The organism is Bacteroidota bacterium (assembly GCA_017303975.1).
Classification (GTDB): Bacteria; Bacteroidota; Bacteroidia; order JAFLBG01; family JAFLBG01; genus JAFLBG01.
The window spans coordinates 1-57,671 of the sequence record JAFLBG010000009.1; the positions used below are offsets into that span (position 1 = coordinate 1).

The window sequence follows — 57,671 nt, forward strand, 5'->3', positions numbered from 1 at the left end:
ACAATTCTTCTCATAATCTGTATTGTTTAAATTTCGGTTATAAAAATAATTACTAATGCGCACATTACTCCCGTTAAAAAAGTCCCTATACTCATTTTGACCGTGCTTAAGAGTGATCGTTTAAAATCATTCCTAAAAAAATTGCTAAAAAACAGCAAGTTTACGATAAAACACGTAAGTAAAAAGACGGATACTAACATACCTATTTTATTACTATTTGTTGTCAAAAACGTGTTAAAACTTTCATAGGTAAGAAAAACTGGTATTTTGAACAGTAAAATATCAAAAAAAACTATAAGGGTGAAATTTAGTGTAAGGAATAACAATATCTGCTTTGTTGAAGGAATCATCATGGTTATATGTATTTAATTAATTGTATAAATTAAATGGGGTATGCGCCTCTCCAGGTACATACCCCTCCATGATAAAATATGGTGGGTGCGTTACCTTACACATCCACTTAGTTAGAAGGTTCCGCGAGGACCCGATCCACCAGTAAAATGAGAAGGACGCGCCCATATTTGGGCGCTCCTCGTCATTTGCCGGTGGATCTAAAAATTTCGCGGATTTTCTAATACCTAAGCAAGCAACAATGCGCTATAAATTATTTCATATAAAATTCTACATCATTTCTTTATTTTAATTCAAATTTACGAAACTTTCAGTACTTCTTAGCGGGATTAAAAATTCATAACCGTTTTTACGGCTTCTCCCACTTTTTGTTTGTTCATCCAATGCCTTTGATAATTAATAGTAGTTTGAATGTCCGAATGCCTGTAAATCAACTGCAATGTTTGAATTGGTATTTTATCTCCTGAGAGATTTCCGAAAGTATGCCGGGCAAGATGATTATTTAAACTTTTTTTAATCTTGGCTTCCTTAGCAAGTTCCTTCAACCATATATTGTAAATTCTGATTGCATTTTTCAGTTTTATTTTAACATCCTTTGGATCATCTAAATTTGCTTTACTCATTTCAGGAAAGATATATCCTTTGTTTTCATCCTTATATTTTTCATAATACTTTAATATCCTTTTTGCCCTCTCAACGAGAGGAACCTCCACCGGTTTATTATTTTTGCCCATAACATAAGTTAAAGAATCAGGATTAATTTGTTCCCATTTTGTTTTGAGAACATCACTAATCCTTGCTCCGCCCCAGCATAAAGATAAAATCCAGGAATTTTTAGCATGAATCCATGTATCGGTTCTTTCTTTAAGTTTTGCTTTTTCCAATGCCACAACTTCATTTTCTTCTAATGCTATTTTTTGACTTTCGGGCATACGCATTTTGTAACCACTTTTTCCGCTAAAGGGATAGTTTTCCCTTGTGATAGCCTTAGCCTCAATCGCTCTATTATAAACCGTTCTAATTACATTCATGTGATTAAAAATATTCCTTTCTGAGTGTCTGCCATCTACTTCTAAATAAATAGCAAGATTTCTAAGAAAAGAGGGAGTAATAGAGCTGAATTTAATATCCTGATTTACTATTTTTCTAAATATTGATTTTTCATTTTCCCTTTCTAAATTTGGAAATTGAACATTAAAATCTTTGTCATAAAAAAATGACCAAATATTTTTCCCTTTGCCATCTACGGAAGTAGCTTCATGGTGTTGATTTTTCTTAAATTGTTCTTCAACATAATCGCTGAAAAAGTCAAAGAATGTTTCTGAGCTTTTTACATCCTTTAAAATGTTTATAATCTTTTCCGGTGTTAAATCACTTTTCCCTGATTCATATTGAAGGATTAGATCAGCAGCAAGAGAATCCTTAGCCTTGATGGTATTATTAATTCTCTTATAATGTTCGTGGGTGCGGTTGACTAACTTATTGGCTGCATCCCACTGACTTTCTAAAACATTTTCAATAAAAACAAATTTATGCTTTCGATCAAAAGTTAAGCGCAGAGCAACAAATCTCGAACCGTCAGATAATTTCTTGCCTTTGAATAAAACGATTTTGGATGAGGCCATATTTACAAGGGTTTAATAGGATTATTTTCTTGTTGTAATTCATTCCATCTCTTTACTATCAATTTATTTATCAATGTATGCTGTGGATGATTGGGTAAAACTTTTGCTCTATCCGCATCCCAATGAATCGAATTAATGCTTTTCTTTAGGAAAAAATACTTGACTTTTCTATCTTTCGTCACTTTAATTGCAAGGGGATGTGAACCATCCTTTAGTTTTTTGCTTTTATTCAGTATTACTTTAACAGATGCCATGATGTTTACTTTAAAAATGCTTCGGAAACAAATATACGATTATTGCGGAAACTGGTTTCCACATAGTTTCCACAATTTTACTTTTTTACCCGTTTTTAACCAGTTTAAACCAATATTGGAAAACCTTGACAATACTGGTAAAATGAAGATATATCAAGGGTTTGAAAAGATTTAAACCTGTTAGCGTGGGCAATAATGTAGGGTTCATAACCCTGAGGTCACGGGTTCGAGTCCCGTCTCCGCTACTAAAACCGATACAATTGTGTCGGTTTTTTTTTGCGACTTGTTTACTGTTTACATATTATATTCGGATTTACATCATAAAATCTATATTGGGTACACTTCCAATATGCAAGAGCGATTGCTTTCACACAACCAATTAGCGACAAAAGGATATACCATAAAATTTAGGCCGTGGAGAATCATTCACACCGAAACATTTGATACAAAAGCTATTGCCATGAAAAGGGAAAAGGAGTTAAAATCTGCTCAAGGAAGAAAATTTGTTTGGAGCCTAATTAACAAAGAATAAGGATTCTTATCCGCCAGATGGCGGACACGGGTTCGAGTCCCGTCTCCGCTACTAAAACCGATACAATTGTGTCGGTTTTTTTTGCGACTTGTTTACTGTTTACATATTATATTCGGATTTACATCATAAAATCTATATTGGGTACACTTCCAATATTGAACAGCGATTGCTATCTATTGCACATTGTTTTAAAATTGCAATAAGCACAAGTTTCAATATTTGAAGTCTGCGTAAAAGGCTTGTCAGGATTAGCAATTCTTCTCAAAAGTGTTGCAAGCTCTTGCTCAAAATCAGCTATGTCGGAATCTGTAATATCGTTATTCTTTTTTATGGTAAGAGGAAACCCGGTAGAATTAATATTGCGCAACGACATCAGCAATAATTGTTTATTGCTTCTAAACTCCTGATTGGTAATCCAACCATAAAAAAGCAACTGAAATGTCTTGGCAGTATTGTCTTTTGTTAAGACTTCAGCTATCGAGTTGATAGTAACTTCTTTTTTTTCTACAACACCAGTTTTGTAATCAATAATTCTAAGCTGATTATTATACAAATCTATCCTATCGATTTTACCCTTCAGAATAAACGACTCGTTATCAAACTTAAACTCCCGTTTAAATTCTTTCTCCTGATGCAACACAGTAATAGAATTACTCTCCGTCAATTTACTTTCGCTCTGTAAAAATTTAGTGAAATACTGAAATATAACTCGATAAATAAGCAGGTTCGCACCTTCCTGAAATTGAGAAATATTATTCTTTAGTAAGATATTCTTTAGTTCTTGCTCATATAGCTTAACATCTATCTTATAATCCTCAGGAGCTAATTTTCGACCAATTAAATCTTTATAGAAAAACTCCAACAAGCTATGCAGCGCAGTACCAAAAACATTCTGCTCAATAGACTCCGACACTTCTGTATTTTCCTTTATCCGTAAAACATTAGTTAAATAAAACTTTAATTCGCATTCCAAAAAATTTATTAGAGCACTTGCCGAAATTCCGGTAGTAAGCAGTTGAGCTACCTTTGACTTAACATCCTCCGTCTTTTCAATTTCTATTTTAGCAGCTTGCATGTTAGCGTTTGTAAATCCAACCGTGTATTCTGTTAATTCAATGGCGGGATTTATATCACACAGCTCATTCTGCAATTGGTATATGTATCTACTTTTTTCTTTACTTCCAAAAACATCCTTTACTAAACTATAGGTTAGGTAAACGGTTTTAGCGCGTTGCAATAATCTATAAAAATGATAAGAGAAAATTGCATCTTTATCTTGATGTGTAGGTAAACCATACTCACATCTTATATCAAACGGAATAAACGAATTGAATGATTTTCCGGCAGGCACCACGCCTTCGTTTACCGATGTAATAATTACTGTTTCAAAATCAAGACAGCGTGTCTCCAACATCCCCATAACTTGCAGATTAGACGTTTGGTCTGACTTGTAAGGTATTTTTGCATTTGCAATTTTCAGATTTAGCACTAGCTTAAACAAGTCTAGTGAGAAATCTGTGGGATTAATTTTGTTGGAAATGGTGTGAATTAACTCAAACAACAACTCTTTGTAATGAATAAAAATTACTTTCTCGTCAACACTTTTTGTTGGTATAATCTTGTGTTCTATTTGTTCAAATAAAAACAAGAAAAAATGTTCGACATCACTACTCTTATTTATCGGATTAAATAAATGCCTTACCAGCTCTGCCTCTTTGGGAACAACATCCAACACAAAAGAAAGATTAACTTGTGTCAAGTTGGTTGAAATGATTTTGTTTTTTAGAATACTGCACGTTTCAGGTCCCATCAACTCTTCTAATAAAGGGTGTGAAAGAATTTGAAGAAACGATTTATGGTAAAATAATTTTTCCTTTTCGTCTGAAAATAGTTTGTTTTGATGTAACTCAACCCACTGCATAACAAACTCCGAAATGCTTGAATTACCAATTGGATAGCCAATTGTTATGTAGTAGTTTTCGGTTAAGGTTTGTGTAAGAAGCAACGACTGCATTTCATCGGGCAAAATGATTGCGGTTGGAGCATCCTTATTTATTTTTGAGGAAACTATATCGTTAATAAGCTCTGCTTGTATTGAATTTCCGGGTGCTCCAATTACATGTATTTTTTTCTTTTGAGTCTTTAGTTGCTGCTCTTTTATTAACACTACAGCCGACTCATGCTTTCTATACTGTTTAATTAATGTGCGAATAAACTTCCCACCTTCGTGTAAAGTATTATTCAAGTAATATTCATCCGCATCAAAAAAAAGCGTACACTTATTTTTTTTGAGTAGATATGTAATTATTTCCTCTTCACATTTATTAAACGCATTAAAGCCAACAAAGTAATACATGGAAAACTCTTGCGGTGAAAGGAGTTTATCTGCATTCTTAACCAAATATCTGTAAGCAAGTCCGGGATAGGCTTGTTTACTTTCAAGTAGCTCTTTGTTGGTAGCATTGTAAACACTATTTAAATTAGCCCAAAGTTGATCGAAATTTAACTGAATTTGAGATAAGGAAGTTGACTGTTTGTTCCACTGCTCTAGCTCTTTTATATATTTTATATCTGTAAATAGTTTTTTTGTGTCAACTAAAAAACTGTCTATTTCATTAAAATCATTTAGCAAATTTTGCCCCCAATGAATAAATTTCTTGAACTCTTCTTTGGGGTATTTTTTTTTAATCTCTTTGAATAAAACTACCAAATGATCAAGCGTATCAATTGGTTTTAGCGCAGTTGTTTCATATACAAAATCTTCTGAAGAATAGAATGTTGGACTCCAAATTACGTTGGCAATCTGTTGTACTAACTCCTGTTTAAATTTTAATGCAGAGCGTTTATTTGGAAAGATAAAGCAAGCTTTCTCGAGAGAAGCATCAGCCTCCACTACTTTTTGTGCAACTTTACTTAAAAAAGTTTCTTTCATTTCGTATTTGAGACTACAATAGAATTGTTCCGGACACTTTCTAAATAGAATTGTTCATTAAATCACTCATGGTAAAAACTCCTTTTTTTCCTCGAATCCATTCGGCAGCCAATACTGCGCCTAACGCAAAACCTGTTCTGTTGTGCGCAATATGCTTCAATTCAATAGCATCGATAGCCGAAGTATATTTTACAATATGAGTTCCGGGAGTTTCGCCCTCTCGTACTGAATTTATAAGCAATTCATTGGGGTTAGAAGTTGTTTCACCTTCCACCCACTTGTCTTTTCGGTGTATGTTTTTTAAAATTTGTTCTGCGGTTGTAATGCCTGTACCACTAGGAGAATCTAGCTTATGGATGTGATGAATCTCTTCTATAGAAACATCATAAGCATCATACTTGTTCATTAATTGAGCCAAGTATTCATTTACTTTAAAAAAAATATTTACTCCAATACTAAAATTAGTTGCATGAAAAAGTGATTGTTGTTTTGCATTGCATTTGTTTACCACATTCTCAAAATCAGCATACCACCCTGTTGTTCCAACCACTATTGGTATCGATGCCTCAAAACATTTGTAAATGTTTTTAAGTACACTTTGTGGAGTTGAGAATTCAATGGCAACATCAACAGTCTTTAAGGCTTCGTTAGATAATGTTTCCGAATTGCTTTCATCAATTTTGAGCACTATTTCATGTTTCCTGGCAATTGCAAGTTGCTCGATGGTTTTACCCATTTTTCCATAACCCAATAATGCAATTTTCATTTTATTCTATTTGAAGTTTGCTGTTAATCTAAATCCGGGAGCCGGCAATTGATTGTACGATGTATAAATTGTTGTAGGCTGAATTCTCATCGAAAGATTATCACTCACGTCAAAACGCGCCAAGTGCGCATCTACACTAGCATCAACAATATTAAGCACATATACTACAACCAATCCAACTACAGATAAATCTCTATAACGATGGTAATATTCGTGCAACGATTTTAAGTTATCTGCACTATATATTTTCTCATATTCATCTATCGTTTCCGGGTCGTTGTCTATGCGAGCCTTGTAGGCATCTCGGTAGTTTGCATATTTATTATTGGTAGTGTACAGTGCGTATCCAAGTCCGGCAAATGCACCATATACAATAGGCAATTTCCAATATTTTCTGTTGTAAATCTGCCCAAGCCCAGGCAGTGCAGCCGACAAGGCAGCAGCCTTTTTAGGAGCAATGTAGGTTCGTTCGTTCTTTTTTACTTTTGTTGTATCCTGCGCAAATCCTTTGTTTAAAAAAGAAAGTGCGAGAGTAAAAAAAACAATAACGTTGTAGTACAAAACTGATTTCACGAATATTTTTTGCCTAAGCTGATAAATCTAACAAATCAAGAACCCTATTAAGCTCATCGTTGCTGGTAAAGTTTATTACAATCTTTCCTTTACCACTTACTTGGCGCTTAAAATCAACAGATGTTTTGAATAAACCTTCCAAGTTTGATTTAATCTCTTGTTCGGTTTGAGATAAAGGCAAAAACAATTTTTTGCTCGATTTTTTTACTGATTCGGGCTTTTTATTTTGCCAACGGCTAATGTCCTCTACCTCTCTAACACTCAATTCTTCAATTAAAATTCGATTGAAAATTTGCAATTGAGTTTCCTTATTTTCAATATTTACAAGGGCTTTAGCGTGGCCCATGGTAATTCGCTTATCTCGCAATGCAGCTTGAATTTCAACCGGCAGCTTAAGTAAACGCAGGTAATTAGCTACCGTTGATCTGTCCTTAGAAACTTTTTCACTTAAGGCTTCTTGTGTTAGCTGACACTCTTCAAGTAAGCGCTTAAAGCTAATTGCAATTTCAACCGGGTTTAAATCGTGACGTTGAATATTTTCAACCAACGCCATTTCAAGCATAGATTGATCGTTAGCTATTCTCACATATGCCGGAATGGTTGTTTGACCCGCAATTTGAGATGCTTTAAAACGCCTTTCCCCCGAAATAAGCTGGTACTTATCGTACCCCATTTTACGAACGGTAACGGGCTGAATAATGCCGTGTTGCTTTATTGATTCAACTAATTGCAATAGCGCTTCTTTTTCAAAATCTGTTCTAGGTTGAAATGGATTAGCCTCTATCTGACTTATCGAAAGCTCCGAAACGCCTTTATTTGCAGGAGTATTATCCACATCATATTTAGAAGTAATGTCTGTATTTACATTTTCTAACAATGCACTTAATCCTTTTCCTAAAGCCTGTTTTTTATTGGTCGTACTCATTCTGTTTCCTTTTTGGTAAAAATACGGAATCTTTATTAAATGCTCTACAATGACCCCATTTAAATGGATTGTTTTTACAGCTTTCTCGTTAAGCTTTGTTAATTCCTATAAAACAAAAGCCCCATCCTATAAAGAATGGGGCTCTGCATACTATTGCGACTTAACTAATTTTCAGAACTTACGTTGATAATTTTTTCTGCTTCGGTCATTCTTGTCATTGCATTTTTTTGCAGTATTTCACGTGCTAAATTTAAGTAACTGATAGCCCCTTTGCTATTAGCATCGTGCATGATAATGGTTTCGCCAAAGCTTGGAGCCTCGCCTAATTTGGTATTTCGTTGAATAATAGTATCAAACACCATTTGCTGGAAATGGGTTTTTACTTCTTCTACCACTTGGTTAGACAAACGTAAACGCACGTCATACATCGTTAATAATATCCCTTCAATTTCTAGTTCAGGGTTTAATCTTGTTTGAACAATTTTGATGGTATTTAGCAATTTGCCCAATCCTTCTAATGCAAAATACTCGCATTGTACCGGAATAAGAACCGAATCGGCACATGTAAGAGCATTTACTGTTACTAGCCCTAATGAAGGAGAACAGTCAATAATGATAAAATCGTACTCTTCTTTAACCTTCGCTAAAGCTGCACGCATCATCTTTTCTCTGTTTGGCATATTAATCAGTTCAATCTCTGCACCAACCAAATCAATATGTGCCGGCAAAATATTTAAATTGGGCGTATTTGTATTTAACACAACATCCTTAGGTTCTACGCCATCTATAATGCATTCGTAAATACTTGTTTTAATATTTCTTGGGTCAAAACCAACACCTGATGTCGAGTTTGCTTGAGGGTCAGCATCAACCAACAGCGTCTTGTATTCCAAAACAGCTAGGCTAGCTGCTAGATTGATGGCCGTAGTTGTTTTTCCAACACCACCTTTTTGATTTGCTATGGTTATTATTTTTCCCATTTATTTAGTTGTTACGAAAATTATTAAATAGTAGTCGTTTGCCCAATGTCAAGTAACGTTAGGCTTTTGCCGGATCTAGCAAATTTAGCTATAGCCTCTGCTTTGTCAATTTTAATGTATCCAAATGTATCGTAATGCATTCCAATTACATTATTGCAATTTATATACTCGGTAGCTATAATTGCGTTATCTATACCCATTGTAAAGTTGTCGCCAATAGGAAGAAATGCAAAATTCAATTTTCGGTACTCTCCAATAAGCTTCATGTCGTAGGATAGAGCAGTATCTCCGGCATAGTAAAAATTCCCTTGTTTAGATTCAATGATAAAACCCATTGGATTTCCTCCATAAGACCCATCCGGCAAGCTACTAGAGTGTTCTGCCGATACACATTTTACTTTCCCAAAATCAAACATCCACTTTCCTCCGGTATTCATAGGGTGTGTTTTGGAAACACCTTTTTTATTTAGCCATGCGATTATCTCCCAATTAGAAATTACAGTTGCGCCTGTTTGATTTGCAAGCATTACCGCATCTGCAATATGGTCTTCGTGACCATGCGAAATTAAAATATAATCTGCCTTAATAGATTTTACGTCTACATGTTTAGCTAGCTCGTTATGTGTTATGAAAGGATCAAACAACAAAATTGAACCATCAATTTCAACTGTAAAGCACGAATGTCCAAAATATGTTATTTTCATTGTTTTGTAATTGGTCGCAAAAATATTTTCTTTTTAGGCGAAATAAAAATAAGGTTAATAAAATCGATATCTTGTTGATAAAAAGAACATTTTTGAACATTAAACTGTTAATTCAACTTAATGATAACAATTTTCTCCGGAACAAACAGACCCGATAGCAACACAGCAAAGGTCGCTAGGCATTATGCCAATGTTTTAAGAAGCAAAAATAAAGTTGTAAAACTTTTTGAACTAACGAATTTACCAACTTCTATTGCGTTTACCGAAATGTTTGGTAAACGATCGCCCGACTTTGAAGCAATTATTTCCGAATATGTGCAACCTTCCTCTAAATTTATTTTCGTTTTCCCAGAATACAACGGTAGCTTTCCCGGTATTTTAAAAACATTTATCGATGCTATTCACCCCGACTTTTACAAAAACAAAAAAGCAGCGCTCGTAGGCGTTGCATCCGGAAGGGGTGGAAATATAAGAGGAATTGAGCATTTTACAGGTGTGCTACACTACCTAAAAATGGATGTATATTACGACAAACTTCCCCTGTCAAAGATTAGAGATGTAATAGATGTGAATGGAGTTATTGTGGACGAGATTTCACTCAACACAATAAACAACCAAATTGAAGGTTTTTTGAATTACTAATAAAACCTACTTGTTTTTTCTTTGCCTATTTGTTTTTTTTTAACTTTAAAACTTTCTTAACAAAACTTTAACTAACTATTAGTAAGACGGAAATAATAAAAATTTATGGAAACTAAAGAGATTGCTAAAAAAAATAACCCTTACGAAGATGTATTGAAACAGTTTAATAGCGCGGCTGATGCGATGAAACTTCATCCATCAGTAAGAGCTATTTTAGGAAAAACGGCAAATGAAATTGTTGTTAATTTCCCTGTTAAAATGGACGATGGGCGTATTGAAATGTTTAAGGGATATCGAGTGCAACACAACAATATTTTAGGTCCTTATAAAGGTGGATTGCGTTATCATTCAACTGTAGATATTGATGCTGCAAGAGCATTGGCTACATGGATGACATGGAAAACGGCAATTGCAGGAATTCCTTATGGTGGAGCAAAAGGCGGGGTACAATTAGACCCCACTAAAGTTTCTCATGGCGAATTAGAGCGTATTACAAGAGCTTTTACAGTTGCACTAGGCGATAATATTGGTCCGGAGTACGATATTCCTGCACCGGATGTAAATACAAATCCGCAAATTATGGCATGGATTGTTGATCAATATATGATGACTCGTCATCCAAGAGAAAGACAAAACAGCTACCATGTAGTTACCGGAAAGCCAACACACGTAGGAGGATTGGCTGGTAGAGATAGAGCTACCGGACTAGGTGTTGTTACAAGTATTGAAGAATGGGCAAAAGACAATAACTTGAATTTAAAAGGCTCTACGTATATGGTTCAAGGATTTGGTAATGTGGGTTCATGGGCTGCCCATTTTATGAAAGCACATGGGGCTAAATTACTAGCTGCAGAAGATGCAAGTGGGGTTATTTACAACGAAAAAGGTATTGATGCTGATGAATTAACTGCATATGTATTGAAAAACGGAGGTAAAGTTGCAGGATTCCCTAATACAACACTTATTACACATACCGAATTTTTGAGCTTAAAAGCAGATATTTTTATTCCCGCAGCTTTAGGTAATCAAATTACCGGAGAAACTGCTCCATTGTTGAATGTAAAACTAGTTGCAGAAGGCGCAAATGGCCCTACAAATCCAGAAGGAGATGCAGTTTTAAAAGCTAGAGGTATCGCAACAATTCCGGATATTTTATGTAATTCAGGCGGTGTAGTTGGCAGCTATTTTGAGTGGGTTCAAAACAAACAAGGTGAAATTTGGGAGATTGAACGCGTAATACATGCTGTAAGAGCCAAAATGGTTGGTGCTTATGCTAAAGTAAAAGATGCTTCAAAACGCTACAATACAGGTTGGAGAGAAGCTGCTTATATAGTTGCTTTGGAAAGGCTTCAAACAGCGTATCAAGAAAGAGCGTTATTTTAATTTTGTTAATTAAACTTTAAGTACTACATTTGCAGTCCTTAAATCAATAGAAAATATAGAGAAATGGCAAATCACAAGTCAGCAATTAAGAGAATTAGAGCAAATGACGCTAAACGTTTAAGAAACCGTTATTACGCTAAAACTACAAGAACTGCAATTAAAGCAGTAAAAACATCAAAAACAGCGAAAGAAGCGGAAGCTTTATTGCCTAAAGTTGCTTCTATGTTGGATAAATTGGCTAAGAAAAACGTTATTCATAAGAATAAAGCAGCTAATTTAAAATCAAAGCTTACTAAATCAGTAAATGCTAAGAAAAAGACAAAGACAAAGTAATTATTACAAAATAAATAAGTATAAAAAAGCCTCATATTACAGTAATATGAGGCTTGTTTAATTAAACAATGGCCGAATATCGTTTTCCACAATACCGAAAATACTTAAATGGGAAGTCTTACTTTAAGATTATGTCCAACAAAGAATTTGAGGAGGTGCAGTTAATTGGTAATAAAAAAATTAAGCATTCCATTCAAGCAAAAATCCTTCCTGATTTCAATTACATAAATGATATGTTGCAATGTTTGGATGGGCATTGGGTAGAAATAGAAGAACAAGAATATTTTAGAATAACGGATTATTTCCCCAGATAAATATAGTGTGATGGAGAATAACAAAATAATTCCTCCCGAAAAAACAAATTTACATCCAAGAAACAAGCACCGTTTGGGGTATAATTTTTCGGAATTGGTTAAATCATATCCAAATCTGGCGACATTCGTTAAACACAATATATACGGCAATGAATCCATTGAATTTAGTAATTCCGAAGCGGTATTGGCATTAAACAAATCATTATTAGTTCACTTTTACAATACTGAATTTTGGGATATTCCTACGAATTATTTATGTCCCCCTATACCAAGCAGGGCGGATTATATTCACTATATAGCTGATTTGCTTGCTACATCTAATAACAATTCAATGCCAATCGGAGTGCAAATTTCCGTCTTAGATATTGGTGTTGGAGCTAATTGTATTTATCCAATTATTGGCAGAAAGGAATATGGATGGAAATTTATTGCTTCTGATATCGACCAACAAGCACTTGACTATGCTGGAAATATTGTTCGAAAAAATAGTTTATTAAACGGATTTGTAGAATTAAGGCTTCAAACAACAGCATTGCAAGTATTCAAAGGAGTTGTAAGGCCGTCTGACAAGTTTGATGTATCTATCTGCAATCCTCCTTTTCATGCATCCTTGGCAGAAGCGAAAGCAATGAACGAGTTGAAATGGAAAAAACTAGGCTTAAAAAATGGCTTAAAAAGCAACTTTAATTTTGGTGGGAAAGCCAACGAGCTTTGTTACAAAGGAGGAGAAGCTGCATTCTTGCATACTATGATAGATGAAAGTGTTCTGTTTAAAGATTCGTGCTTTTGGTTTACGACACTAGTTTCAAAAAAAGAAAATTTAGAAAGCGTATATTATCTGCTGAAAAAACACAATGCAGTTGAAGTAAAAACAATACCCATGTCTCAAGGGCAAAAAAATAGCCGTATAGTGGCCTGGACATTCTTAAATACATCACAACAAAATGAATGGCGAACCAATCGGTGGAAAAGCTAATTTAGTATACACATAATATATGCAGCATTTAGAACGATTGCACGACCTTCGAAGATTATTAAAAATAGAACGAGACGAAGATTACGAGCAATACAAAAGTTTTTTCTCTAGAAATAACATTAACTACCGCAAAGAAAATGGGGTTACTTGGTATCCTATCGTTATATCGAATAATCAGATTGGACTTGGAGAGTATATATCCATTGACATTGAAAGAACGTCCAATTTGAATGAGCCTCATAAATTTTCTGGAGGAAAAATGGCCGAATTATTTTCGAATGCGCATCAAGATGCATCTCCATTAATTGGAACAGTTAAGGTTTTAGGGCCTAATAAGATTCGTTTGTCTTTAAACGTAGATGAATTGCCAGATTGGTGCGATGATGGAAAACTTGGAATAAATATTTTGTTTGATGAGGCAAGCTATAAAGAGATGGACATTGCACTGTCTAAGGCAATTGGTGCATCTAACAATCGTTTAGCGCATTTGAGAGATGTTATGTATAATGCAATAGCACCGGCATTCGAAAGAGAGGATAATTCCATTAATATTGACCGCCTTAATAAATCACAGAATGCTGCCGTTCGAAGAATATGTGCAGCTCAGGATATTGCAATCATTCATGGACCTCCTGGCACGGGAAAAACCACCACATTGGTGCAAGCAATTGTTCAAACTTTAAAAACGGAAAAGCAAGTATTGGTGTGCAGTGCCAGCAATACTGCGGTTGACTTACTTACAGAGAAACTGCATAGAGAAGGAGTAAATGTGCTTCGTTTAGGAAATCCAGCTCGCATTTCGGAAGAAGTATTGATGAATACACTGGATGCAAAAATGGCAAAACACGACTCGTATAAAGATTTACGGCAGTATCGAAAAACAGCAGAGGAATATTTTAGAATGGCTGGCAAGTATAAACGTACATTTGGAAGAGAGGAGCGCCAGCAACGTCAACTTTTTTATAACGAAGCCAGAAAACTATTAGGCGATGCTCGATTGCTGGAAGACTATATTTTAGATGATCAGTTTGCAAAAGCTCAAGTAATAGCCTGTACACCTGTAGTATCGGCTAATAAAATGATGCGCGATAGACATTTTACTACTCTATTTATAGATGAAGCCGCGCAAGCATTAGAACCTATGTGCTGGATACCGATTACACGGAGCAACAGAGTAATTTTTGCAGGCGATCATTTTCAGCTTCCTCCAACTGTAAAGTCTAAAGTGGCTGAAGCAGAGGGTTTGAAAGAAACCTTGTTCGAGCATTGTATGGGAATAGAAAATATATCTGTAATGCTCGATACGCAATACCGAATGCACGAGCATATTATGAATTTTTCGAATCAAAAATTTTATGATAATAAACTCAAAGCACATGATTCAGTTAAATCTAATTTGTTAAGTTTTGATACAAATGAATTATTGTTGAACACGGCTGTAACATTTATTGATACTGCCGGTTGTGGGTATGATGAAATCATCAACCCGGAAAGCTTGAGCATCACTAATCCAGAGGAGGCACAAGTATTATTAAAGCACTTAAAATTGCTATTGGAGCAGTATGTGCAAAACAATAAAGAAGGAAGAATTATTAGTATTGGAATTATTTCTCCTTACAAAGAACAAGTACAATACTTAACAACAGAGATTAGCAAAGATGAAGAGTTGCAAAAATATAATTTCCCTATTGCTGTTAAAACTGTTGATGGATTTCAAGGGCAAGAGCGGGATGTAATATATATAAGTCTTGTGCGGAGCAACGAATTAAAGGAGATTGGTTTTTTGAATGATATACGCAGGATGAATGTTGCCCTAACACGTGCCAAGAAAAAACTGGTAGTAATTGGAGATAGCGCAACACTTGCCAACAATAAATTCTACGGTGATTTCTTAGATTACATTGATTCTATCAATAGCTACCAAACGGCTTGGGAGTATAAGGAATGAGTTGTTATTTAAGCGTTTCGTCTAGCCATTTATAGAACTCACGTTGCCATACCAATGCATCTTGTGCTGTACTTACCCAATGGTTTTGATCAGGTAAAAGCATAAATTTACTTTTAATTCCGCGCAACTGAGCTGCCATAAAGGCTTGCTGCCCCTGTTCAATTGGAACTCTATAATCCTTTGCGCCTTGAATAATAAGTATTGGGGTATTCCATTTATCAACGTAACTGCTGGGTGAAAACTTATTAAATGTTTTTTGAGCTGCTAAATTTTGTGTATCCCAATATGGTCCTCCGTATTCCCAGTTCGAAAAAAACACTTCATCCGTTGTGCCGTACATACTTTTTAGATCGTAAATTCCGCAGTGAGAAATAAATGTTTTAAAACGATTGTTGTGCATGCCTGCAAGCATAAACACCGAGTAACCTCCGTAGCTAGCGCCCACACAACCTAACCTATCTTTATCAACAAATTTTTCTTTAGCTAAGGTATCAATTGCAGTTAGGTAATCTGCCATTGCTTGCCCTCCGTGATCTTTGCTTACTTGCTCATTCCATTCTGTCCCAAAGCCCGGCATTCCTCTGCGGCAGGGTGCTACAATAATATATCCATTTGCTGCCATTAGTTGAAAATTCCATCGAAAGGAATAAAACTGAGTAAGACTTGATTGAGGACCACCTTGGCAATACAACAATGTTGGGTATTTTTTACTTGCATCAAAATTGGGTGGATAAATTACCCACACCAACATTTTTTTATTGTCGGTTGTTGTAACAAATCGCCTCTCTACCCTACTCATACTAAGTGATGCGTAAGTTTCATCATTAGCATGTGTAAGTTGTTTCATACTTCCGGTGGATAAATCTACGGTGTATAATTCTGCGGCATGATTCATGTCTGTTCTCGAAACAATAAGTGTATTGCCGCTTTGCCCAATTATTCCATTGATATCAAAATCACCTTTGGTAATTTGTTTCATTACCGGCTTTACTTTTGATTTTCCGGGATACACAACAGAAAACAATTGCAATGTTCCGTTTATTGGTGCATTGAAAAAAATAAAATTACCATCATTGCTCCACTTATAACTCTCCACATAAATATCATCACGTTGCGCAGTAAGATTTAACATTGATTGACCTATCGTTACCATAATATCTTGCTTGTCCGCCTCATAACCATCCCGTTTCATAGTTAGCCAAGCCAAGTCGCCATTTGAATTAAAGGAGGGATTAATGTCGTAGCCAAGCATCGTACTCGTTAAATTTTTCGTTTGTTTTGTTTCTATCGAATAACTATACAAATCGGTGTTAGTGCTTACGGTATAATCCTTCCCGTACTTTTTCTTTGTACAATACACTACCTCCTTTCCATTCGGATTCCAAACAAAATCTTCATCTCCACCAAAAGGTTTTTGGGGGCAGTCGTATGGCTCATCTTGCATAAGGTCTATTGGCAGAGGCTTTCCATTGTTATTACCATAACCTTCTATAAACACATGATCAAATTTTCCATCTTCATACGTATCCCAATGACGATAATTTAAATTGTCGTAAACATATACGTTCGACTTACTTAAGTCGGGATAATAATCAGCACCGGTTACGTTCTTTAGTTTTACTTCTTTACTCACGAGTAAATATTTTCCATCTGGAGATATTTTTTCATTTTTTAGTAATGAATCTACATTGCTTACTAATACTGGCGTTCCGCCAATTACAGGAATAGAATATTTTTTGCTCGAGCTTTTATTCTCCTCTACATTAGGTGTAGATACGGAATAAATAACATGCTTCCCATCTTTGCTAATCCCCAACCCACTTACTTTATTCAACTTCCAAAGCAGTTCGGGGGTCATTCTATTTTGGGCAACTAGTGCACAAGAAAATGCAAGTAATAATGTAGTAAAAGATCTAATCATAATTTTAATATCAATATGATAAACTGTTCAAAAAATTAGTCGAATATAGAAAAATAAATAAATAAATGAATTTACAGGAGCCTCGAACTATAAGATATTACTAATTAAAGAATTTGAAGAATTTAAAATACTGGAAATATTAGATGTTTTGCGGCTAACTAAATGAAAAGGTTACAAGAGTAAGATCACTTTTTAGGAATAACAAAATGTCAGATAAAAGGCATCGTATGCTACACCAGAACCAGATGTTTGATTTGACAATAGCATATAAATTCCATATTTTTAATATATAAAGCACCCCAATGATGAAATTTAAAAACTATTTATTTGCTTTAAACCAAAAAACAGTTTATGTACTTCTTTTTTTACTATTTGCTATACATTATTTATCGGCTCAATTGCCCAACCCTTTAGATTTTAATACTGCCACTAATACTACAAACACTGGAGTTTTAGCACAAGGAAGTAATGATTTGCATTGGACTGTTTCCACAACAGGTATCAATGGAACATATGTTCCTGCAATTGTTTGGGGAAATGGGACATGGGGCGGCTCTAACTATCCAAACGCAACGTGGATAACCTCTCCGGGAGCTTGTACAGGAAACGATTTGTATTTTAAACTTACCATTACCTTGCCCGGAGTTGTTTGCGGACAACCAACTGTTAACCCCGGTGCTTATTGCCTATACCTTGATTACTATGCAGACGATTATTTAAAAGAAATTTTTATTAACGGAATTTCGAGTTTTACAAATTCTACCTGTTGTAACTATTCGCCCGGTTCCGGGCTATCAGTAAACCTTTGCAATAATTGGGTTACAGGCGCCAATACACTTATTGTTCATGTAGATGCTTCAACCGGATGTCCAACAGGGCTTTTTGTACAAGCAAGTACTTCTGGCACTAGTACCACTATGCCTTCTGTTTCGGCTACAGCAAGTTCATTTACTATTTGCGAAGGAAGCACAGTAACCCTATCGGCAAATGGGGCCAGCAATTATTCATGGACACCAACTAACTCATTAAATACACCAACAGATTCTGTAACTATTGCTACACCGACTGTAAGTACTACGTATTATGTAATAACTACCAATAGTTATTCTTGCAAAGATACAGACACGGTAGCCATTGTTGTTCACCCAATGCCAATTGCAAATTTTTCGAGTGCAGCTCCTTATTGTGTTAATTCTGCTGTAACATTTACCAATACCACCAATGTAAATGGTGCAACTATCTCATCTTGGCAATGGGATGTAAATTCGGATGGATTGGTTGATTACAACACTCCCAACTGCTCTAATACATTTACTAGTAGCGGTGCAAAACTTGTTTCGTTTACAGTAACTTCAGACAAAGGTTGCAGGTCTGTTGATACAACAACGTTGTTTGTTAATCCGCTGCCGTTTTTTGATTTTACAACAAGCACAACAACAGGGTGTGTGCCATTGTGTGCTAATTTGTCTAACACATCTATCGCTGCTGTTTCCTACTTTTGGGAAGTCTCAAATGGAAGCTCCTCTGCTATTAGTAGCCCTCAACTATGTTTTAACACTAGCGGAATTATAGATATGTCTTTAACAGTAACTGATGCGAATGGTTGTTCAGATATGATTGTGAAAAATTCATTTATTCAAGTGAATCCTTCCCCTAATGCCGACTTTAATTTTAGCACATCGACTACAACTATTCTCAATCCTATTATTGATATTAAAGATAACTCGACCGGTGCAACAACTTGGTTATACGATTTTGGTGATGGTCTTCAAAGCACCGAAAACTCTCCCACGCATATTTATGATGTAATGGATACTACAACTTTTTCAATTACCCAAATTGTTTCTAATTCAGTAGGTTGCTCCGATACTATTACTAAAACGCTACATATTGGACAAGGCTTTGCATTTTATATTCCAAATGCATTTACTCCAAATGGCGATTTAAGCGATGATATCTTTACTCCACAAGGAATTGGCATTAGTAATTACGAACTTTTAATTTACAACCGTTGGGGAGTTTTAGTGTTTGAATCGAATGCGTTGAATACAGGCTGGGATGGCGATAAAGCTCCACAGGATGTGTATGTGTACAAAATTAAATGTGCAGACGTTTTCGGAAAATCCTATTTATATGTAGGAGCTGTAACGTTGATTCGATAATTCCAAAAATACACTTTGTAATTATTTTGTTGCAGGAAGCAGCTTTCCTTTACATTCTCCAAATCCTACACGGATACCATCTTTAGAGGCAAAACCTCTGATAATTATGGTGTCGTTGTCTTGTAAAAATTTTCGTTCGCTGCCATCTGCTAGTTTAATTGGTTTTGTGCCTTTCCAGGTTAGTTCCATTAACGAGCCATATGAGCCTTCCTCCGGACCGCTTATAGTTCCGGACGCCATTAAATCTCCTACATTTACATTACAGCCATTTACGGTATGATGTGCCAATTGCTGCTCCATGGTCCAATACAAATATTTATAATTAGAAGTGCAAATTTTTTGAGGCGCTAAATTCGGGGCCTCTAAATACACTTCTAAATTAATGTCAATATTCTTTTTACCGCTGTATTGCAAATAAGGCAAAACAGGAGGATCTTGCTTATAGCCATCTACTCTAAATGGCTCTAGTGCCTCTAGTGTTACTATCCAAGGAGACAAGGTAGATGCGAAATTCTTTCCAAGAAATGGTCCCAGAGGAACGTATTCCCACGATTGAATATCACGCGCACTCCAATCGTTAAACAAAAGCATTCCAAAAATATATTCATCTGCGGCTGCAGTTGTAATAGTATCTCCCAAAGACGTAGGCTTGCCAATAACAAAAGCCATTTCCAGCTCAATGTCCATTTGATTGGATGCCGAAAACAAGGGAACCTCTGCATCAGCCGGTTTAACCTGTCCTTTAGGGCGATGGAAATTTGTGCCCGAAACAATTATAGATGAACTTCTACCGTGATACCCAACCGGAATGTGTTTCCAATTTGGCAGAAGCGCATTTTTAGGATCACGAAACATACTTCCCATATTTGTAGCATGATCAATACTTGAATAAAAATCGGTATAGTCGCCCACCTTTATTGGCATTCGCATTTCTACTGAAGTCAATTCGCGAAACGCTTCTTTGCACGCAGCAGTATTCGATCGAAGTTCTTTATTGTCTAATGAAAAAAGCTCTATTAGTCTATTTCTTATTTTGTTTGTAGTAGGCTTACCCAGAGCAATAAAATCATTCAAATGGGCTTGCTTAAATAAGTTGCTATCATCAACAATTCCTTTAAAATAGTTATGTTTTGAAAGTGCGTATAAATCAACCAATGTGTTGCCAATTGCAGTGGCGGCATGATGCTTAATCGTTGCTGTGCTAAATATTCCAAAAGGTATATTATACATAGAAAAGTCTGAATTTGAAGGAATTTCAATCCATGAGTTTAATTTGGCAATCATCGTTTTTACTTTTAAAGTTTAATAGCAGTTAAAGTTAGTTTAAAATAGTAAAATATGCGCACCTACTAATTATACTTAGTTAAGATTTAGTCTACAACCTACAAAAAAGTTTTTTCCGTATCTTTAGCAGCATGAATTCACAATCGAGAATATATATTGCCGGTCACAATGGAATGGTTGGCTCTGCTATTGTTCGCAAACTAAAAAAGGAAGGATATTCTAACTTAATTTACAAATCATCTAAAGAGTTGGATTTAAAAAACCAACTAGCCGTAACTACTTTTTTTGAAATCGAAAAGCCTGAGTATGTTTTTTTTGCTGCCGCTAGAGTAGGCGGTATTGTTGCAAACAACACCTACAGAGCAGAATTCATATACGACAACTTATTAATGGAATGCAATGTTATTCATGCTGCATACAAGAACAACGTAAAAAAATTATTATTCCTGGGCTCCTCCTGCATTTACCCCAAACTAGCACCACAGCCGCTTAAAGAAGAATACTTACTTACCGGATTGTTAGAGCATACCAACGAACCTTACGCTATAGCAAAAATTGCAGGCATCAAATTATGCGATGCCTATAGAAGTCAGTACAGATGTAATTTTATTTCTGCCATGCCAACAAATTTGTATGGACCCAACGATAATTACAATTTAAACACATCACACGTACTACCTGCATTACTTAGAAAATTTCATACAGCAAAAGAAAACAATTTGGAGTCGGTTGAAATATGGGGAACCGGCACACCTATGCGTGAGTTTTTGCATGTAGATGATTTAGCAGATGCTTGTTATTTTTTAATGCAGCACTACAACGATGCGGGGCTTGTAAACGTAGGTGTTGGCACAGATATTACAATTAAAGATTTGGCATTGCTAATTAAAAAAATTGTGGGCTATACCGGCAATTTAACATTTGACAAAACGAAACCGGATGGTACACCTCGCAAACTAATGGATGTGAGCAAGCTAAGCAACATGGGATGGAAAGCTAACATATCGTTAGAGCAAGGAATTTCTGCGGTATATACAAGTGCTTTGCAAGAAAAAATACTAGCTTAGCGAGATGAAAAATCGGAGTGTTTTATGTTGTGTTTTTTTCCTAACAACTATACTCAGTTCGATTTGTAAATTGAATGCACAGAATGCAGCTCTGCCAATAAATCTAACTAAGAATACACAATTATTAGTTCACGAACTAAACCCTGGATTAAACACCAATCGCTTTTTGTATCCTTTTGAATTGGATAGCTCTGTTAAAATTTTTACTACTCTAAAACCCTTTATTGGAACCTTATTTGATATTCCTAGATTTAAAAAGAAAAATTTTATAGTGCGGAAAATATTCAAAGAAAATTTAATTATCATACAAGATTCTGCAACAAAATTTAACTTAACTATCGACCCTGTTTTCAATTTCCAATTTGGTAGAGATTTATCTGACTCTCTGGGCACTAATCTATACACCAATACAAGAGGCGTTATAGTAAGAGGAAATGTTGGCGCTAAATTTTCTTTCGAATCTTCGTTTTATGAAAGCCAATCTACATTTCCAAATTACCTAAAACAATTTGCCAATACCTATAAAGTAGTGCCGGGACAAGGACGTTGGAAAAACTTTAAACTAACCGGTTATGATTATGCATTTTCATCTGGTATTATAAATTTTTCTCCTACTCCTACTTTGCATTTTCAAGTTGGAAATGGGAAACTATTTATTGGCGATGGATACAGAAGTTTATTTTTATCAGACAATGCGTTTAATTATCCATATCTGCGTATAAGCAAGCAGTTCAAGATAATTCAATACACCGCCATATACGCACAACTAATGAATTTCAGTTTTGGGAATGTACAAACCCCTGCAAATACAGAACCTCTTTTTCAAAAAAAGGCAGCCAGCTTTCAATTCCTAGATATTGCTATTACTAAGTTTTGGAACGTTGGACTATTCCAAAGTTTACTATGGGAGGCTGCAGATAAAAACAATAAGCAAAATTTACATCTTACATATCTCAATCCAATTCCCTTAACCAATCCGTTACTTTTTGGACTTAATAGTACCAACAATACTTCTATTGGATTTTCTACAAAAATAAAATTAGCTAAGCAGGTTGTTATATATGGCCAGTATTATATTGATGCACTACCCGAAAACAATTTTAAAACATCCATTAACAACAAAACCGGTTACCAAGCCGGTGCGTATTGGCTGAATGCTTTATCGCTAAAGAATCTGACATTTCAACTTGAATACAACAGCGTGCGCCCTTATACCTACTCGCACAAAAAAACAGAACAAAGCTACACACACTATAACCAGCCATTGGCGCATCCACTGCAAAGCAATTTCACTGAACTGGTAGCTTTAGCTTCTTACAATTACAAGCGATGGGGCATTAGCATAAAATATAACTATATACAGATAGGTCGCGATTCAATTGGCAGAAACTATGGCAATTCTATATTTGCATCAAACAATGACGCCTATTATGGTGTAAATTCTACCAGTAATGAATTATTGCAAGGTATAAAAACATCCGTTTCTATTGTTGATGTAAAAGCCCACTTTATTTTAAAAGCTCCAACAGGAGCAAAACTATTTATGGGGTACTTTGTACGTAACGAAACAAGCACAACATCTAGTTTATATACGAAATATTTTTATGTTGGATTTAAAACGAATATGTGTAATTTTTATTCGGATTTTTAAATTTAGCATACACATTTTTCATACATTTAGTTAACTCAAAATAGAGTAATGGAAAAATTACCATTGGTATTTCTTACATCTTTCTTTGTTGTGCTTTTAGCCAATCCTGCATTGATAAAAGTAGCACTCCTAAAACGCTTGTTTGACGAACCGGGAGATGAACGAAAAATTCACACTCGTAGAATTCCTACAATTGGTGGGATTATGTTGTTTGGCGGCACTATATTTACCTATGCATTGTGGTATCCAATACCCACAACTACTGATTTTCAAGTAATCTTAGAGGCCTTTAACAACTTAAAGTATTTAGTAGCTACAACCATTATTCTGTTTTTTGTAGGAATAAAAGACGATATCATCGGAACAGCCCCCGTAAAAAAATTAGTTGCTCATATTATTGTTGGCATGATTCTAGTATTAATGGCAGATGTTAGAATCACTAGTATGGACGGAATTTTCGGAGTATATACACTTCCTTACTGGGCAAGTATTTTCCTTTCTATGTTTACATATATCGTAGTAGTAAATGCATTTAATTTAATTGACGGTGTTGATGGGCTTGCAGGTGGCGTAGGATTTATAGCATCTGTTTTATTTGGCTGTTGGTTTATTATTGTTGGCGATTCCGAATTGGCAACACTTTCCTTTGCTTTGGGAGGTTCGTTGTTGGCATTTTTAATTTTTAATTTTCAGCCCGCCAAGCTATTCATGGGCGATTCCGGTTCGCTTACAATAGGACTTATATTATGTGTGCTTGCCATACGAGTAATTGAATACGACCCAACCGTAGTAGAAAAAACTATTTTACGTCATGTATCGCAACCCGTTTTTGCAATGGCAGTTTTAGTATATCCATTGATAGATACACTCCGTATTTTTATTTATCGTTCACTTAAAGGTCTTTCTCCTTTTTCTGCAGATAAAAACCATATTCACCATAAACTGATAGGCCTTGGATTAAAGCATAAAGGAACTGTTATTATAATTTATGTATTTAATATTGTTGTAGTAGGCGCTGCTATTGTTTCCGGATTGTTGCAACCTACATTCTCCTTTTTACTTGTATTTTTTGTAGCTGCTGCTGCCACCCAAATACCTTTTTTAATTGCCCAAAGAAAATCTATAACTAAAAAAGCGGATGCGTAATTTTTTAGTAGTATTTATTTTTTTTATTACACTATTAACTAGTTTTCACTTAGGTGGGCAAATAAACTATACTACTTCCAAAGCACATTTTCTTGACAAACAACAAGCTGGCTTCCTTTTGAAAAAACACCACTCTTTTTTTAGAGATGTTAATAACACAACCTCTTTAAATGGAGCAGAAATAGCAACTTTAGACTCAAGTAATTTTTCAAACAAAAAAATTAGTATAAATCCTGTTTTAACCTCTAGAAATTGGTACAATGCAACGAGCGCTTCCTTCTCATCGCATAATCTGCTAGGTGTTTCAGCAAAATCATCTCTTTTTAAAAACAAGCTTTCTATTTCAACAGCGCTGTATGGCGGAAAATCGTCTTTCCCAAACTATATAGATTCTTTGGTTCGACCACAAACCATACTTCCCAATTATACAATAGGATATGGGAAAAACAATAATTATTCTTTTCAGGATTATTTATTTGCAATATCGTATTCGCCCAGCTCTATTTTCAATTTTGAAATTGGACGAGGAAAACATTTTATGGGAGATGGCTATCGTTCTTTGTTTCTAAGTGATTACAGTTCTCCATACAACTATGGTAAAATAACAGCTGAGGTTGCTAATTTAAAATACCAGGTGCTCTATTCATGGTTGAAAGACGCTTCTATGTATGATGGATCAAGAAAGTCGCTACAAAACAAATACGCTACTTTTCACACGTTAAATTGGAATGTATGCCGCAAGTTTTCTGTTAGTTTATTTGAGTCTATAATTTGGCAAGGAACAGACAGCAATAGACACAGAGGTTTTGATGTAAATTATTTAAACCCCGTTCTATTTTTTAGACCCACAGAATATTCGTTAGGCTCTTCGGATAATGCTTTTATAGGAGCCGCATTTAAAGCAACACCTTTAAAAAATCAAGTTTTGTATGGTCAGTTAGTACTCGATGAATTTTTGCTAAGCGCCTACAGAGAGCGAAATGGATGGTGGGGAAACAAATACGGAATACAATTAGGATTTAAATCGTATGATTTATTTACGCTTAAAAATTTATTCTTTACCACCGAAGTTAATACAGTAAGACCATATACTTATACACATGGCAGCGTACAACAAAATTATTCGCATCTAGGAATGGCTCTCGCTCACCCTATGGGGGCTAACTTCATAGAAAGTGTAACATTTTTATCGTATAAAATAAACAAACTGCAATTTATGGCTCAAGCTATAGCAGCAAAGTACGGAAAGGATTTGCCAACAATAAATTACGGAAAAAATATTTTTTTATCGTACACCACGCGCAGAGCAGACTTTGGGAATGTGTTGTTACAAGGAGTACAGACTAATTTCTACTATTTATCCCTTTCAAGTTCTTATCTGGTATTGCCAAAGCAAAATATTTCTATACAACTAGGAGCTGCTTATAGACAAGAAGGAGCAACTAAAAACCTGTTTGCTACGTTTTCTTTATTTACCCCTTTATTCAATTTTTACGAAGATCAATAATCGTCTTATCGCCCTCCGCCCATATCTTGCATCATTTGTTTTGATAGGTCTTCCAAAGCAATTTCCTTATAGCCTTCCGGAATTTTGAATAAATTATCATCTACGGCATCTTTAGAAATTTTTGTAGCCGCAAGGGTTATATTCATTCCGGTAGCAGCATCCGAAATTGTATATTCCAACGGAAAGCCTTTCAAACCTTTAAATTGGGCTTGGTAACCTACATTGTAAGGTATTTTATCTGTATAATAAACGATAGAAGAAAAACTCTTTCCACTCTGTGCATCCGTAAATGTTACTTCTGCTTTCTTACAGTTATATCCAATAATCTCTTTGGTTTCATTAAGTTCCTTTACTTTTACATCCGGCTTTTCCTTGTCCTTTTTAATTTCTTCCGGAGGAATTATAACATTGTATTTGCTACCCATCATATCCATTAACATACTTACCTTTTGAGTTTTGTTATTCGTAATAATAATAGATTTAGCCATAGCTGTATTATTCTCTACACGAGACATATCTCCTTTGGTGCTTATTTTCATTTCTGAATTTTTCAACATTTCTTTTGCTTCCGCAGGCATGTCTTTCATTCCAAAATCCATTTTGTAAGTAATGGTACCATTAAACTGTGCAAATACATTACCACCAATTATTAATGCCAATGCTACTAAATTCAATACTATTTTTTTCATCTTTTTATATGGTTTAATTGCATTTAAAAGTACAACTTATTCAGAATAATATTATCTAACCACATAAGCTATTAATTATTAAATTTGCTACTTGTGAATGAACAAGAGACATACGTTGTAAAAAGTAAGGAAGTACTAAACCCTACGAAACTTACCGACTATATACAGTTTTGTAAACTTAGGCTATCAACATTGGTAGTATTCTCGGCTGTTATTTCTTATTTCACAGTAAACGAAGCTGCCACAGATTGGAATAGAGTAATCACATTAATTATAGGAGGTTTTTTAGTTACATGTTCGTCTAATGGTTTTAACCAAATTATAGAGAGAGATGTAGATAAATTAATGACTCGAACAATGAACCGCCCTTTGCCACAAGGTCGTATGAGTGTAGCCGAAGCCCTCGTATTGGCATGTGTAATGGGTGTACTAGGAATTTTTATACTCACGTATTTTATCAATCCACTTTCCGGAATACTAGGCTTATCTGCCCTTATTAGTTATGCAGCTATTTATACACCTTTAAAACGAGTAACGCCATTTGCCGTATTTATAGGCGCTTTCCCGGGTGCAATACCACCTTTTTTGGGAAGTGTTGCTGCTACTGACGGTTTTGGAACCATAACGTTTAGTGCGGGAGTTTTATTTGCTATTCAGTTTTTGTGGCAATTTCCTCATTTTTGGGCTATAGCCTGGGTAATGCACGATGATTACAAAAAGGGAGGGTTTCACTTACTACCCTCTTTAGCCGGAAGAGACAAAAGCAGCGCATTTCAAAATTTAGTATATACACTGTGCTTAATTCCGGTGAGCTTAAGCCCCATTTTATTTGGCATGTGCGGAACAATTGGCGGAATTATAATACTTATTGCCGGAATTTTATTTTGCTACCAGTCATATATACTGTATAAAGAATGTACCATTAAAGCTGCACAGCAATTGATGTTTGGTTCATTTATTTATTTACCCGTTGTTCAATTAGCAATATTAATTGGTTAAGATATGGAAACACATATAGAAAAGGGATACACTTCAGACGAACAAAAACAAATAAATGAAAAAGCAAAAAAAATGCTCGTGTGGTTGGGCATTGCCGGAATCATTATGGTTTTTGCGGGTTTAACAAGTGCTTATATTGTGCGTAAGGGCAATGGAGCCTGGTTAATAATTAGTATGCCTGCCATGTTTTATTTGAGCACTGCAATTATCTTGTTTAGCAGTTTAACAATGAATTGGGCCCTATCCAGCATAAAAAATAATAACACAACTAAACTCAAATCTGCCATACTAACTACGCTTGTTCTAGGGTTGTTATTTGGCGTATTTCAATTCTTAGCTTGGGGAGAATTGATTGACAACAATATATTTTTTACAGGAAAATCGAGCAATGCGGCAGGTTCATTTTTATATGTTTTATCAGGGTTACATTTGGCACATATTGCAGCTGGGATATTGGTTCTACTCATTATATACTATAATGCTGCAAGAGGCAAATATTCTTCCGAAAACTATTTAGGAGTAAAATTAGGTGCTATTTATTGGCACTTCTTAGATGCACTTTGGGTGTATTTATTTCTCTTTTTTACCTTCTTTAAGTAATTCCAACGTATAGTATCAAAACATAACAATTGCGTGTTTTTTGTTTTGAAAAAAGTTCTAAAACGTTTAATTTATCTATATGATAAAAAAACTGCTTGTTTTTCTTTTTTCATTTTTGTCATTCTTTTCATGGGCACAGTATTGTACCCCAATTGTATCTTCTAACAATTTAGTTCCAGTTGGAGACTCCATAGGCATTGTAAATTTTCAGCTAGGTAGCATCAACAATTCCTCTCCCGCTAAAATGGGGTATGAAAATTACAGCCATTTATCTACCAAGTTAAAGAAAGGAGGAACCTACACATTGAGTGTTACCGTGCCTTCCGTAAATGGACAAGAAATAATGGCGTGGATAGACTACGATCAAAACCAGATTATTAATTCGTTTAGCAATGACTTTGTTGGCTATGACTTTGGAAACCCTTACACTCCGCAGCCTATTACCTTTAAAGTACCCTATACAGCTAAAACTGGAACTACCAAACTGAGAGTTGCCAGTAATGAAGATTTTTTTTCGCTTTTATTCTCCGATGTGTGTAACGACATAATTAATGGCGATGTAGAAGATTATACTGTTGACTTAGAAGATTCAATATATATAGAGGCTTTTCAATACAGAGGCACCTGCGTGCATCCTGGGACTGCTGACCAAACAATACTTAGAATAGCAGTTTATTCAACAGACACATTAAATACGAATACGGCAACATCTTTTGTATTAAATACTAATGGCTCTACCAATGCTACGAATGACATTTTATCTGCTAATCTATGGTACACAGGCACCTCAGAGCAATTTCAATGCGCGAGCAAAACCCTATTTGGAACTTCATTAGCTCCAAGTGGAATGTTTGTTATCAATGGCAATCAACCATTAGCAAAAGCGGGAGTAGTCAATTATTTTTGGCTTACCTACGATATTTCTGCTAATGCCACACTAGGAAATAAAATAGATGCAGAATGTTTAAATGGAATGATTGGTGGAAACCTTTTGCCTTGTGAAAATCCATCGCCTAATGGAAATAGGCCTGTTTCTAAAAAAAGCAACTACACTTTTCCTCAAGCTAATTATTGGAATTATGGGGTTAATGAACAAGGAATCGATTTTAACTGTGATCCTCCATGCAGTTTCAATAATTTAAACTCGTCTCATCAAGCATTTGCAGGTAGTTCATCCATCTCAGACAAAAATGGGAATATGCTCTTCTATACTGACGGAAGTTATGTTTTCGACAAATGTCATAACGAAATGCCTGGTGGGCTAATTACAAATAGCCAACTTAGTAACAGTGGAAAATCTCCGGCTATTATCATCCCTAACCCTGGAAATCCCCACAAATACTATATATTTCAGAACCCAAACACCTTTACCTATAGTTATTTTTTGTACTCAGAAGTTGACCTTTCATTAAACGGAGGGCTTGGCAGCATCACTAACAAACTTGCTGTTTTAGACAGTACAGTCTCAGAACATGCAATGGCTGCAATTAATCATTGTAATGGTAAAGATTTCTGGATTGTAATTAAAGATTTTAACGCCCAAACATTTAAAAGTTATTTAATCACCGCAAATGGTATTTCAAACCCAGTTTTATCTTCATTAAATTGGGGAATGGATAATGAGTGGGATGGTGTGGTCGGAAATACCATAGCCCGAACATCATTAAAAATTTCACCTAACGGAAAAAAAATTGCTTTTGGCGCTGATATTAAATATACCCCCAATCAAAATTTTGGATCGAAATTAGTATTATTCGACTTTGATAATTCCACTGGAATTGTTTCGAATCCAAATGTTTTAAATAATTCTATAATCCTTAGTGATATTACCTTCTCTAACAATAGCAGTGTCTTATATGCTGCAAATACTTTTTGGGGAACTACTTTATATCAATACAATCTTTGTTTGTCAACTTACCCATCAAATACTTTTAATACAAGCATGTATTTATATAGAATGCAGAACTCTCCTAACGGGAAAATATATTTCAACAGAGCAGACACTTCAGTATATTTTCCTGTAATAAACAACCCAAATCAATTCGGATTAGTTGGCAACTTTATTCCTAAATCTACATTATTTAGCGCTGAAAGTACCATTGATTTTGCATCTTTAACACGCCCCTTCAACGAAAGCTATTTCAATACGGCTATTTTTACTGCTACCAATACAGGCTTTACTTCAACAACTGTTTGTTTTGGAGACACCACTTCTTTTACCGATACCTCATCTGTATTTCCAGGCTGTTCTCCCCAAACTCGTTCCTATTATTGGGATTTCGGAGACCCTGCTTCAGGAGCTGCCAACAATTCATTTCTGCAACATCCTAAACACAAATTTTCTGCATCAGGTATTTTTACCGTAACACAATATTTACAAGAGGGCTGCCAATACGATACCATAGTAAAAACAATAACTGTACATGCACTGCCAAATGTATCTATACTAGGCAACGACAGCATTTGTGCTGGAAAAAACTTAACACTAACTGCATCGGGGGGCACCGATTTTCTTTGGAGTAACGGAAATACTACTAATAATATCTCAATATCTCCAACCAGTAATACAAACTACTCCGTTACAATTACAGATAACAACAATTGCTCAGACACAAGCAGTATTTCAATTACAGTTATTAATAACCCAACTGCAAGTATCACTTCTCCTACTACATCCATTTGTAGCGGCACAAGTATTTCTCTTACTGCATCTGGAGGCACTTTATATAATTGGAGTAACGGAATTACCACTGCGCAGCAATCAAATAGTCCATTAACAAATACAGTGTATACTGTTACTGTAAGTAATGGATTTTGCAGCGATACAGCAAGTATCAGTATTTCTGTTGCACCGAGTCCAACGGTTTCTATTTCCGGGAATACATCTATTTGCTCTGGCGAAAACACAACACTGTCGGCATCTAGCAATGGTAGCTATTTGTGGAGCAATGGATCTATCAGTTCAACAATTACAGTATCCCCTATTTCCTCTACTACATTTAGCCTAGTTGCTGCATTAGGCAATTGCTATGATACAGCGAACGTTTCCATTACAGTTAATCAAACTCCCATCCTATCAGCAACGGGAGATGTTATCTGCACAGGCGAACAGGCTGTTATCTCTGCTTCGGGGGCAAACTCATATAGTTGGAGTAATAACAATACTTCCGACAGCCAAACTATTTCGCCTACTTCCACTAGCAGTTATACTGTTATAGGCAGTAATGGAAATTGCAAAGACACTTCCGTTGTAATTATTACTGTTAATCAATTACCAACATTAACGGCATCGAATGATACCACAATTAATGAAGGAGAGACTGTACAATTAGCAGCAGCAGGAGGAGTAATATACACGTGGAGTCCGAATGAAAATATTACGTGTATCAGTTGCCCTAATCCACAAGTGAATCCAACACAATCAATTACCTATTTTGTAGAAGCACAAAATGCTTTTGGGTGCAAATCAATAGAATCAATACTTATAACGGTAAATCAATTGGAAAGCTCTTTGTATATACCAAATGCTTTTTCTCCAAATGGTGATGGCAGCAATGAAATATTCATGCCGCTTTTTAATCCAAACGAGTTTACGAATTACGAACTATTTATTTACAACAGCTGGGGACAATTGTTGTTTGAAACAACCAATAAAAGTCTTGGGTGGGATGGCACTTACAAAAACAAACCTTTACGAACAGATGTTTATACCTATGTTTTAAGAATTACTGATAAGGATGGGATAAAACGAAAATTTCTTGGAAATATTAGCTTATTAAAATAGGCAGTTCCTTTTTCACAACACTTTACTTACAAAAACAAAAAGATAATTGGCTATTTTCAATCATTAACCGTAAATTAAGATTAAATAATTTTCAGTTAAAATGAAAAGTAGGCGTTTTTTTTTACAACAGTTTTCTTTGGGCTTATTTTTTGCACTTTTCAAATTTTCTTTATCAGAAAATAGTACAGACTATGGAATTGCACCATCTCAACCAATAAACAACAATGCTTTTCTTATCCTTGAGGACGGGACTGCTCTATTAAGTATTTCGGAAGATGAAGATTCTTTGGTATAAACAACTACATATAAAATGATATGCAGTGCTAGAATTATTAAAAAAATTAAGAACTATACTAATAAACACATGAAACATCTACAAAAATTTGGACTAGTGGTATTGTTTATTTATTCAACTACTTTACTTTCTCAGGTGCCTCAATCCTTCAAATATCAATCGGTAGCTCGTGATATAACTGGAAATATAATCGCTAATCAACCTATTAGCTTTAGAATTAGTATTCTAAAATCAAGCATTTCCGGCACCGCAGTATATACAGAAACACACACTATTAGCACAAACGCTTTTGGTATTGCAAATTTTGAAATTGGAAAAGGCAGTGTAAGCATAGGTAGTTTTTCTGGAATAAATTGGCATAACGATACCTATTTTATACAGACCGAAATGGATGCTTTAGGAGGTAGCAACTATACACTTATGGGCACTTCTCAATTACTGTCTGTTCCCTACGCATTGCACGCTGCAACTGCAGATAGTACAATAAAAGGTGGTCAAAACTTAAAAGTGGTTGGAGATACTCTCTTTATTTCTAAAGGGAATTGGGTAATACTTCCAAAATCAACAAATTCATTCTTAATAATTGATGAATAAATTACTGTTATACTGTTTTATATTTTCAATTTACCTTTTGTTTCCTGTATCAAAAGCTCAGGAGGTTATTGCTCCATTGGGTAATTTTTATCAAAACACACAAGGTTCAATATCTATAACAATAGGAGAAGTAGTTAGTGAAACTGTTTCATCCGCAACACATGTTTTTACTCAAGGATTTAATCAACCATCCACCCTCTTTTCATCAGTGGTTAATAATTCATTAGACAATAAAATTGCATGGGTGTTTCCTGTTCCATGCGCTAACAGCCTTACAATTCAACTGTCCGAGAACAACAAATCGCCACTTAATTGCACTATATACAGCCCTTATGGACAAATTATAAATTCAATTTATTTAGACAATTTATATACCATGGTAAACACCACTTCTTTTTCCAATGGTATATACCATCTTGTTATTACTGACGACTTGGGTAATAAACTAAGCACACTACGAGTATTAAAACAATAAGATAGATTATGCCGGATAAGAAATTAGAACAATTAAATGCAGCTGTAAATGTAAAGACTACCGACTTATTATACGGCACCCAGTTTGACCCAAATACAAACAGTCATAAAAGTCGAAAATTTAGTGTAGATCAAGTTAGAGGCAATACCCCATTTGTTAATGTTATTGATATGGGCGCCAAAGGCGATGGGACAACAGATGACACAGCTACATTTCAAGCTGCTATTGATATAGGCAAACCTGTTTATGTACCACAAAGTATCGCATTTTATAAAATAAATTCGCCACTGCAAGTAAAGAGAGACGATGTATTTATTTTTGGAGATGGAATTTACTTGTCGGATATTCGCTACTATGGGGCAAGCGGTTCTTTATTATTCAATCCAAACTATCAAACAATTGGTTACCAACGCTTCCATATAGAAAAGCTTAGACTTTGGAGTGGATTAGGAGGTTCTACAAATCCCATTGTAGATTTAAGATGTTTAAAATACTCCACCGTACGCAATTGTTGGATACATGGCAATAACTCTAATTGGGTGGGCACGTGTGTTAGAATGGCTGGGCACAACAACGGAGGAAACAATTGGATAGACGGAACTTATAATTTAATAGAAGGAAACCATTTTCAATTATGTGGTATAGGTGTAGATATTCAAGAAGATGCAAATAGTAGTATTACCATGCGTAATAGGTCTCAACCTAGCGCACTGCCAGGTGTTGGCTATCGATATGGTTCTTCTTTTTTAGGCTACCCAAATCACATTACAAGTATTGATGACAGCTGCGAATTTCCTGGCAAAGTAAAAACAGGATTTGAAATTAATAGCAACGCCACAAATATTATGATTATTCACCCACGTTGTGAATCAATGCTATATGGGATACGCAGCACTGATAGCTCCGCAAGAGCTACCGTTATTGGAGGATATTACAGCGGCTCCGAAATTACGAATGGACTCCCTAATAATGTTGTTAATGATGGTGGAGTACTAAACGATTATTCCGGATCTCACAACTCTGCAACATGTAAATTACAAGTTTCTTTTGACGGAACTGGAACGGGACCAGCATTGGCAATAGACCGAGGAATGAATGTATCTGGTATTACTAAAAATGCAACCGGAGATTATACTATTTCGTTTACAGGAACACTTCCAAGCAATCCAATAATTAACGGATTGGCACAAAATGCTGGACTACAAATAAAATCTACCACAACAAGTTCCATCACTCTGTTAACAGTAAACTCAGCAGGAACACCCACTGATTCTAGTCGCATTACAATACAAGTAAACTAAAAAATAGTTTTAATAAAATGGCTAAATCAAAACAAAATTCTATTCATCAGACATACAAAATAAATGCATCTCCAACTAAAGTATTTAATGCACTTACTAATGCTAAAACAATTGAAATGTGGAGTGGCTCTGAAGCTATTATGGATGCTAAAACAGGCACTAAATTCAAATTATGGGGAGGAGATATGTTTGGAGAAAATGTGGAAGTAGTAAAAAACAAAAAACTGGTTCAACAGTGGAATACAAAACAGTTTGAATCAAAAGTTACGTTTACCCTTACCCCTAAAGGCAAACAAACACAAGTTGATTTAGTACACGAAAACATTCCGGAAAAACACATAAAAGACTACGCACAAGGCTGGAAAGACTATTACCTAGGCGCAATCCAAAGCATGTTTGAGGGCTAAGGACTATCCTTGCAACTCCTTACTTTTGTTGATCCACATCCTCATCAAACCACTGTTTTCCTTTGGCAAATATTTTTTCAAAAAAGTTACCTTTTGTCTTTTGCGAATGAGATGTAATACTAGGCGCATTTTCTTCGGTATTAGTGGTTGATAATGGATTGTTTAACGTGTTCTTAGTTTTAGACCGTTCTAATGCTTCCAAGCCTTTCATTACCAATCCCACGCCCGTTGCAAACATTGGGCTTCCCACATTCTCACCACCTTTTGCTAAATGCTCTGTAGGATATCCAACACGGGTATCCATACCTGTTATATATTCAATTAATTGTGTAATGTGCTTTAATTGCGAACCTCCACCTGTAACAACAATACCGGCAATTAATCTTTTCTCAAATCCGGAATTCTTTATTTCATAATATACATGCTCCACAGTTTCTTCTATTCGCGCTTGTATAATATGGGCTAGATTTTTTAACGAAATTTCTTTATGTGGTCTACCACGCAAGCCAGGAATAGAAACAATTTCATTCTCTTGATTCTCACTTGCCAATGCCGAACCAAATTTAATTTTAAGTAATTCTGCTTGACTCTTAATAATTGTACATCCTTCTTTAATATCTTCTGTAATAATATTTCCACCAAAAGGAATTACTGCTGTATGTCTAATTATTCCATCCTGAAAAATTGCAACATCTGTTGTACCACCGCCAATATCAACCAATACAACACCGGCCTCTTTTTCTTCGGGACTCAATACTGCATCAGCAGATGCAAGTGGCTCTAATGTTAAATCAGCAACTTCTAAACCTGCTTTGTTTACACATTTATAAATATTTTTTGCAGCAGCTACTTGACCTGTTATAATGTGGAAATTAGCCTCTAGCCTGATTCCCGCCATACCAATGGGATTCTTAATGCCTTGTTCATTATCTACGATGTATTCCTGCGGAAGCACATGTATAATCTCTTCTCCCGGCAACATCACTAGTTTATACATATCATCAATCAGCGCATCAATATCAGATTGGCCAATTTCTTCATCTACTGTATGACGAATTTTAACACCTCTGTGCTGTAAACTTTTTATGTGTTGACCTGCAATACCAACATTTACAACCTTTATATTAACTCCAGATTTTGCTTCAGCCTCTGCAACTGCTGTTCGAATAGATTGAACAGTTTGGTCAATATTTAACACCACGCCCCTTGAAACACCCAACGAATCAGACTTTCCAATGCCTAGAATTTCAATTTTGCCATGCTCGTTTCTGCGGCCTACAATTACGGCTATTTTAGTTGTACCAATATCTAGTCCAACTACTATGTCTGATGTTTCCATATCTCTGTATTTTTCTTTTACTAATTAGTATCTCTTTGTGCAAACCAGTTGTCCCTTGTACTTAACATTTATAACAGCGTAATTATTCCACCACCCTGTTTTATTCAAGCCTTCCAGGTAAAAAAGCTTTAGTTTTGTAAACTTCTCTTCCACATCACTGCCATCTCCAAATACAATAATATGATTTCCTACAATAGGAATTAACTCTATTTCATTTTCTTCATTAACAAACAATTGTTGAATTTGTGAGTTCCAAAAACTATTTTTTGATAAATATTCTGCTATAGCATAAATATCGTCCAATTTTGAATAATATTTTGCAAAATCATTTTTCAAAATATCTTCTACGGAATAAAGGTATCTTTTGTTGTATGGTTCATAGATAGAGCCATTTGCAATTAATACGCGCGCTGCATATTTTTCGGAAATAGGCATTAAACGCCCTTTGTTATCTAAATAATAATTCTCGCCATTGGCATTGTATATGCGTACAACAGGCTTTCGCTGTTTTATATGAACTTGCAAAATATTTCGACCGTCAATGTATACTTGAGCTTCATCTATAGCAGGATGAACTTGCAATACATGTTCTAGCTTTGCAATATCAACTGTTTTTATAAGCTGATTTACTATTGAATCTCCTTTATCTTTAAAATATGCTTTAATATCGGGCGATTCGACAAAAAACAAATCTTCGTTATCTATATTTACAATAATATCCTTGCACTTCAACTTGTTTTGCTCCTTATCTACGAAACCTAAGCTAACAAAGAAGCCTACAATAAGAATTACAAGGAATGTTATTTTAAGTATTCTTTTTATCATCAATTTTCTTTTCTAAACTCTTATTTCTTACTGCTTTACTATTTCTTCTTGTATATCCCGTTACGACCCACTTCTACTTTCCAACATCTCTCGTATTGGTGCTACCAAGGTATCAATATCTCCAGCCCCAATAGTTAAAAGCACTTCAGGCTTTGATATTCTCAATATATCAATTAGATTATTTTTCGAAACAATACTTTTCTCTTTACAATTTATCTTACTCAGGAGCCAATCTGATGTTACGCCCTCCATAGGCTGCTCGCGCGCAGGATATATATCCAACAAAACTACTTCATCTAGTAGTGACAAGCTTTCCGCAAAACCATCCACAAAATCTCTAGTTCTTGAATACAAGTGCGGTTGAAATATTCCGGTTATTTGTTTAGTCGGAAAAATACTTTTCACCGATTTGACAAACGCATTTATTTCTTCCGGGTGATGCGCATAATCGTCAATATAAGTAACCTCTTCGCTTTCGAATTGCACATCAAATCTGCGTTTTACTCCTTTAAATGATTGTAACCCTTTGCGAATATCAGCTTCGGAAATTTTTAAAAGATGCGCAACTGCAATTGCAACTAAACTATTCTCTACATTATGAAACCCCGGTATTCCAAGTGTAATATCTTTAATGACTCCGTTAGGTGTTTTTACAGAGTACGTGTGGTATATGCCTGTAATTGCAGAATTAACAAGAGTAACATCAGCTTTCCCTGACATTCCATACGTAATTACTTTCTGATTAGAATCTGTAAAAAAATGTTTTAACTTTTCGTTTACGATAACTACCCCGTCCTTATTAGTTTGCGAAACAAATTGCAAATATGAATTTACCATATTCTGCTCCGTTCCATAAATATCCAAATGATCGGGATCCATGGAAGTAATTACAGAAATCTGAGGAAATAAAGTAAGGAATGATTTATCATATTCATCAGCCTCTACAACCATATACGGTTTCTGTAATGGAGATGTAACGTATTCGTTAGGAAACAAAATATTGGTATTGTAATTCTTGGTAATGCCTCCTAAAAATGCGGCACAGTCCAAGTTAGCACTCTTCATCAAATGTGTAACTATTGACGAGGTTGTTGTTTTCCCATGCGTTCCGGCCACAGCAATCGTGTTAAATTGTTCAGCAATTATCCCTAACGCTTTTGCTCTTTTGATAATGTTAACTCCCTTATTTTTTAGGTACACGTATTCGCTGTGGTCGGTTGGCACTGCGGGGGTATGAACGATTAATAGTTTGCTTAAATCTGCTAATTCTTGAAATTTCATAGGAAGCAATTGAATGTCCTCCATGTAATGAATAGAAACACCTTCATTTTCTAGTTCTTGAGTTAAAGGTGTTTGTGTTTTATCATATCCGGCAACTTCCTTCCCCATTCGTTTAAAATATCTGGCAAGCGCGCTCATCCCTATCCCTCCAATACCCAGGAAATAAACTGACTCAATATTTTTAAATTCTATATTCATCGGGCATTTACTAATTGTAAAACCTCCTCTACAATAATTTTTGTTGCTTGAGGAAGCGCCATTTTCCTAATATTTCCTTTTAACTCACTTTGCAGTTGTTCATTCTTACAAAGCTCAACGACCCTATTTACAAGCACTGTAGAAGCATCTGCATCTTTTACTAAAACAGCAGCATTTTTATCTACCAATGTCTTAGCATTCTTTGTTTGATGATCTTCTGCTACATTTGGTGATGGAACTAGAATAATAGGCTTTCCAACAACACATAGTTCGGAAATGCTGCTGGCACCAGCTCTAGAGATGATTACATCAGCAACTGCATAAGCCAAATCCATTCTGCCAATAAAATCAAATGCGTGACAATTTGAAGAATCATTCGTAGCAATAGTTTCTTTTGCCTTACTTATAAATGTTTTTCCTGTTTGCCAAACAAGCTGAAAACCTTCCTTTTCAATAACAGAGAGGCCTCTTGCAATGCTTTCATTTATTGTACGAGCACCTAAACTACCACCTATCACTAGAATTGTTTTTTTTGATTCCTGCAAATTAAAGAATTGAATACCTTCCTTTTTTTTATCTTCAATTGCTGTAATATCTTGCCTTATAGGGTTTCCTGTTAATTTGATTTTCTCTTTTGGGAAAAAGCGCTCCATATCTTCATACGCCACACAAATTTTATTTACCGTCTTTGCTAAAATTTTATTCGTAATTCCAGGGTATGAATTTTGCTCTTGAATTAATGTAGGAATTCCTTTCTTTGACGCTGCTCGCAACATAGGACCACTTGCATATCCTCCAGTACCAATAACTACATCGGGTTTAAAATCAGCAATTATTTTCCGTGCTTTCCACAAACTGCTAATTACTTTAAAAGGAAAAGACAAATTATCTAACGTAAGCTTGCGTTGCAAACCACTAATCCACAATCCAATTATTTTATATCCTGCAGTAGGCACTTTCTCCATTTCCATTCGCCCTTCTGCTCCTACAAATAAAATATCCACATTGCTATGTACCAACTTTAATTGATTTGCAATAGCAACAGCCGGAAATATATGACCTCCGGTACCTCCTCCACTAATAATGACTTTAAGCGGTTTCAAGAGTTTCTGTTTTTGGGGGTTCAGGATCTAAATCTCTACTAATACTTAGTATAATACCAAATGCAATGCTTGTAAACCAAATGGAGGTCCCTCCCATACTTACCAATGGTAAGGGCTGACCAGTAACGGGAAATAAATTAACAGCAACTGCCATATTTATCATAGCTTGAAAAACCAATAAAAAACAACAACCTATAGCCAACAGACTACCAAAGGTTTTCTGGCATTTGCCCGCTATATTTATTGCTCGATACAACAAAATAAGATAGAGCAAAACAATTACAAGAGCCAAGCCCAAGCCATACTCTTCAATAATTATTGCAAAAATAAAATCGGAATACGGATGCGGTAAAAAATTACGTTGCGTACTTTTTCCAGGTCCTTTCCCAACCACACCGCCTGTAGCAATGGCTATCTTAGCTTGTTCTACTTGATAATTACCTTCACTGTCGTTTTTCGAAAAATTCTCAATACGGGCTTTCCATGTAGCTACGCGATTATTAATATTGGGGAAAGCAAAAATGATTAGAATGAATATAGAAAATGCCATCACGGCTGACAATAGAAGGATTCCCAAATGCTTAAAGCTTACTCTTCCAATAAAAAGCAGGACCATACAGGTTGTAAATAATACGGCTGATGTAGAAAAATTAGCAGGAAGTATTAATCCACAAATTGCAACAATAGGAATTACAATGGGTAAAAATGTCTTTTTGAAATCTTTGATTTCATTTTGCTTGAGTGCTAGCATTCTTGCTACATATGCAATTAGAGCAAGCTTTGCAAAGTCTGATGTTTGAAAAGTCAATCCCGTTCCAGGTACCTCAAGCCATCTACTAGCTTCATTTAAATTAGCTCCTTTTAGCAGAGTAAATAACAATAGCGGTGCGGCAACAAATAATGCCAACTGAGACAACCTTGAATAGTATGTGTATTTAATTGTATGTGTGAGATACATTAAGAAAATTCCCATCCCAATAATTAAGGAATGTTTTATTAAGTAATAGCTTGTATCTCCCGATTTGTATTTATACGCTAACGTTACGATAGAGCTGTAAACAACCAACACAGAAATTATAGATAATAGTAAAACTATTGTCCAAATTACTTTATCTCCTTTTAGGTATGAAAACAGATTCATGTTGGTAGTAAATATTAAAACTTGAACGCATAATGCGCTTGGTTAAAAGCGGCAATTAGCCTCTTAGCTGAGCCACAGCCTTTTTAAATTCATCACCCCGTTCTCTATAACTCTCAAAAGCCTTTGCATGACATGCCGGAGAAAACAATACTACATCATCTTCTTTGGCATACCAATACGCAACTCTAACAGCTTCTTCAACAGTGAGCGCAGTAACAAAAAGCTTCGATCCTGTTTTGTAATTTTTTACAATATTTTCTTCCTCAACACCTAAATAAATAATTGCTTTAATTTTTTGTTGATTTTCCTTTAATAGTTTAGCGTAATCAGTTCCTTTATCTGCACCACCAATTATCAATAAAGACTTCGCACTTATTAATTCTAACGAACTTATTGTAATATCTACACTAAGCGACTTGGAATCATTTATATAAGTAACACCTTTTACCTGGGCTACCATTTCCATGTTGTGCTCATCAACATTATTTACGACATTTTGCCGTAATTTTAGTAATGGATTGGTGGTTTGTTGAGAGACTTGATTGGGTTGGGTATTTTTTTGTTCCATTTGCTTAGTGTTAGGGTAATAACTAAAGAGAGCGAACTGCTTGTTTAAATTGTCTTCCTCTATCTTCAAAATTTTCAAATAGATCGAAACTTGCACATGCTGGAGAAAGAAGAACTACATCACCTTTCTTACCTAGTCTGTAACCTTGAGCCACAGCCTCTTTTGCACTTCCAGCTTCAACCAATACAGGAACAATAGAAGAAAATGCTTTGATAATTTTTTTATTATCAGTTCCTAAGCAAATGATTGCTTTCACTTTTTCTTTTACTAACTCTTTTAGTTCAGCGTAGTCATTTCCTTTATCAACTCCTCCAACAATCCAAACTACCGGCTGTTGCATACTTTCTAATGCATACCAAGCAGAATTTACGTTTGTTGCCTTTGAATCGTTGATAAAATTAATACCATGCACTGTTGCTACAAATTCTAGTCGATGTTCTACATTTTGAAAATCAGATAAGCTTTCGCGAATATCTTCTTTTCTAACATTCACTACATTAGATGCAACAGCTGCTGCCATTGAGTTGTAAAGATTGTGTCTGCCTTGTAAGGCTAGTTCTTGAATTGACATGTTTAATTGGTTTGTTGTTTGGTTTGTATTTAGGATTAATTGGGTCTCTTGTAAATAAGCTCCATTTTCTACTTTCTGCTTTATAGAAAATGGGTAGTTAGTGGAATGCAATTCTCGCTTTTGAATTTCGTTTGCAATAATTGGATCATCGGCACAATAAATAAATGCATCTGCACTTGTTTGATTCTGCGTTATTCTAAATTTTGCATTTACATAATTTTGCAACTGATATTCATATCTATCTAAATGATCGGGTGTGATATTTAAAAGGATTGCTACATCAGCTTTAAAATCATACATTCCATCTAATTGAAAACTACTTAACTCTAGTACATAGTAATCGTAGTTGTTTTCTGCTACTTGCAGAGCAAAGCTTTTACCCACATTTCCTGCCAAACCAACATTGTATCCGGCTTTTTTAAGAATGTGATAGGTAAGCATGGTTGTTGTCGTTTTACCATTGCTTCCTGTAATACATATTTTTTTTGCGTTTGTGTAACGTCCCGCAAATTCAATTTCTGATATAACCGGAATTCCTTTGTTTTTGGCCTCTTTAATGACAGGTGCCTTATCAGGAATTCCCGGGCTTTTTACAATTTCATTAGCAGCTAGTATTTTATCTACTGAATGGATTTCCTCTTCAAAGGCAATTCCTTTTTCTTGCAACTGCTGCTTATATTTTTCTTTTATTTTATTCTTGTCAGAAACAAAAACAGAAAATCCTTTAGATGCTGCTAATATAGCTGCACCCACACCACTTTCAGCGGCTCCAAGAATTACTATTTTTTTATTTTCTGACATTCTTTATTATTAGTTCTTTATAAATTAATCTATGTTAGTGTATTAAATACACTAAGTCAATACACTTCTAACGAAGTTTTAAGGTTACGATTGTTAATACCGCCAACATTACTCCTATAATTAAAAATCGTGCTACTATTTTTGATTCATGTACACCCAGTTTTTGGTAATGATGGTGCAATGGCGACATCTTAAATATTCTACGTCCTTCGCCATACTTATTCTTTGTGTATTTGAAATAACTTACCTGAATCATAACAGATAAATTTTCCACTAAAAAAATTCCACATAAAATGGGGATAAGCAATTCCTTACGAATGGCGATTGCAAATACTGCAATGATTCCACCCAATGCTAAACTGCCCGTATCTCCCATAAATACTTGCGCAGGAAAAGAGTTGTACCATAAAAAGCCAACGCATGCTCCAACAAAGGCACTCATAAATATTACAAGCTCTCCGGTATGAGGTATGTACATGATGTTCAAATAATCCGCAAACACCGTATTACCCGACACATATGCCAGAATTCCAAGTGTTACACCAATGATGGCAGAAGTTCCGGATGCTAAGCCATCTATTCCATCTGTAATATTAGCGCCATTCGATACCGCAGTAACAATTAATATTACAATAGGAATAAAAATCAACCACGCCCATTTCTTATAATTTGAACCTAAAAAAGAAAGCACATTTGCATAGTCAAACTCATTATTTTTTACAAATGGAATGGTTGTTTTCATTGATTTAGTGGCCTCTTCAGCATACACCGGAATTTCCAGGTTTTTCTTTTTTGTAAAATCCTCATCAATCGTGTAAGAGCCTTGACCACTACTTTTTACCTTTTCTTTAATTACCACATCCCTGTGAAAGAAAATTACAACACCTACTATAAGTCCAATTCCTATCTGACCTAGAATTTTAAATTTTCCTGCTAAGCCTTTCTTATCTTTTTTAAATACTTTTATATAATCGTCCAAAAAGCCAATAGAACCAAGCCACACAGTAGATACCAACATTAAGATGATATATATATTATGAAGCTTTGCAAATAGCAATGTGGGAATTACTATGGCAGCCAAAATCATTAATCCTCCCATTGTTGGAGTACCTTGCTTCTGAACTTGCCCTTGTAAGCCCAAATCTCGAATGGTTTCGCCAACTTGCTTGTTTTGCAAAAATGTGATAATGCGCTTACCCAATACCATTGATATTAATAGAGATACAATCAATGCCATCGCTGCGCGAAATGAGATATACTGAAATACACCTGCTCCGGGCAAATCGTAGTGTTGGTCTAAAAATTTGAATAAATAATAAAACATTATTTAGTTAGTGATTTAAAATTTTCTGTTAGTACTTGTATGTCATCAAAAGGATGCTTTACTCCTTTTATTTCTTGGTATTTTTCATGCCCCTTACCTGCTACTAAAATGATATCTCCCGGTTTAGCCAGCATACATGCCGTTTTTATGGCTTCTTTTCTATCTACTATGGTTAATACATTTTTAGTAAACTCTGCGGTTACACCTTTTTTCATCTCCTCAATAATTGCTTCAGGCTCCTCTGAACGTGGATTATCTGATGTTATAATAATCTTATTACTTCCTTTACAGGCAATAGCAGCCATAATCGGACGCTTTTGTGCATCCCTATCTCCTCCACACCCTACAAGGGTTATAACCTGTTCGTTTCCTGTTCGTATATCTTTTATTGTATTCAACACATTTTGCAACGCATCCGGAGTATGTGCATAATCAACAATTCCAATCACACCTGATTCAGACCGTACATACTGAAACCTTCCATCAACAGGATTCAAATTACTTAGTGTAGTTAATACATTAACCTTGTCTTGCTTAAGTAAAATTGCAGTAGCATATACACAGAGTAAATTAGAAGCATTAAAACTTCCAATTAACTTTGTCCACACTTCGGTTCCATCAATATTTAATTGTAATCCCGTAAACTGATTCTCTATTACTTTTGCTTTAAAATCGGCCAACGCTCGAATTGAAAAATACTTCTTGATTGCCTTTGTGTTTTGCAGCATAACAGATGCATGCGAATCGTCCTTATTAACTAGCGCAAACGCACTGCTATCCAACAAATCAAAAAACTTTTTCTTTGCCTTAATATACTCGTCAAATGTTTTATGATAATCAAGGTGATCGTGTGTAATATTTGTAAATAAAGCTCCTGCAAATTCGAGTCCTACAATTCTATTTTGAGCAGTTGCATGCGAGCTAACTTCCATAAAGCAATGTGTACAACCCTTTTCAACCATCTTACGCAACAATTGGTTTATTGCAATTGCATCTGGCGTAGTGTGAGTGGAAGGAATTATATCATTGTGAATTTGATTCTTGACAGTAGACAGCAATCCTACATGAAATCCGAGTTCTTTAAACAATTGAAACAACAAAGTAGCAACTGTTGTTTTTCCGTTTGTCCCTGTAACGCCTACTAACTTTAGTTGTTGAGAAGGATTATCATAATAATTTGAAGCAATGTAGCCAAGTGCAAAACTACTATCCTTCACTTTAATGTACGTTACCGTTTCGTTTATTTGCTCCGGCAATTCTTCGCAAACTATTGCTATTGCTCCTTTTTGTATAGTATCATTTATAAATTTATGTCCATCAACACTTACACCTTTTGTGGCAATAAACAAGCTACCTCGTTCTGCAAGTCTAGAATCAAAACAAATAGATGATATGGCTAAATTGGTAGAGCCTACTACATCTATAATTCCTGCTTTATATAATATGTCTTTTAAAAGTTTCATACTTAGTTAGGATAGTTCTAGTTCTACTAAAATTCCTTTATTAATTTTTTTTCCGATTTCGATTGATTGTTTTACAATTACACCCTTACCCTTTAATCTCACGTGCATCCCTCTATTTTCAAGCAAATACACAACGTCTTTCGCCATCATTCCGGTTAGATTAGGCATTACTCCTCTTTTCAAATCTTTTGTAACAACATTAGATGTAAACTCTTTAATGGTAGAATCCCTTAGAACCGGAGCCACCCAATCTCCTTGTGCAAGAGCTGTTCGTGTTTTACACTTCAATACAGAATAAATAGAATCAATATCTTTTCTGTTTCCACTTTTAGTAAAAGGAGTATTGATGGTTAAAAATTTCTGATTGTCATTTACAGATTGGTGAATATCAAAACTGGTGGAATAGACCTTGTCGGCTATTTCGCGAAAGATTGGACCAGCCACAACGTTTCCATAATACACATTATTAGATGGCGCATTCACCACCACAATGCAAGAATACTTTGGATTTTCAGCCGGAAAATAACCTACAAAAGATGCTTGGTATGTAACGCCACCTGTTTTATTTTTTCCATAACCACCTTCTCGCTTTGCAATTTGAGCAGTTCCTGTTTTTCCGGCAATTCGATAAGACGCTGCTTTTAGATTTTTTGCTGTTCCGTTTGAAACCACGCCTTCCATCATCCTGCGTGCTTGTTCTATTGTAGATTTAGAAGCTACGGATGGATTTATAATGTCTCTTTCAAATTTTTTAATGGATTGTCCTTCTTTCAAAATTTCTTTTACAAATTGCGGACGAACCATTATTCCATTATTTGCAAACGCATTGTAGAATGCCAAAATATGCAATGGCGTAAGCATCAATTCATACCCCCGAGACATGGATGGCAATGTAGTACCGTACCAATCTTTATCAGACGTGTTCTTAATCCTAGGCATTGCCTCTCCAGGAATCGAAATTTTGAGCGGAGCTGTCAAGCCCATTGTTCCTAGTCTGTCGATAAACTTTTGCGGATTTTTTGCGTAGTACTTAAACGCAATCTTTGCTACACCTACGTTTGAGCTTTGCTCGAAAATTTCTTTTACAGAAACTCTGCTCTTTTCAGGATGGTGCGAATCTTTAATTTCAAGATCATAGAATTTGGCTGAGCCATTTCCAATATCAATGGTATCGGTTATATCTATATAACCATCCTCCATTGCAGCTGCAAGTGTTGCAAGCTTAAATGTAGAACCCGGCTCAGTAGCAGCGCCTATAGCGTAATTAAAACTTTCGGTGTATTTTCCGCTGTCTTGGCGTGTAAGATTTGCAATGGCTCTAATTTCTCCGGTAGCTACCTCCATCAATACAACACATCCATATCCGGCATTTTGTTTTAATAATTGGGCATGTAGCGCATTCTCTGCTACATCTTGTATATTAATATCTATGGTGGTAATAATATCACAACCGTCTTCCGGCTCTACCTCATTCGTATTATTGATAGGCATCCATACACCACCTGCAATTTTTTGCATCAACCGCTGACCGCTAATTCCTTGCAAATAATTATTAAATGCACCTTCTATCCCAATTGGTTTTGCATCTATTCTATCGTAGCCAATTGTTCTTGCTGCAAGATATTTGAATGGCCGCTCACGCTTATTTGTTTGCACATAAAGCAGACCGCCTTTATACCTGCCCAATTTAAATAGAGGAAATTTTTTCAGCTGTTGCAATTCTTTATAGGAAACATCTTTCTTTAATAGTACATATCTGTCTTTCTGTTTTCTTGCACCAACTAGCAAACGATAGTATTCTTTAGACGTTCTGTCTTTAAATAAATTGGATAAACAAAGTGCGAGTGAATCAACTTTCGATTTAAATAATTCATCGCTCAGATAATCGGTATTCACATCCATCCCCACTTCATAGTAAGGGAGTGATGTAGCCAACATGCTACCATCTACATCAAAAATATTTCCTCTCACGGCATCAATCTTTTTGTAGGCAGTGGTAAGACTTTGCGCTTTCTCTTTCCAATATTCGCCTTCTTTAAATTGGATGATGCAAACTTTGGTTATAATAGCAATAGCAAATATGCTAATGCTTATATAAATAAGGTATATCCTCCAAAGTATGTCTTTTCTATCTTCCAACTAGTTTATTGTATTAATCGTTTTGTCTTTTATCGTAATTTTTTTGGGAGGCACTACCGACTCCTTCAATCCCATTCCCTCTACCGCTTTTGCTATTTCAGATTGATTTGAAATAGATACTACTTCTGATTTTGTAGTAATGTATTCCGACTTCAACTCCTTTATTTCATTTGCAACCTTATTCAAGTCTCTTATTTTTTGTTCAGTATAGTATCCGTTTGTGATGTAACCAAGCGCTATAAGTGCAATAAACAATACGTATGGCAACTGTTTTAATGTATTCTCCTTCGTTAAAAAACTACCACTGAATACAGAAACCAAACCCGATACTAATAAAGGGCGTTTGGTTCTTTTCTGTGTAGTTACTTCTTTTTCCATACTTAGTGTAAAAAATACACTATCTTTTTTTTGCAGCACGAAGCTTGGCGCTCCGAGCTCTGTTGTTTTTACTAATTTCTTCTTCTGTTGGTATTATTGGCTTTCGAGTTATTACCTCAAATGGAGACAAATCATTCCCATACAAATCCTTTTCTGCCTCTCCTTCAAACTTCCCCGAACGCATAAAGTCTTTAACTAATCTATCTTCTAAAGAATGGTAAGAAATTACCACCAATCTCCCTCCAGGTCTCAATACCTGCTGTGCCTGCATCAAAAATTCTTTTAATGCATTTATTTCATCATTTATTTCGATTCGTAGTGCTTGAAATATTTTAGCTAAAAATTGATTTTCTTTATGTGGTGGAATTACACTGGAAATGGCCGATTTTAAATCGTTTGTGGTTCGAATTTCCGAAACAGCTCTTTTTTGAACAATCATTTTCGCTATTCGATAAGCCCCATCAACTTCTCCGTACATTCTAAAAAGTTTGGTCAACTTATTTTCATCATACTCATTCAATATTCGTTGAGCACTTAACGGATTATCCGCATCCATCCGCATATCTAAAACATCATCAAATCGTATGGAAAAGCCTCTTTTAGCCTCATCAAATTGATGGGAAGAAACCCCTAAATCAGCTAGTATGCCATCTACCGGAAGAAAATTCAGATACCTTAAAAAATTTTTGAGGTACCTAAAGTTCTGTCTAACAAAAACCAACTGATTGGTCTCTAACACATTTTTAGTTGCGTCTAAATCTTGGTCGAATCCAATTAACTTTCCTTTATCCAAGTGTGTCAAAATTTCTTTTGCATGTCCGCCACCTCCATAGGTAGCATCCACATAAATTCCATCTTTTTGCAAATTCAACGCATCTACTACATCATGTAAAAGAACGGGGATGTGATACATTATTCTAACTCTTTATCGGTTGAAGACTTATTCCCCATAACCTCTTCAGCCAAGGATGCAAAATCTTGAGTATCATCCTTCATGGTTCTTTCGTACTCTTCTTTTGCCCATATTTCAATTCTGTTTGCATAGGCAAAAAGAATTACTTCATTTTTCATTTCCGCGTACTCGGTCAATCTTTTTGGCAACAAAAATCTATTGATGTTATCCAACTCCACTTCCGTTGCTCCATTCATAAACTTTCGTACAAAGTCTCTATTCTTCTTCACGTACAAATTCAACTTATTTACCTCCGCACTAATTATCTGCCATTCGTTAAACGGATAAAGAACCAAGTGCTTCTCGAAACCACGATTTACCACAAACTTTTCTTGCGCTTCTGGAGAAATCTGTTTTTTCAAACCCGCAGGAAGCACCACTCTGCCCTTTGCATCTACTTTACATACATATTCTCCAATGAAGTTTGCCATATTTTCTAGTGACTTTACGAAAATAGAAAAAATATTCCCACATTTTACCACTTCATACCACTTTGTTGAAAACTTTTTTAAACAACTGATTTTTAATAGCTTTTTTGAATGAAATTAAATGTGATGTGTATTTAATTTATACTTGCAAACGCTTAAAAAGACTAGAATTTTCATTTTTCACATTTAAAAGGTAAAAAGTGGGAAAGTTGAAAGCGAGTCAATTCATAAGAGCAAAAAAAACAGGCTTCAAAACCAAAGAATTAGCAAAAGTTTGGTATTGCTTTTTGTCGATTAAACAGGTATATTTAAGAGGATTGTAAATATTGTATTATAGAGCGTGTATAGTAGGCTTAAAAAAGGTATTATTTTTTTTCTTTTTGTCATTTTTGCCTTATCAGGCAGCGGGTTGCTCCATGCCCAAAAGGAAGCTAATTTTTGGTATTTTGGACAAAAGCAAAATGGACTAGATTTTACCAGCTTCCCACCGTCTGTAATTTCAAACGGGAAGCATGGTGCGCCTCCGTCTCCGCAGGTAGTAGATAATATAGCAAGCATTAGTAATGCCCAAGGTAATTTATTGTTCTATACCGATGGTATAACCGTTTGGGATAAGAGTCACAACCAAATGCCCAATGGGACAGGACTCTTAGGGTGCAACGGAAGTACGTGTGTGAATTTGACTCAGCAAGTTTTAATTCTTAAAAAACCCGGTCCAAATACTATTTACTATATATTTTACATACATCAAGCTGCAGGCCCACCCACGAGTCTGTCTCTTTACTATTCTGAGGTGGATATGGCTGCAACAGTAAATGGGGGCTTAGGGGATGTTGTTGCCACATCTAAAAACACATTGGTTTATTCGGGTACCACTCAAAAGCTTGCCGCAGTAAAACACGCTAACTGTCAAGACATTTGGGTTGTTTCCCACGAAGCAGCAACTTCATCATCAAACACAAACAAATACAGAAGTTATCTTTTAACATCCTCCGGACTTAACTTAATTCCTACCATTAGCCCTGTAGGCACTACATTTACAGCCACCAACCCTTATGCTGCCGGCCAATTAAAAATTTCCCCAACCGGCTTCAAACTTGCTCTTGCAGGTAAGCAAAACGTAGGCTCATTAGTTGATTTGTGTGATTTTAATCCTGCAACAGGTGCGGTTACCAATGCGCAAACTATACCTGTACCAGGTGCTTTCGGGGTAGAATTTTCTCCGAACGGAAAATACTTGTACGCAGCAGGTTTAGGCACAGGCGCTAGCAAAAATATATTTCAAGTGGATGTTTGTGCAACTACACCTACTTTAACCATAGTCGGCACGAGTGCGGATAATGTTGGATCCCTCCAATTGGGTCCGGACAAAAAAATATATGTATGTAGGGTTAACACCAAAAACATAGGTGTAATTAATCAACCAAACAGTGCCGGTGTTGCTTGTAACTATGTGGACAATGGAGTTACAGGGCTTACCGTTAATTTGTATCAAGGATTAACGAGCTTTATAGCTAGTTATTTTAAGGATACTGTTCCGAGATACACTTACACAACAAACTGCTTAAACTATTCATTTACATCTCCACCTTCTTCTTGTGCCTATAAAATAACTAGCTATAATTGGAATTTTGGAGATCCTGCTTCTGGGCTAAACAACACATCCGTATCGGCAAATCCCACACACACCTTTACTATTCCGGGCAATTACACGGTAAAACTAATTCTAAATGGATGTGCAGATACACTATCGCAAATTATTAATGTTACAGCATGTCCACTAATTCCAACTATTACAGCTACTAATCCAATCTGTCCTGGAGCTTGTAGTGTGGTGTCCGCTTCCGTTACAGGTGGCTCCCCACCTTATACATACAACTGGTCTCCTAATATTGGCTCAGGAGTCGGCCCTTACAATGTTTGCCCTACAGTCACAACAGTATATACAGTTAGTGTAAGCGATGCCGCTTTAACTTCTACAGTTACCTCTTTTACTGTAACCGTACATCCTCAAACCGTTGCAAATTTAACAACCTCAACTATTACATGCAGTGGCTTTCCCAATGGCTCTATAACGGCAACTCCCGGTGTTGGCCCAGGACCTTACTCATATACATGGCAGCCAAGTGGTGCTACAACAGCTGCTATAAGTGGGTTAGGTGCAAATACGTATACAGTTACAATAAAAGATGCGAATAATTGTACAACAAAAACGACCGCTACAATTACAGCACCACCTCCTTTAACTTTAAATACCAACATATCTGCAACGGTGAGCTGCTTTAATGGAAGCAATGGTTCTATTGCAGCGGTTGCCTCAGGAGGAGTTGGAAGCTACACCTACGTTTGGTCAACCGGACAATCTACAATTACAGCATCTACATTAAATGTTCATTCAAATTTAAGTGCCGGAACTTTTAGTGTTACAGTAACCGATGGAAATGGTTGTAGCTCAACAAAAGTGCGTACAATTACGCAACCTTCAACAGCGCTATCTTTAAGTCTAACAGTAAACAATCATGTTTCCTGTGCAGGTGGAAGTAATGGAGCTGCAACAGCAAGTGCCTCCGGTGGTACAGGGGCATATACATTTACTTGGAGCAATGCAAGTAATACTGCATCAGCAACCGGATTGTCGGCTGCAATTTATTCTGCTACCGTTAGAGATGCGAATGGGTGCTCTGTAACTGGCACTATAAGCATTACAGAGCCGCCAGCTTCAATAAGTGCTTCAGCAAATGTTGTAAGCAATGTATCTTGTTTTAACGGATCTAATGGCTCTGCAACTGCTGTACCTGCCGGTGGTGTCGGCTCATATACATACAGTTGGTCTAATGCTGCAACAAGCGCAACTGTTACTACACTAAATGCAAGTACTCATACCGTAACTATTACCGATTCCAACGGATGCGCTGCATCAGCCACTGTGGCTGTTTCGCAGCCTTCGCTTGCTGTAGTAGCAACAACATCTTTAACAAGCAATGTGCTTTGCTTTGGAGGAAATACAGGAAGTGGAAGTGCTGCTGCCTCCGGAGGTACAGGACCATACACTTTCGTCTGGTCTAATTCAACTAGCGGAAGTACCGCAAATAGCCTGTTAGCAAATACATACACCGTAACGGTTACCGATGCTAACAATTGTTCCGATACGGAAACGTTGGTTATTACCCAGCCTGCTCAAGCGCTAACAACTAGTGCGATACAAACTCAAAGCGTAGGCTGTGTAGGAGGGAGTAATGGTATTGCAACCGCTAATGCAGTTGGTGGAACCGGTGGCTACACGTATTTATGGTCAAACAATGCAACAACTTCTGCAATTGCAACTATTGCCGCAGGAAATTATACGGTAACTATTTCTGATGCGAATGGATGTACACAAAGTAGTACCGTAAACATAGGCCAACCTTCCAGCGTAGTAACGGCCAACGCAAACATAAACAACCATGTTGCCTGTTTAAACGGAGCAAACGGAAGTGTTACTGCAATAGGCTCTGGAGGCTCATCTCCTTATTCTTACTCTTGGAAAAACACAGGTATTACAACCGCTACAGCAACAGGTTTAGGCGCACAAACCTATACTGTTGACATAACAGACAATAACGGATGCCCTGCATCTACTACAGTTACACTAACACAACCAGCTACTGCTCTTAGTGCCACTACAACAGTTATTAATAATGTTTCTTGCTTCAACGGAAATAACGGTTCTGCTTCGGTTAATGCTTCCGGTGGAATTGGCGGATATACCTATTCTTGGTTAAATCCGGTGAACTCTACTCTCACTACTGTAAATAATTTGAGTGCAAACACCTATACAATTTCTGTAACAGATGCTAATAATTGTATGATACATGCGTTTGTTACAATTACTCAACCTGCAGTAACAGTAAGCAGTACAGTTACAGTTACTCAAAATGTAAATTGTTTTAATGGCACAGATGGTGCAGCTACAGTAAACGCTTCCGGTGGTAGCACTCCTTATACGTATTCTTGGACAAATGGATCTACGAGCACTTCGGTAAATTCATTACCCGCAACTAATTATACTGTTACAGTAACTGACGCAAGTGGTTGTAGTAGTGCAAATACATTTACCATAACGCAACCTCCTGCATTATCTCATTCTATTACGACTCAAACAAATGTGTCTTGTTTTGGTGGATCTAATGGAAGTGTCACAATAATTGGAACAGGTGGCAACTCGGGATATCAATATAGTTGGTCAACTTCGGCAACAGGAACAACCATTACAGGTAATACTGCAGGAGTTTATAATTTTACAATTGAAGATGCGAATGCATGTACCTACACAAACTCTGTTGCTATAACAGAACCTGCCACTGCCTTAACAGCAAGTATTGCAGCCAATAATCAAGTGTCGTGTTTTGCCGGCAACAATGGACAAGCTACTATCAATGCATCTGGAGGAACTGCGAATTACACGTACTTGTGGTCTGCAAATAATCAGAGCACACAAATTGGAAATAACTTACCTGCAGGTATTCATAGTGCTACTGTAAACGATGCCAATGGCTGTACTGCAACGGCTACGGTTCAAATAACAGAACCTTCTCAAGCACTTAGTGTATCTTTAGTTGAAAACGGAAGCATTTCTTGTTTCAATGGAACCAACGGAAGCATTACTGCTACTGGAAATGGAGGAACTACAAATTACACATTTTCATGGACGGGGTTAACACAAACAACAAATACAATAACAAACATTGGTGCAGGAACCTATATTGTAACTATCACAGATGCTAACCTGTGTACAGTTGTAGATAGTATCTCTATAACACAACCCGTTGCCATAAGCATAAGTGCAACTTCTGCTTATGGAATTTGTCAGGGAAATAATGCAAACCTTACTGCTTCGGCTACAGGTGGTTCTGGAGTAATTTCATTTACATGGTCAGACAACCAAACAGGACCTTCTGTTTTTGTGTCTCCATCTGCCACAACTATATATAACGTTACAGCTACCGATGCAAATAATTGTAGCACAACAGCTACAATAAATGTAAATGTAAGCACACCGCTATCAATTACAGTTAATACAACCTCTACCACAATTTGCGATGGAACATCTGCGACATTAAGTGCTAGTGCAAGTGGCGGTCTAGGCAACAATTACACATTTACATGGAATCCCGGAAGTACTAACACCGCTGCAATTACAGTATCTCCAAGCACCAATACCAATTACACACTTTCTGTATCCAATGCTTGTGGGACAAAAGACACCAACATAACTATAACCGTAAATCCATTGCCCGTTGTTAGCTTTACTGCAAATGATCCCGATGGATGCCCTACTCATTGTGTTCTATTTACAAATACAACCCCAAATACAGGTGGCGTTACTTGGTATTTTGGCGATGGCAGCACTTCTGATACCACACCTACAACTACACACTGCTACGTAAACAGCGGAGTATATTCGATAACACTGATTGTGAATGATGTTAATGGTTGCATAAATTCAAAAACAGAAACAAACTATATTGTTATTTATCCTGAAGCTCAAGCTGACTTTACAGCAACCCCCCAAACAACAAGTATTGCTGCACCTACAGTTGAATTTACAGATTTATCAATTGGCGCCAATTCTTGGTATTGGAGCTTTGGAACTGCGCTTGACGACACTTCTATTGTTCAGAATCCTACATTCAGTTTTTATGACCCAGGTACATACGATGTAATGCTCGTAGTTGGCAACCAATACGGTTGCAAGCCAGATACAATAACACATACGATTAAGGTAATAGAAGATTATATAATGTATATTCCCAACTCTTTTTCACCCAATGGTGATAATAAAAACGACACCTTTATTCCCATTGGAATGGGTATAAACATTGACACGTATGAGTTGCTAATTTTCGACCGCTGGGGAAATTTGCTATTTGAAAGTAGAGATATAAATATTGGCTGGGACGGAAAAGCGAATGGAGGAGGGACTATTGCACAAATAGATACCTATGTGTGGAAAATAAAATTAAAAGATACTGTTGGAAACAAACACTCCTTTGTTGGACACGTTAATATACTCCGTTAATATTCTGCATATTCAAAAAAAATCAAATTAATATTTTTATTTTGAGTGCATTATTTTAAATTTTTATGGAACTGCAAAAAAAATTTGTTGACGTAGAAGAGTTACTGAAAAGTAAAAATCCAAAACTATATAAATCACTTCCTAGGTTTGTTATAAACTACATTAAGAAAACCATTCATGAAGATGAGGTAAATCTATTCATGGAAAAACATAAAGATAAATTTGGACATGAATTTGTCCATGAAATCATAAAGTATATTGGTATTTCTGTTGAATTCGAAGGCACGGAAAACATTCCGACTACAGGATGTGTAATACTTGCAAGCAATCATCCACTTGGCGGACTTGATGCAGTAGCAACGATGGATATTGTAGGGAATATTAGAAAGGATTTTAAGTTTTTGGTAAACGATGTTTTAATGGCTTTAAAAAACTTAGCTCCCGTTTTTATTCCGGTAAATAAGTATGCTAAAAATTCTCCTGACAAATTAGAAGAGATAGAACGCACCATTTTTAGTTCGAACGAACTTTTATTAATATGTCCTGCAGGACTAGTGTCTAGAAGGCAACAAAACAAAATAATACAAGACCTTGATTGGAAAAAAACATTTATTACTTGGTCGAGGAAACATAAAAAGGATGTTATTCCTGTTTATGTTCACGCACATAATTCTAGTTTTTTTTACAATTTAGCTTACTGGAGAAAAAAAATGGGAATTAAGGCTAATATCGAACAGTTTTATTTACCTGATGAGTTATTTAAACAACGTGGAAAAAAAATAAAAATTACATTCGGCAAGCCGATTCCTTTCCAAATTTTTGACGAATCGAAAACAGAGCAGGAATGGGCAACGCTTGTAAAAAAACATGTTTATGCGTTGCATACCAACAATACCAATGAATTAATTAACAACATAGGAATATAAATCATGCAAAATATTATTGCACCTATCGAAAAAAAATTACTCGAGGCAGAACTTAGCAAGGAAAGGTTTATTAGGCATACCAATAATGGTAATAATGATATTTATATTGTTAACTACCATAATGCACCCAACGTATTAAAGGAAATTGGACGATTACGAGAAGTATCGTTCCGACAGGCTGGTGGAGGTACCGGCAAAGAACTAGACTTAGACGATTTTGACACATCTGCAAAACCCTACCAACAGCTAATTGTATGGAATCCGGAAGAAAAGGAAATTGTAGGCGGATATCGCTATATAAAATGTGGAGAAGCTGAAATAAAAAACAATATTATTCAACTTGCAACAACTGAAATATTTACATTTTCCGAAAACTTCATAAAAAACTACATGCCCTACACCATTGAGCTTGGAAGGTCATTCGTGCAACCAAAATTTCAACCAAGTGCTGAAAATAGAAAAGGATTATTTTCTCTAGATAATTTATGGGACGGCTTAGGAGCTTTGGTTATTGACAATCCTGAAATAAACTATTTTTTCGGTAAAGTTACCATGTATACCGACTTCAACATTGAAGCAAGAGATTTAATTTTAACTTTCATGAAAACATTTTTTCCGGATAAGGAAAGATTAGTGATTCCATTAAATGAGCTTCAAATAAAAAATGACTTAACGGAATTTATACATACCATTAAGCCTCTCCCATACAAGGAAGCTCATCATATTTTAAATAAAAAAGTTAGAGCACTAGGAGAAAATATCCCTCCACTAGTTAACGCGTATATGAATTTATCTGCCACCATGAAAACTTTTGGGACATGTGTAAATAATCATTTTGGAGGCGTGGAAGAAACTGGAATAATGGTTACAATTGCCGACATTTACGAATCTAAAAAAGAAAGACACGTTACATCTTATAAAAATCCTAAAAATGGTAGTTAAAGAAATAAAGTTTGTAATGAGCAGTCCTTCGGTTGACAAATGCCCAAAGGAACATTTTCCGGAATACGTGTTTATTGGACGTTCGAATGTTGGGAAGTCATCGTTATTAAATGC

General features: G+C 35.8%; 49 protein-coding genes and 1 tRNA gene (1 of these 50 running past the window's edge). 26 read left to right on the forward strand and 24 right to left on the reverse strand.

Features of this window, described 5'->3' with window-relative positions:
* Positions 1-680: 680 nt before the first annotated feature.
* Both J0M08_04905 and J0M08_04910 read right to left on the reverse strand, forming a co-directional pair.
* On the reverse strand, positions 681-1,976 hold the full coding sequence (locus tag J0M08_04905; GenBank protein ID MBN8702379.1) for a tyrosine-type recombinase/integrase: 1,296 nt from the start codon (positions 1,974-1,976) through the stop codon (positions 681-683).
* A gap of 2 nt (positions 1,977-1,978) precedes the next feature.
* Positions 1,979-2,230 carry a hypothetical protein gene (locus J0M08_04910; protein ID MBN8702380.1) on the reverse strand — a complete coding sequence of 84 codons (252 nt, stop codon included), beginning with the start codon at positions 2,228-2,230 and terminating at the stop codon, positions 1,979-1,981.
* 182 nt (positions 2,231-2,412) lie between these two features.
* Here J0M08_04910 and J0M08_04915 point away from each other — a divergent pair.
* From J0M08_04915 to J0M08_04925, 3 genes are all read left to right on the forward strand, one after another.
* Positions 2,413-2,475 (forward strand) — tRNA-Ser (locus J0M08_04915).
* A gap of 38 nt (positions 2,476-2,513) precedes the next feature.
* Complete coding sequence (locus J0M08_04920; protein ID MBN8702381.1) at positions 2,514-2,762, forward strand: GIY-YIG nuclease family protein; 249 nt, start codon at positions 2,514-2,516, stop codon at positions 2,760-2,762.
* Positions 2,763-2,850: 88 nt separating this feature from the next.
* Entirely contained in the window at positions 2,851-2,985 is a 135-nt protein-coding gene (locus J0M08_04925; protein ID MBN8702382.1) for a GIY-YIG nuclease family protein, read from the forward strand.
* Here J0M08_04925 and J0M08_04930 read toward each other — a convergent pair.
* The 6 genes from J0M08_04930 to J0M08_04955 all read right to left on the reverse strand — a co-directional run bounded on the left by J0M08_04930 (position 2,932) and on the right by J0M08_04955 (position 9,642).
* Entirely contained in the window at positions 2,932-5,694 is a 2,763-nt protein-coding gene (locus J0M08_04930) for a PD-(D/E)XK nuclease family protein (protein MBN8702383.1), read from the reverse strand. The two genes, J0M08_04925 and J0M08_04930, sit on opposite strands and share 54 nt — an antisense overlap.
* A 40-nt stretch (positions 5,695-5,734) precedes the next feature.
* Positions 5,735-6,460 (reverse strand): 4-hydroxy-tetrahydrodipicolinate reductase, encoded by a 726-nt coding sequence (gene dapB, locus J0M08_04935; protein MBN8702384.1) that lies wholly within the window; start codon positions 6,458-6,460, stop codon positions 5,735-5,737.
* A 6-nt stretch (positions 6,461-6,466) separates the two neighbouring features.
* A complete protein-coding gene (locus J0M08_04940) occupies positions 6,467-7,033 on the reverse strand; it encodes a hypothetical protein (protein ID MBN8702385.1) in 567 nt (188 codons plus the stop codon).
* A 13-nt stretch (positions 7,034-7,046) separates the two neighbouring features.
* Entirely contained in the window at positions 7,047-7,958 is a 912-nt protein-coding gene (locus J0M08_04945) for a ParB/RepB/Spo0J family partition protein (GenBank protein ID MBN8702386.1), read from the reverse strand.
* Positions 7,959-8,122: 164 nt separating this feature from the next.
* Positions 8,123-8,938: a ParA family protein gene (locus J0M08_04950; protein ID MBN8702387.1), complete on the reverse strand. Its 816-nt coding sequence runs from the start codon at positions 8,936-8,938 to the stop codon at positions 8,123-8,125.
* Positions 8,939-8,961: 23 nt separating this feature from the next.
* Entirely contained in the window at positions 8,962-9,642 is a 681-nt protein-coding gene (locus tag J0M08_04955) for a metal-dependent hydrolase (GenBank protein ID MBN8702388.1), read from the reverse strand.
* Positions 9,643-9,762: 120 nt separating this feature from the next.
* Between J0M08_04955 and J0M08_04960 the strand changes: the two genes are divergently transcribed.
* From J0M08_04960 to J0M08_04985, 6 genes are all read left to right on the forward strand, one after another.
* Entirely contained in the window at positions 9,763-10,284 is a 522-nt protein-coding gene (locus tag J0M08_04960; protein MBN8702389.1) for an NAD(P)H-dependent oxidoreductase, read from the forward strand.
* A 105-nt stretch (positions 10,285-10,389) separates the two neighbouring features.
* Complete coding sequence (locus J0M08_04965) at positions 10,390-11,667, forward strand: Glu/Leu/Phe/Val dehydrogenase (GenBank protein ID MBN8702390.1); 1,278 nt, start codon at positions 10,390-10,392, stop codon at positions 11,665-11,667.
* Positions 11,668-11,730: 63 nt separating this feature from the next.
* Positions 11,731-12,000, forward strand: a complete 270-nt coding sequence (locus tag J0M08_04970) for a 30S ribosomal protein S20 (protein ID MBN8702391.1) — start codon at positions 11,731-11,733, stop codon at positions 11,998-12,000.
* A 68-nt stretch (positions 12,001-12,068) separates the two neighbouring features.
* Complete coding sequence (locus J0M08_04975) at positions 12,069-12,314, forward strand: hypothetical protein (GenBank protein ID MBN8702392.1); 246 nt, start codon at positions 12,069-12,071, stop codon at positions 12,312-12,314.
* A gap of 10 nt (positions 12,315-12,324) precedes the next feature.
* Entirely contained in the window at positions 12,325-13,290 is a 966-nt protein-coding gene (gene rlmF / locus J0M08_04980; GenBank protein ID MBN8702393.1) for a 23S rRNA (adenine(1618)-N(6))-methyltransferase RlmF, read from the forward strand.
* Between the two features lie 19 nt (positions 13,291-13,309).
* On the forward strand, positions 13,310-15,238 hold the full coding sequence (locus tag J0M08_04985; protein MBN8702394.1) for an AAA family ATPase: 1,929 nt from the start codon (positions 13,310-13,312) through the stop codon (positions 15,236-15,238).
* A 4-nt stretch (positions 15,239-15,242) separates the two neighbouring features.
* Here the strand turns inward: J0M08_04985 and J0M08_04990 are convergent, their stop codons facing one another.
* Complete coding sequence (locus J0M08_04990) at positions 15,243-17,159, reverse strand: S9 family peptidase (GenBank protein ID MBN8702395.1); 1,917 nt, start codon at positions 17,157-17,159, stop codon at positions 15,243-15,245.
* A 302-nt stretch (positions 17,160-17,461) separates the two neighbouring features.
* On the opposite strand from J0M08_04990, the gene J0M08_04995 reads away from it, so the two are divergent.
* Positions 17,462-19,321: a gliding motility-associated C-terminal domain-containing protein gene (locus J0M08_04995; protein ID MBN8702396.1), complete on the forward strand. Its 1,860-nt coding sequence runs from the start codon at positions 17,462-17,464 to the stop codon at positions 19,319-19,321.
* A 21-nt stretch (positions 19,322-19,342) separates the two neighbouring features.
* On the opposite strand, the gene fahA is transcribed toward J0M08_04995, so the two are convergent.
* Complete coding sequence (gene fahA / locus J0M08_05000; protein MBN8702397.1) at positions 19,343-20,605, reverse strand: fumarylacetoacetase; 1,263 nt, start codon at positions 20,603-20,605, stop codon at positions 19,343-19,345.
* Positions 20,606-20,736: 131 nt separating this feature from the next.
* On the opposite strand from fahA, the gene J0M08_05005 reads away from it, so the two are divergent.
* The 4 genes from J0M08_05005 (at position 20,737) to J0M08_05020 (ending at position 25,976) form a co-directional block, all read left to right on the forward strand.
* Positions 20,737-21,672 carry a GDP-L-fucose synthase gene (locus J0M08_05005; protein MBN8702398.1) on the forward strand — a complete coding sequence of 312 codons (936 nt, stop codon included), beginning with the start codon at positions 20,737-20,739 and terminating at the stop codon, positions 21,670-21,672.
* 70 nt (positions 21,673-21,742) lie between these two features.
* Positions 21,743-23,323: a hypothetical protein gene (locus J0M08_05010; protein ID MBN8702399.1), complete on the forward strand. Its 1,581-nt coding sequence runs from the start codon at positions 21,743-21,745 to the stop codon at positions 23,321-23,323.
* Positions 23,324-23,371: 48 nt separating this feature from the next.
* Positions 23,372-24,469: an undecaprenyl/decaprenyl-phosphate alpha-N-acetylglucosaminyl 1-phosphate transferase gene (locus tag J0M08_05015; GenBank protein ID MBN8702400.1), complete on the forward strand. Its 1,098-nt coding sequence runs from the start codon at positions 23,372-23,374 to the stop codon at positions 24,467-24,469.
* Positions 24,462-25,976, forward strand: coding sequence for a hypothetical protein (locus tag J0M08_05020; protein MBN8702401.1), 1,515 nt, complete (start codon positions 24,462-24,464; stop codon positions 25,974-25,976). The genes J0M08_05015 and J0M08_05020 overlap by 8 nt, the downstream gene beginning before the upstream one ends.
* Positions 25,977-25,981: 5 nt before the next feature.
* Here J0M08_05020 and J0M08_05025 read toward each other — a convergent pair whose 3' ends face one another.
* A complete protein-coding gene (locus J0M08_05025; GenBank protein ID MBN8702402.1) occupies positions 25,982-26,665 on the reverse strand; it encodes a DUF4412 domain-containing protein in 684 nt (227 codons plus the stop codon).
* A 93-nt stretch (positions 26,666-26,758) separates the two neighbouring features.
* Between J0M08_05025 and cyoE the strand changes: the two genes are divergently transcribed.
* The 8 genes from cyoE (at position 26,759) to J0M08_05065 (ending at position 35,120) form a co-directional block, all read left to right on the forward strand.
* Entirely contained in the window at positions 26,759-27,664 is a 906-nt protein-coding gene (gene cyoE, locus J0M08_05030; protein MBN8702403.1) for a heme o synthase, read from the forward strand.
* A gap of 3 nt (positions 27,665-27,667) precedes the next feature.
* Complete coding sequence (locus tag J0M08_05035) at positions 27,668-28,264, forward strand: cytochrome c oxidase subunit 3 (GenBank protein ID MBN8702404.1); 597 nt, start codon at positions 27,668-27,670, stop codon at positions 28,262-28,264.
* A 79-nt stretch (positions 28,265-28,343) separates the two neighbouring features.
* The gene (locus J0M08_05040) at positions 28,344-32,048 is read left to right on the forward strand and encodes a gliding motility-associated C-terminal domain-containing protein (protein MBN8702405.1); all 3,705 of its coding nucleotides are present in this window, start codon (positions 28,344-28,346) and stop codon (positions 32,046-32,048) included.
* A 100-nt stretch (positions 32,049-32,148) separates the two neighbouring features.
* Positions 32,149-32,343, forward strand: coding sequence for a hypothetical protein (locus J0M08_05045; GenBank protein MBN8702406.1), 195 nt, complete (start codon positions 32,149-32,151; stop codon positions 32,341-32,343).
* Positions 32,344-32,412: 69 nt separating this feature from the next.
* The gene (locus J0M08_05050) at positions 32,413-32,937 is read left to right on the forward strand and encodes a hypothetical protein (protein ID MBN8702407.1); all 525 of its coding nucleotides are present in this window, start codon (positions 32,413-32,415) and stop codon (positions 32,935-32,937) included.
* 37 nt (positions 32,938-32,974) lie between these two features.
* Positions 32,975-33,412 (forward strand): T9SS type A sorting domain-containing protein, encoded by a 438-nt coding sequence (locus J0M08_05055; GenBank protein ID MBN8702408.1) that lies wholly within the window; start codon positions 32,975-32,977, stop codon positions 33,410-33,412.
* A gap of 8 nt (positions 33,413-33,420) precedes the next feature.
* Complete coding sequence (locus tag J0M08_05060) at positions 33,421-34,713, forward strand: hypothetical protein (protein ID MBN8702409.1); 1,293 nt, start codon at positions 33,421-33,423, stop codon at positions 34,711-34,713.
* Positions 34,714-34,730: 17 nt separating this feature from the next.
* Positions 34,731-35,120, forward strand: coding sequence for an SRPBCC domain-containing protein (locus J0M08_05065; GenBank protein MBN8702410.1), 390 nt, complete (start codon positions 34,731-34,733; stop codon positions 35,118-35,120).
* A gap of 19 nt (positions 35,121-35,139) precedes the next feature.
* Here J0M08_05065 and ftsA read toward each other — a convergent pair whose 3' ends face one another.
* The 13 genes from ftsA to mraZ form a co-directional block, all read right to left on the reverse strand.
* On the reverse strand, positions 35,140-36,459 hold the full coding sequence (ftsA, locus tag J0M08_05070) for a cell division protein FtsA (protein MBN8702411.1): 1,320 nt from the start codon (positions 36,457-36,459) through the stop codon (positions 35,140-35,142).
* A gap of 24 nt (positions 36,460-36,483) precedes the next feature.
* On the reverse strand, positions 36,484-37,284 hold the full coding sequence (locus J0M08_05075) for a hypothetical protein (protein ID MBN8702412.1): 801 nt from the start codon (positions 37,282-37,284) through the stop codon (positions 36,484-36,486).
* Positions 37,285-37,344: 60 nt separating this feature from the next.
* Positions 37,345-38,763: a UDP-N-acetylmuramate--L-alanine ligase gene (locus J0M08_05080; protein ID MBN8702413.1), complete on the reverse strand. Its 1,419-nt coding sequence runs from the start codon at positions 38,761-38,763 to the stop codon at positions 37,345-37,347.
* Complete coding sequence (murG, locus tag J0M08_05085; protein MBN8702414.1) at positions 38,760-39,866, reverse strand: undecaprenyldiphospho-muramoylpentapeptide beta-N-acetylglucosaminyltransferase; 1,107 nt, start codon at positions 39,864-39,866, stop codon at positions 38,760-38,762. Before murG ends, J0M08_05080 begins: the two co-directional genes overlap by 4 nt.
* Entirely contained in the window at positions 39,853-41,007 is a 1,155-nt protein-coding gene (locus J0M08_05090) for an FtsW/RodA/SpoVE family cell cycle protein (protein MBN8702415.1), read from the reverse strand. Before J0M08_05090 ends, murG begins: the two co-directional genes overlap by 14 nt.
* Positions 41,008-41,062: 55 nt before the next feature.
* Positions 41,063-41,575, reverse strand: coding sequence for a hypothetical protein (locus J0M08_05095; GenBank protein MBN8702416.1), 513 nt, complete (start codon positions 41,573-41,575; stop codon positions 41,063-41,065).
* 22 nt (positions 41,576-41,597) lie between these two features.
* On the reverse strand, positions 41,598-42,947 hold the full coding sequence (gene murD, locus J0M08_05100) for a UDP-N-acetylmuramoyl-L-alanine--D-glutamate ligase (GenBank protein ID MBN8702417.1): 1,350 nt from the start codon (positions 42,945-42,947) through the stop codon (positions 41,598-41,600).
* A 67-nt stretch (positions 42,948-43,014) separates the two neighbouring features.
* Positions 43,015-44,271: a phospho-N-acetylmuramoyl-pentapeptide-transferase gene (locus J0M08_05105; protein MBN8702418.1), complete on the reverse strand. Its 1,257-nt coding sequence runs from the start codon at positions 44,269-44,271 to the stop codon at positions 43,015-43,017.
* Positions 44,271-45,734 (reverse strand): UDP-N-acetylmuramoyl-L-alanyl-D-glutamate--2,6-diaminopimelate ligase, encoded by a 1,464-nt coding sequence (locus J0M08_05110; protein MBN8702419.1) that lies wholly within the window; start codon positions 45,732-45,734, stop codon positions 44,271-44,273. The genes J0M08_05105 and J0M08_05110 overlap by 1 nt, the downstream gene beginning before the upstream one ends.
* A 6-nt stretch (positions 45,735-45,740) precedes the next feature.
* A complete protein-coding gene (locus J0M08_05115) occupies positions 45,741-47,873 on the reverse strand; it encodes a transpeptidase family protein (protein MBN8702420.1) in 2,133 nt (710 codons plus the stop codon).
* Positions 47,874-48,251, reverse strand: a complete 378-nt coding sequence (locus J0M08_05120) for a hypothetical protein (GenBank protein MBN8702421.1) — start codon at positions 48,249-48,251, stop codon at positions 47,874-47,876. It lies immediately after the preceding gene.
* 19 nt (positions 48,252-48,270) lie between these two features.
* Entirely contained in the window at positions 48,271-49,164 is an 894-nt protein-coding gene (gene rsmH / locus J0M08_05125) for a 16S rRNA (cytosine(1402)-N(4))-methyltransferase RsmH (GenBank protein ID MBN8702422.1), read from the reverse strand.
* Positions 49,164-49,634, reverse strand: a complete 471-nt coding sequence (gene mraZ / locus J0M08_05130; GenBank protein MBN8702423.1) for a division/cell wall cluster transcriptional repressor MraZ — start codon at positions 49,632-49,634, stop codon at positions 49,164-49,166. Before mraZ ends, rsmH begins: the two co-directional genes overlap by 1 nt.
* Before the next feature lie 337 nt (positions 49,635-49,971).
* Here mraZ and J0M08_05135 point away from each other — a divergent pair, with 337 nt between their 5' ends.
* The 4 genes from J0M08_05135 to J0M08_05150 form a co-directional block, all read left to right on the forward strand.
* Positions 49,972-55,689, forward strand: coding sequence for a gliding motility-associated C-terminal domain-containing protein (locus J0M08_05135; protein MBN8702424.1), 5,718 nt, complete (start codon positions 49,972-49,974; stop codon positions 55,687-55,689).
* 65 nt (positions 55,690-55,754) lie between these two features.
* Positions 55,755-56,615, forward strand: a complete 861-nt coding sequence (locus tag J0M08_05140; protein MBN8702425.1) for a glycerol acyltransferase — start codon at positions 55,755-55,757, stop codon at positions 56,613-56,615.
* A gap of 3 nt (positions 56,616-56,618) precedes the next feature.
* Positions 56,619-57,557: a GNAT family N-acetyltransferase gene (locus J0M08_05145; GenBank protein MBN8702426.1), complete on the forward strand. Its 939-nt coding sequence runs from the start codon at positions 56,619-56,621 to the stop codon at positions 57,555-57,557.
* Positions 57,547-57,671 carry the start of a YihA family ribosome biogenesis GTP-binding protein gene (locus tag J0M08_05150; GenBank protein MBN8702427.1) on the forward strand. The gene runs 487 nt beyond the window's last position, so the window shows 125 of its 612 coding nt (coding positions 1-125); its start codon is at positions 57,547-57,549; its stop codon lies beyond the right edge, outside the window. Before J0M08_05145 ends, J0M08_05150 begins: the two co-directional genes overlap by 11 nt.

Coding starts and splice junctions, on each gene's coding strand:
- J0M08_05040 (MBN8702405.1), top strand. CDS start 28,344: ATGATAAAAAAACTGCTTGTTTTTCTTTTTTCATTTTTGTCATTCTTT.
- J0M08_05110 (MBN8702419.1), bottom strand. CDS start 45,734: ATGAAACTTTTAAAAGACATATTATATAAAGCAGGAATTATAGATGTA.
- J0M08_04955 (MBN8702388.1), bottom strand. CDS start 9,642: ATGAAAATAACATATTTTGGACATTCGTGCTTTACAGTTGAAATTGAT.
- murD (MBN8702417.1), bottom strand. CDS start 42,947: ATGTCAGAAAATAAAAAAATAGTAATTCTTGGAGCCGCTGAAAGTGGT.
- J0M08_05045 (MBN8702406.1), top strand. CDS start 32,149: ATGAAAAGTAGGCGTTTTTTTTTACAACAGTTTTCTTTGGGCTTATTT.
- J0M08_04990 (MBN8702395.1), bottom strand. CDS start 17,159: ATGATTAGATCTTTTACTACATTATTACTTGCATTTTCTTGTGCACTA.
- J0M08_05025 (MBN8702402.1), bottom strand. CDS start 26,665: ATGAAAAAAATAGTATTGAATTTAGTAGCATTGGCATTAATAATTGGT.
- J0M08_05060 (MBN8702409.1), top strand. CDS start 33,421: ATGCCGGATAAGAAATTAGAACAATTAAATGCAGCTGTAAATGTAAAG.
- J0M08_05035 (MBN8702404.1), top strand. CDS start 27,668: ATGGAAACACATATAGAAAAGGGATACACTTCAGACGAACAAAAACAA.
- J0M08_04960 (MBN8702389.1), top strand. CDS start 9,763: ATGATAACAATTTTCTCCGGAACAAACAGACCCGATAGCAACACAGCA.
- J0M08_05105 (MBN8702418.1), bottom strand. CDS start 44,271: ATGTTTTATTATTTATTCAAATTTTTAGACCAACACTACGATTTGCCC.
- J0M08_05090 (MBN8702415.1), bottom strand. CDS start 41,007: ATGAATCTGTTTTCATACCTAAAAGGAGATAAAGTAATTTGGACAATA.
- rsmH (MBN8702422.1), bottom strand. CDS start 49,164: ATGTATCACATCCCCGTTCTTTTACATGATGTAGTAGATGCGTTGAAT.
- mraZ (MBN8702423.1), bottom strand. CDS start 49,634: ATGGCAAACTTCATTGGAGAATATGTATGTAAAGTAGATGCAAAGGGC.
- fahA (MBN8702397.1), bottom strand. CDS start 20,605: ATGATTGCCAAATTAAACTCATGGATTGAAATTCCTTCAAATTCAGAC.
- J0M08_04945 (MBN8702386.1), bottom strand. CDS start 7,958: ATGAGTACGACCAATAAAAAACAGGCTTTAGGAAAAGGATTAAGTGCA.
- J0M08_05140 (MBN8702425.1), top strand. CDS start 55,755: ATGGAACTGCAAAAAAAATTTGTTGACGTAGAAGAGTTACTGAAAAGT.
- J0M08_04985 (MBN8702394.1), top strand. CDS start 13,310: ATGCAGCATTTAGAACGATTGCACGACCTTCGAAGATTATTAAAAATA.
- J0M08_04930 (MBN8702383.1), bottom strand. CDS start 5,694: ATGAAAGAAACTTTTTTAAGTAAAGTTGCACAAAAAGTAGTGGAGGCT.
- J0M08_05120 (MBN8702421.1), bottom strand. CDS start 48,251: ATGGAAAAAGAAGTAACTACACAGAAAAGAACCAAACGCCCTTTATTA.
- J0M08_04975 (MBN8702392.1), top strand. CDS start 12,069: ATGGCCGAATATCGTTTTCCACAATACCGAAAATACTTAAATGGGAAG.
- J0M08_04995 (MBN8702396.1), top strand. CDS start 17,462: ATGATGAAATTTAAAAACTATTTATTTGCTTTAAACCAAAAAACAGTT.
- J0M08_04970 (MBN8702391.1), top strand. CDS start 11,731: ATGGCAAATCACAAGTCAGCAATTAAGAGAATTAGAGCAAATGACGCT.
- J0M08_05065 (MBN8702410.1), top strand. CDS start 34,731: ATGGCTAAATCAAAACAAAATTCTATTCATCAGACATACAAAATAAAT.
- J0M08_04965 (MBN8702390.1), top strand. CDS start 10,390: ATGGAAACTAAAGAGATTGCTAAAAAAAATAACCCTTACGAAGATGTA.
- J0M08_05050 (MBN8702407.1), top strand. CDS start 32,413: ATGAAACATCTACAAAAATTTGGACTAGTGGTATTGTTTATTTATTCA.
- J0M08_05020 (MBN8702401.1), top strand. CDS start 24,462: ATGCGTAATTTTTTAGTAGTATTTATTTTTTTTATTACACTATTAACT.
- J0M08_05145 (MBN8702426.1), top strand. CDS start 56,619: ATGCAAAATATTATTGCACCTATCGAAAAAAAATTACTCGAGGCAGAA.
- J0M08_04905 (MBN8702379.1), bottom strand. CDS start 1,976: ATGGCCTCATCCAAAATCGTTTTATTCAAAGGCAAGAAATTATCTGAC.
- dapB (MBN8702384.1), bottom strand. CDS start 6,460: ATGAAAATTGCATTATTGGGTTATGGAAAAATGGGTAAAACCATCGAG.
- J0M08_04910 (MBN8702380.1), bottom strand. CDS start 2,230: ATGGCATCTGTTAAAGTAATACTGAATAAAAGCAAAAAACTAAAGGAT.
- J0M08_05005 (MBN8702398.1), top strand. CDS start 20,737: ATGAATTCACAATCGAGAATATATATTGCCGGTCACAATGGAATGGTT.
- J0M08_05075 (MBN8702412.1), bottom strand. CDS start 37,284: ATGATAAAAAGAATACTTAAAATAACATTCCTTGTAATTCTTATTGTA.
- rlmF (MBN8702393.1), top strand. CDS start 12,325: ATGGAGAATAACAAAATAATTCCTCCCGAAAAAACAAATTTACATCCA.
- J0M08_05015 (MBN8702400.1), top strand. CDS start 23,372: ATGGAAAAATTACCATTGGTATTTCTTACATCTTTCTTTGTTGTGCTT.
- J0M08_05095 (MBN8702416.1), bottom strand. CDS start 41,575: ATGGAACAAAAAAATACCCAACCCAATCAAGTCTCTCAACAAACCACC.
- J0M08_05080 (MBN8702413.1), bottom strand. CDS start 38,763: ATGAATATAGAATTTAAAAATATTGAGTCAGTTTATTTCCTGGGTATT.
- J0M08_04950 (MBN8702387.1), bottom strand. CDS start 8,938: ATGGGAAAAATAATAACCATAGCAAATCAAAAAGGTGGTGTTGGAAAA.
- ftsA (MBN8702411.1), bottom strand. CDS start 36,459: ATGGAAACATCAGACATAGTAGTTGGACTAGATATTGGTACAACTAAA.